The 57,671-nt window shown below is 60.2% G+C and carries 50 protein-coding genes and 1 pseudogene (2 of these 51 cut by a window edge); 22 read left to right on the forward strand and 29 right to left on the reverse strand.

What is annotated here, in order from left to right; translation table 11 throughout:
* The 9 genes from A6B35_RS30370 to A6B35_RS30405 form a co-directional block, all read right to left on the reverse strand.
* Positions 1–99: the start of a cation-translocating P-type ATPase gene (locus A6B35_RS30370; RefSeq protein WP_006204604.1), read on the reverse strand. 2,172 nt of this gene lie to the left of the window's left edge; only the first 99 of its 2,271 coding nucleotides appear in the window; it begins with the start codon at positions 97–99; its stop codon lies off the left edge, out of view.
* Positions 96–593, reverse strand: a complete 498-nt coding sequence (locus A6B35_RS30375; RefSeq protein WP_006204603.1) for a FixH family protein — start codon at positions 591–593, stop codon at positions 96–98. Before A6B35_RS30375 ends, A6B35_RS30370 begins: the two co-directional genes overlap by 4 nt.
* Positions 590–2,149, reverse strand: a complete 1,560-nt coding sequence (ccoG, locus tag A6B35_RS30380; RefSeq protein WP_006204600.1) for a cytochrome c oxidase accessory protein CcoG — start codon at positions 2,147–2,149, stop codon at positions 590–592. Before ccoG ends, A6B35_RS30375 begins: the two co-directional genes overlap by 4 nt.
* Before the next feature lie 204 nt (positions 2,150–2,353).
* Complete coding sequence (ccoP, locus tag A6B35_RS30385) at positions 2,354–3,220, reverse strand: cytochrome-c oxidase, cbb3-type subunit III (protein ID WP_006204599.1); 867 nt, start codon at positions 3,218–3,220, stop codon at positions 2,354–2,356.
* On the reverse strand, positions 3,217–3,372 hold the full coding sequence (locus A6B35_RS30390; RefSeq protein ID WP_006204598.1) for a CcoQ/FixQ family Cbb3-type cytochrome c oxidase assembly chaperone: 156 nt from the start codon (positions 3,370–3,372) through the stop codon (positions 3,217–3,219). The genes ccoP and A6B35_RS30390 overlap by 4 nt, the downstream gene beginning before the upstream one ends.
* 12 nt (positions 3,373–3,384) lie before the next feature.
* The gene (ccoO, locus tag A6B35_RS30395; RefSeq protein WP_006204597.1) at positions 3,385–4,116 is read right to left on the reverse strand and encodes a cytochrome-c oxidase, cbb3-type subunit II; all 732 of its coding nucleotides are present in this window, start codon (positions 4,114–4,116) and stop codon (positions 3,385–3,387) included.
* A complete protein-coding gene (ccoN, locus tag A6B35_RS30400) occupies positions 4,107–5,738 on the reverse strand; it encodes a cytochrome-c oxidase, cbb3-type subunit I (protein WP_006204595.1) in 1,632 nt (543 codons plus the stop codon). Before ccoN ends, ccoO begins: the two co-directional genes overlap by 10 nt.
* A gap of 85 nt (positions 5,739–5,823) precedes the next feature.
* Positions 5,824–6,132 (reverse strand): hypothetical protein, encoded by a 309-nt coding sequence (locus tag A6B35_RS35820; protein WP_156788634.1) that lies wholly within the window; start codon positions 6,130–6,132, stop codon positions 5,824–5,826.
* 166 nt (positions 6,133–6,298) lie between these two features.
* Positions 6,299–7,045 carry a Crp/Fnr family transcriptional regulator gene (locus A6B35_RS30405; RefSeq protein ID WP_040583499.1) on the reverse strand — a complete coding sequence of 249 codons (747 nt, stop codon included), beginning with the start codon at positions 7,043–7,045 and terminating at the stop codon, positions 6,299–6,301.
* Between the two features lie 158 nt (positions 7,046–7,203).
* On the opposite strand from A6B35_RS30405, the gene hemN reads away from it, so the two are divergent.
* The gene (gene hemN / locus A6B35_RS30410) at positions 7,204–8,553 is read left to right on the forward strand and encodes an oxygen-independent coproporphyrinogen III oxidase (protein ID WP_006204589.1); all 1,350 of its coding nucleotides are present in this window, start codon (positions 7,204–7,206) and stop codon (positions 8,551–8,553) included.
* Positions 8,554–9,065: 512 nt separating this feature from the next.
* Here the strand turns inward: hemN and A6B35_RS30415 are convergent.
* Positions 9,066–10,625: a dicarboxylate/amino acid:cation symporter gene (locus A6B35_RS30415; RefSeq protein WP_006204587.1), complete on the reverse strand. Its 1,560-nt coding sequence runs from the start codon at positions 10,623–10,625 to the stop codon at positions 9,066–9,068.
* Positions 10,626–10,943: 318 nt separating this feature from the next.
* On the opposite strand from A6B35_RS30415, the gene A6B35_RS30420 reads away from it, so the two are divergent.
* Entirely contained in the window at positions 10,944–11,327 is a 384-nt protein-coding gene (locus A6B35_RS30420) for a sunset domain-containing protein (RefSeq protein WP_006204586.1), read from the forward strand.
* A gap of 330 nt (positions 11,328–11,657) precedes the next feature.
* On the opposite strand, the gene A6B35_RS35825 is transcribed toward A6B35_RS30420, so the two are convergent.
* Positions 11,658–11,825, reverse strand: a complete 168-nt coding sequence (locus A6B35_RS35825; RefSeq protein WP_006204585.1) for a hypothetical protein — start codon at positions 11,823–11,825, stop codon at positions 11,658–11,660.
* A gap of 97 nt (positions 11,826–11,922) precedes the next feature.
* On the opposite strand from A6B35_RS35825, the gene A6B35_RS30425 reads away from it, so the two are divergent.
* Positions 11,923–12,246, forward strand: coding sequence for a hypothetical protein (locus tag A6B35_RS30425; protein WP_006204584.1), 324 nt, complete (start codon positions 11,923–11,925; stop codon positions 12,244–12,246).
* Positions 12,247–12,769: 523 nt separating this feature from the next.
* Here A6B35_RS30425 and A6B35_RS37420 read toward each other — a convergent pair.
* Positions 12,770–12,931 carry a 2Fe-2S iron-sulfur cluster-binding protein gene (locus tag A6B35_RS37420; RefSeq protein WP_157999224.1) on the reverse strand — a complete coding sequence of 54 codons (162 nt, stop codon included), beginning with the start codon at positions 12,929–12,931 and terminating at the stop codon, positions 12,770–12,772.
* Positions 12,928–16,227 (reverse strand): molybdopterin-dependent oxidoreductase, encoded by a 3,300-nt coding sequence (locus A6B35_RS30430; protein WP_342342498.1) that lies wholly within the window; start codon positions 16,225–16,227, stop codon positions 12,928–12,930. The genes A6B35_RS37420 and A6B35_RS30430 overlap by 4 nt, the downstream gene beginning before the upstream one ends.
* Positions 16,228–16,353: 126 nt before the next feature.
* Between A6B35_RS30430 and A6B35_RS36825 the strand changes: the two genes are divergently transcribed.
* Complete coding sequence (locus A6B35_RS36825) at positions 16,354–16,809, forward strand: hypothetical protein (protein WP_244426062.1); 456 nt, start codon at positions 16,354–16,356, stop codon at positions 16,807–16,809.
* A 364-nt stretch (positions 16,810–17,173) separates the two neighbouring features.
* Here A6B35_RS36825 and queE read toward each other — a convergent pair whose 3' ends face one another.
* Genes queE through queC form a run of 3 tightly spaced genes read right to left on the reverse strand, consistent with a single transcriptional unit; the run spans position 17,174 to position 18,959 of the window.
* Entirely contained in the window at positions 17,174–17,908 is a 735-nt protein-coding gene (gene queE / locus A6B35_RS30445; protein ID WP_040583817.1) for a 7-carboxy-7-deazaguanine synthase QueE, read from the reverse strand.
* Positions 17,905–18,261 carry a 6-carboxytetrahydropterin synthase QueD gene (queD, locus tag A6B35_RS30450; RefSeq protein WP_006205546.1) on the reverse strand — a complete coding sequence of 119 codons (357 nt, stop codon included), beginning with the start codon at positions 18,259–18,261 and terminating at the stop codon, positions 17,905–17,907. Before queD ends, queE begins: the two co-directional genes overlap by 4 nt.
* Complete coding sequence (gene queC / locus A6B35_RS30455; protein ID WP_006205545.1) at positions 18,261–18,959, reverse strand: 7-cyano-7-deazaguanine synthase QueC; 699 nt, start codon at positions 18,957–18,959, stop codon at positions 18,261–18,263. The genes queD and queC overlap by 1 nt, the downstream gene beginning before the upstream one ends.
* Positions 18,960–19,386: 427 nt before the next feature.
* On the opposite strand from queC, the gene A6B35_RS30460 reads away from it, so the two are divergent.
* A complete protein-coding gene (locus A6B35_RS30460) occupies positions 19,387–19,776 on the forward strand; it encodes a hypothetical protein (protein WP_006205544.1) in 390 nt (129 codons plus the stop codon).
* Positions 19,777–20,625: 849 nt separating this feature from the next.
* Here the strand turns inward: A6B35_RS30460 and A6B35_RS36830 are convergent.
* Positions 20,626–20,877 (reverse strand): DUF6074 family protein, encoded by a 252-nt coding sequence (locus tag A6B35_RS36830; RefSeq protein ID WP_081482266.1) that lies wholly within the window; start codon positions 20,875–20,877, stop codon positions 20,626–20,628.
* A gap of 425 nt (positions 20,878–21,302) precedes the next feature.
* Here A6B35_RS36830 and A6B35_RS30465 point away from each other — a divergent pair, with 425 nt between their 5' ends.
* Positions 21,303–21,554 (forward strand): helix-turn-helix domain-containing protein, encoded by a 252-nt coding sequence (locus A6B35_RS30465; protein ID WP_040583815.1) that lies wholly within the window; start codon positions 21,303–21,305, stop codon positions 21,552–21,554.
* 1,222 nt (positions 21,555–22,776) lie between these two features.
* Here the strand turns inward: A6B35_RS30465 and glmS are convergent.
* The 4 genes from glmS to panB all read right to left on the reverse strand — a co-directional run bounded on the left by glmS (position 22,777) and on the right by panB (position 28,282).
* Positions 22,777–24,600 carry a glutamine--fructose-6-phosphate transaminase (isomerizing) gene (gene glmS / locus A6B35_RS30470; protein WP_006205542.1) on the reverse strand — a complete coding sequence of 608 codons (1,824 nt, stop codon included), beginning with the start codon at positions 24,598–24,600 and terminating at the stop codon, positions 22,777–22,779.
* Positions 24,601–25,363: 763 nt separating this feature from the next.
* Positions 25,364–26,338: a hypothetical protein gene (locus tag A6B35_RS30475; protein WP_050900867.1), complete on the reverse strand. Its 975-nt coding sequence runs from the start codon at positions 26,336–26,338 to the stop codon at positions 25,364–25,366.
* 224 nt (positions 26,339–26,562) lie between these two features.
* On the reverse strand, positions 26,563–27,369 hold the full coding sequence (locus tag A6B35_RS30480) for a pantoate--beta-alanine ligase (RefSeq protein WP_425277678.1): 807 nt from the start codon (positions 27,367–27,369) through the stop codon (positions 26,563–26,565).
* Between the two features lie 76 nt (positions 27,370–27,445).
* On the reverse strand, positions 27,446–28,282 hold the full coding sequence (gene panB / locus A6B35_RS30485; RefSeq protein WP_006205540.1) for a 3-methyl-2-oxobutanoate hydroxymethyltransferase: 837 nt from the start codon (positions 28,280–28,282) through the stop codon (positions 27,446–27,448).
* A 184-nt stretch (positions 28,283–28,466) separates the two neighbouring features.
* On the opposite strand from panB, the gene A6B35_RS30490 reads away from it, so the two are divergent.
* The 11 genes from A6B35_RS30490 (at position 28,467) to A6B35_RS30545 (ending at position 41,185) form a co-directional block, all read left to right on the forward strand.
* Positions 28,467–29,432 (forward strand): NUDIX hydrolase, encoded by a 966-nt coding sequence (locus tag A6B35_RS30490; protein ID WP_006205539.1) that lies wholly within the window; start codon positions 28,467–28,469, stop codon positions 29,430–29,432.
* Positions 29,433–29,494: 62 nt separating this feature from the next.
* Positions 29,495–30,469 carry a quinolinate synthase NadA gene (nadA, locus tag A6B35_RS30495; RefSeq protein WP_006205538.1) on the forward strand — a complete coding sequence of 325 codons (975 nt, stop codon included), beginning with the start codon at positions 29,495–29,497 and terminating at the stop codon, positions 30,467–30,469.
* Positions 30,466–32,010 (forward strand): L-aspartate oxidase, encoded by a 1,545-nt coding sequence (locus A6B35_RS30500; protein ID WP_006205537.1) that lies wholly within the window; start codon positions 30,466–30,468, stop codon positions 32,008–32,010. The genes nadA and A6B35_RS30500 overlap by 4 nt, the downstream gene beginning before the upstream one ends.
* Positions 32,007–32,861: a carboxylating nicotinate-nucleotide diphosphorylase gene (nadC, locus tag A6B35_RS30505; protein ID WP_006205536.1), complete on the forward strand. Its 855-nt coding sequence runs from the start codon at positions 32,007–32,009 to the stop codon at positions 32,859–32,861. Before A6B35_RS30500 ends, nadC begins: the two co-directional genes overlap by 4 nt.
* 91 nt (positions 32,862–32,952) lie before the next feature.
* A complete protein-coding gene (gene bioB, locus A6B35_RS30510; protein ID WP_006205535.1) occupies positions 32,953–33,951 on the forward strand; it encodes a biotin synthase BioB in 999 nt (332 codons plus the stop codon).
* Positions 33,948–35,087: an 8-amino-7-oxononanoate synthase gene (locus tag A6B35_RS30515; protein WP_006205534.1), complete on the forward strand. Its 1,140-nt coding sequence runs from the start codon at positions 33,948–33,950 to the stop codon at positions 35,085–35,087. The genes bioB and A6B35_RS30515 overlap by 4 nt, the downstream gene beginning before the upstream one ends.
* The gene (gene bioD / locus A6B35_RS30520; RefSeq protein ID WP_006205533.1) at positions 35,084–35,719 is read left to right on the forward strand and encodes a dethiobiotin synthase; all 636 of its coding nucleotides are present in this window, start codon (positions 35,084–35,086) and stop codon (positions 35,717–35,719) included. The genes A6B35_RS30515 and bioD overlap by 4 nt, the downstream gene beginning before the upstream one ends.
* Entirely contained in the window at positions 35,719–36,984 is a 1,266-nt protein-coding gene (locus tag A6B35_RS30525) for an adenosylmethionine--8-amino-7-oxononanoate transaminase (RefSeq protein ID WP_006205532.1), read from the forward strand. The genes bioD and A6B35_RS30525 overlap by 1 nt, the downstream gene beginning before the upstream one ends.
* A complete protein-coding gene (locus A6B35_RS30530; protein ID WP_006205531.1) occupies positions 36,981–37,964 on the forward strand; it encodes a beta-ketoacyl-ACP synthase III in 984 nt (327 codons plus the stop codon). The genes A6B35_RS30525 and A6B35_RS30530 overlap by 4 nt, the downstream gene beginning before the upstream one ends.
* A 55-nt stretch (positions 37,965–38,019) precedes the next feature.
* Complete coding sequence (gene panD, locus A6B35_RS30535; protein WP_006205530.1) at positions 38,020–38,472, forward strand: aspartate 1-decarboxylase; 453 nt, start codon at positions 38,020–38,022, stop codon at positions 38,470–38,472.
* A 1,069-nt stretch (positions 38,473–39,541) separates the two neighbouring features.
* On the forward strand, positions 39,542–41,185 hold the full coding sequence (locus A6B35_RS30545; protein ID WP_040583800.1) for an MFS transporter: 1,644 nt from the start codon (positions 39,542–39,544) through the stop codon (positions 41,183–41,185).
* 185 nt (positions 41,186–41,370) lie between these two features.
* Here A6B35_RS30545 and A6B35_RS30550 read toward each other — a convergent pair whose 3' ends face one another.
* Both A6B35_RS30550 and A6B35_RS30555 read right to left on the reverse strand, forming a co-directional pair.
* The gene (locus tag A6B35_RS30550) at positions 41,371–42,288 is read right to left on the reverse strand and encodes an HNH endonuclease (RefSeq protein WP_006205527.1); all 918 of its coding nucleotides are present in this window, start codon (positions 42,286–42,288) and stop codon (positions 41,371–41,373) included.
* Between the two features lie 113 nt (positions 42,289–42,401).
* The gene (locus tag A6B35_RS30555) at positions 42,402–45,821 is read right to left on the reverse strand and encodes a type ISP restriction/modification enzyme (protein ID WP_063825596.1); all 3,420 of its coding nucleotides are present in this window, start codon (positions 45,819–45,821) and stop codon (positions 42,402–42,404) included.
* Between the two features lie 245 nt (positions 45,822–46,066).
* Here A6B35_RS30555 and A6B35_RS30560 point away from each other — a divergent pair, with 245 nt between their 5' ends.
* Together A6B35_RS30560 and A6B35_RS30565 are read left to right on the forward strand one after the other, a co-directional pair.
* Complete coding sequence (locus A6B35_RS30560) at positions 46,067–46,795, forward strand: DUF6088 family protein (RefSeq protein WP_006205525.1); 729 nt, start codon at positions 46,067–46,069, stop codon at positions 46,793–46,795.
* The gene (locus A6B35_RS30565; RefSeq protein WP_006205524.1) at positions 46,776–47,942 is read left to right on the forward strand and encodes a nucleotidyl transferase AbiEii/AbiGii toxin family protein; all 1,167 of its coding nucleotides are present in this window, start codon (positions 46,776–46,778) and stop codon (positions 47,940–47,942) included. Before A6B35_RS30560 ends, A6B35_RS30565 begins: the two co-directional genes overlap by 20 nt.
* 1,081 nt (positions 47,943–49,023) lie before the next feature.
* Here the strand turns inward: A6B35_RS30565 and A6B35_RS36330 are convergent.
* From A6B35_RS36330 to A6B35_RS30595, 6 genes and pseudogenes are all read right to left on the reverse strand, one after another.
* Positions 49,024–49,377 (reverse strand): annotated as a pseudogene (locus A6B35_RS36330) (transposase); the annotation flags it as partial.
* Positions 49,378–49,539: 162 nt separating this feature from the next.
* Positions 49,540–50,595 (reverse strand): quaternary amine ABC transporter ATP-binding protein, encoded by a 1,056-nt coding sequence (locus A6B35_RS30575; protein ID WP_006205521.1) that lies wholly within the window; start codon positions 50,593–50,595, stop codon positions 49,540–49,542.
* Positions 50,592–51,626 (reverse strand): ABC transporter permease, encoded by a 1,035-nt coding sequence (locus tag A6B35_RS30580; protein ID WP_006205520.1) that lies wholly within the window; start codon positions 51,624–51,626, stop codon positions 50,592–50,594. Before A6B35_RS30580 ends, A6B35_RS30575 begins: the two co-directional genes overlap by 4 nt.
* A 173-nt stretch (positions 51,627–51,799) precedes the next feature.
* Positions 51,800–52,771, reverse strand: coding sequence for an ABC transporter substrate-binding protein (locus A6B35_RS30585; protein ID WP_006205519.1), 972 nt, complete (start codon positions 52,769–52,771; stop codon positions 51,800–51,802).
* Between the two features lie 156 nt (positions 52,772–52,927).
* Positions 52,928–54,013, reverse strand: a complete 1,086-nt coding sequence (locus tag A6B35_RS30590; RefSeq protein ID WP_006205518.1) for a mandelate racemase/muconate lactonizing enzyme family protein — start codon at positions 54,011–54,013, stop codon at positions 52,928–52,930.
* Positions 54,014–54,038: 25 nt separating this feature from the next.
* The gene (locus A6B35_RS30595; RefSeq protein WP_006205517.1) at positions 54,039–54,884 is read right to left on the reverse strand and encodes a LysR family transcriptional regulator; all 846 of its coding nucleotides are present in this window, start codon (positions 54,882–54,884) and stop codon (positions 54,039–54,041) included.
* A gap of 183 nt (positions 54,885–55,067) precedes the next feature.
* Here A6B35_RS30595 and A6B35_RS30600 point away from each other — a divergent pair, with 183 nt between their 5' ends.
* The 3 genes from A6B35_RS30600 to A6B35_RS30610 all read left to right on the forward strand — a co-directional run.
* On the forward strand, positions 55,068–55,976 hold the full coding sequence (locus tag A6B35_RS30600) for an NAD(P)-dependent oxidoreductase (RefSeq protein WP_006205516.1): 909 nt from the start codon (positions 55,068–55,070) through the stop codon (positions 55,974–55,976).
* A 26-nt stretch (positions 55,977–56,002) separates the two neighbouring features.
* Complete coding sequence (locus tag A6B35_RS30605) at positions 56,003–56,776, forward strand: class II aldolase/adducin family protein (protein WP_006205515.1); 774 nt, start codon at positions 56,003–56,005, stop codon at positions 56,774–56,776.
* 138 nt (positions 56,777–56,914) lie between these two features.
* On the forward strand, positions 56,915–57,671 hold the 5' portion of the coding sequence (locus A6B35_RS30610) for a 2-hydroxyacid dehydrogenase (protein WP_006205514.1). The gene runs 170 nt beyond the window's last position; only the first 757 of its 927 coding nucleotides appear in the window; it begins with the start codon at positions 56,915–56,917; the stop codon falls past the right edge of the window.

Genomic DNA, 57,671 nt, shown 5'->3' on the forward strand with positions numbered 1-57,671 from the left:
GCCAAGCGATCGGCTCGCCAATCGGATTTCCTGGCTCGAGGGCAGGACGGATGTCTCAAGATCCAGCGCCATTTCCGCGCCCGGCGCACAACAGCTCATTGCAGCGCTCCATGGGAAACGATGACACGGCGGACTTCGCGATAGGACTTTGCGAGACCTGCGTCTGCGTCCACCTCAATGATCCAGACCCCATTCCGGAGCGTATGTCGGGCCGCGTATTCCTGGCCGGAGGCAAGGGCAAGAGTGATGGACTCGTCCCCTTTTTCGTAGGCGGGATGACGGAAGATCACCTTGACGCCGTGCAATGCGACAGGCTTGCCTGCCGCATCTGCGAGGCTGTAGCGAATCTCGCCACCGGCAATCGTCAACCGGCTCTTCCAGCCAAGTGACGCCTGAGCCCGGCCTTCCTCTGCTTTCTTGTTGAATTCCTGGCTCGCCACATAGCTATTTTCGACGACGAGCCCGGTCCAGCTTGTGTTGGCGAGCGTCGCCATGATCAGATTGACCGCGATGACCACCCCAAAAAAGGCAAGGATGGTGAATAGCATGTGCCGGCCGGTGAATTCGCGGGATTTCTGCGTATTCGCGCTCATCTGGCGGTCTCCGGTGCGTTGAAAGTGGCGGTGTATTCGTCCGACTCGAAACTCGCCTTGTCCTCGACCCGGAACGTGAAGATTTGCGCTGCGCCGTGGATCTGATCCGCCGGCTGGCGCACAAAGATTTTCAACATTTTCAGGCGGTCGGGCTCGACCGGAATGGCAAAGGAACGACCTGCCGCGATATCGTCGCCGACCACGCTCATGTCAGCCCCTTGCAACGCCTGCATCGTGACGACGATCGTCCTTGGCTCGGGGATCATGTTGAGCAGCTTAACGGTGTAGCCGTTGCGGATGGATCCATCGGACAGCGTCACGAATTGCGGGTTGCGGTCGTGAAGCACGTTCACTTCGAGCCGGTTGCGGGTCATCAGAGAATAGAGCAGTCCGATGCCGACCAGTGACCACAAGCCCGTGTAGACATAGATGCGCGGCCTAAAGATCTTGCGCAGCTGGAAATGCGCCAGATTATCGATGAAACGTCCGTCAGCGGTCCTTACAAGCGATGGATTGACCAGCGTGGCGCCCCCCGTCATAGCAAGAGCCATGTTCGCATTGTAATCGTCGAGCGTGGCGTAGGAGATCAGCCCTCGCTCCTTGCCGAGCTTATCCATGACGCCGTCGCAAGCGTCGATGCAAAGCGCACAGGTGATGCATTCGAGTTGCTGGCCGTCGCGGATATCGATGCCCATGGGGCAGACGGCGACGCAGGCGTTGCAATCGACGCAGTCACCGACCGACTGCCCCGCGGCTTGCACCTTCTTGGCGTGGCGCGAGCGCGGTTCGCCGCGCCAATCATTATAGGTAACGGTCAGCGAACTCTCGTCGAGCATGGCTGCCTGGATGCGCGGCCAGGGACACATGTAGGTGCAGATCTGCTCGCGCATCAGCCCGCCGAACGTGTAGGTGGTCGCTGTCAGCACCGCGACAGTGATGTAGGCTACCGGTGCGGCACTGCCAGTAAAGACGTCATGAAACAAGGTAGGCGCATCGGAGAAATAGAAGATCCAGGCGCCACCGGTCGCCACCGCGATCAGCAACCAGATGAAATGCTTGGCCGTGCGCAAGACCAGCTTGCGTGCGCTCCAGGGTCCGGCGTCGAGTTTCATGCGGGCATTGCGATCGCCTTCGATAGCTCGCTCGACGACCAGGAACAGATCAACCCAAACGGTTTGCGGACATGTATAGCCGCACCAGGCGCGGCCAACCGTGGATGTGATCAGGAAAAGGCCAAAGCCGGCCATGACGAGAAGGCCTGCTACGTAGTAGAATTCCTGCGGCCAAATCTCGATGAAGAAGACATAGAAGCGGCGGTTGGCGAGATCGATCAGCACAGCCTGATCGGGGGCAAATGGCCCGCGATCCCATCGCAGCCAAGGGGTCAGGTAATAGGTACCAAGCGTGATCGCCATCACCAGCCATTTGAACCGGCGAAAGCTGCCTGTGGCGCGTTTGGGGAAGATCTTCTTGCGCGCGGCATAGAGTGGTTGTCGTAGCTTGGCGGAGTTGGCCGCCTCGGCTTCCAGCCGTTCTGTCTGCCTATTATCAAGCACGAGAAGCTCCCGTCACCAGCGACGATTTCGCCGAAAGCCAGGCCCATCGGTTCTGGCTGATGCCCGCGTTGAGCAAGCTTGCCGTATGGCGGGCAGCGATGCGTTGATGCAGGTCAGTCGCCCGATGCCGCGATGCAGTCGAGGCCCGGCGCGCGCCGGGCCTCGTCGCTTGGCGGGAGGGGGGTCGAGAATAGGCTTGGGTTACTATTCTCCGCCGCCAAGCGAATGGACATAGACTGCAAGCTCCTTGACTTTGGTCTCGCCGAGCCGCCCGATCCAGGCCGGCATCACGCCCTGTTTCGGCGCGCGGACCTGGGCGGCGATGGCCGTCTCGCCCGGTCCATAAAGCCAGATCGCATCGGTCAGATCGGGAGCGCCGAGTTCCTTGTTGCCCTTTGCATTGTCGCCATGACAGGCGACGCAATTTTCGGCAAAGACCTTGGCGCCTGGCTCGATGAGGCTTGCGTCCTGGACCTTGCCGGAAAGGCTGGCCACGTATGCGCTCACCTGAGCAATCTGGTCAGGGGTGATGATGTCACCGAAGGCCGGCATTTCCGAGATCCGCGTGTCAGTATCGGACGCGAAGCGGATTCCGTGCGTGATCGTCTGCTGGATCTGCTCGGCCTTGCCGCCCCACAACCAGTCGTCGTCATTGAGATTGGGAAAGCCCTTGGAGCCCTGGGCACCGGAGCCATGACATTGGACGCAATTGACCTTGAAGGCGGCGCCACCGGCGGCGACCGCGAATTCGCGCAAGCCATCGTCCGCGGCAATCTCCGAGACGCTCTTGGACCCTACCGCCTCGACATATTTGCCCTTGGCGGCTTCGGCCACCGCCAGATCGTTCTTGACCTGGTTGCGGCTGGAATAGCCGAGCACACCTTTCGTCGCCGAGTTCAGCAGCGGCCATGCCGGATAGGCGATGGTGTAGCCGATCGCCCAGACAATCGTGACGTAGAAGGTTACGACCCACCAGCGCGGAAGCGGGGTGTTCAGCTCCCTGATACCGTCCCAATCATGACCAGTCGTGGAGACTCCCGACACTTCGTCGATGTGCTCGTTGTTGCTCATGATCTGCCGTCCTCAAGGGGAATCTGGGCAGCTTCGTCGGCCATCTTGCGGCTGCCGGGGCGGAGCGCGAAGGCAATTGCACCGACAAAGAAAAGCGCCATGGCGACCAGACCCCAGCTGTCGGCAAACTCTCGCATCAAATTGTAATCCATGGATAAAGCTCCTCAGCGGTAGCCGGTGGCTTCGTCGTAGTTCTTGAAATCGACCAGCGTGCCGAGCATCTGCAGATAGGCGACGAGGGCATCCATTTCGGTGACTTGTTGCGGGTTGCCGTCAAAGTCGCCGATCTTGGCTTTGGGATAGCGGGCCTCAAGGCCGGATGTGTCGGCGCTGGGATCGGCCTGCGCCATCAGGTCGACATTGGCGTGCGCGATCATGTCATCGTTGTAAGGGACACCGACACGCCTGTTGGCGACCAGATGCGTCGAGAAGTCCTTCACGTCGATCGATGCGTCTTTGAGGAACGCGTAGCTCGGCATGATCGATTCCGGCACCACCGAACGCGGATCCGTAAGGTGCTCGACGTGCCATACATTCGAGTAGCGGTCACCGACCCGTGCGAGATCCGGCCCCGTGCGCTTCGATCCCCATTGGAACGGGTGATCGTACATCGACTCGGCGGCGAGACTATAGTGACCGTAGCGCTCGACTTCGTCGCGGAACGGCCTGATCATCTGGCTGTGGCAGAGATAACAGCCCTCGCGCACATAGATGTTGCGCCCGACAAGTTCGAGCGGCGAATAGGGACGCATGCCCTCCACCTTCTCGATCGTGTTGTCGAGATAGAAGAGCGGTGCGATCTCAACGATGCCGCCGACGGTCACTACAAGAAGGGAACCAACGAGAAGAAGCGAGGCGTTCTTCTCGATGATTGCGTGTTTGTCCATCAAGCCCAATTTCTCGCTCCTGATCGCTTAGGCTGGAAGGCTGGAACAGAGCCCGGCATCGGATCTTCCTCACGTTGGTAGCCAAGGATCGTCATGGTGATGTTCCAGGCCATGATGAGGGCACCGGAGAGGTACATGGCTCCGCCGATGGCGCGCATGACATAGTAGGGGTGCATGGCGGCCACGGTTTCGGCGAAGGAGTAGACCAGGAAACCCTGCTCGTCGTATTCGCGCCACATCAGGCCCTGCATGATGCCGGAGACCCACATGACAGCGGCGTAGACGACTATCCCGAGCGTCGCCAGCCAGAAGTGCCAGGTGACGAGCCTCAGCGAGTAGAGCCGTTCACGGTTCCAGAGCTTCGGCACCATGTAGTAGATCGCGCCGAACGAGATCATGCCGACCCAGCCGAGCGCACCGGAATGGACGTGCCCGATGGTCCAGTCGGTGTAGTGCGACAGCGAGTTGACCGTCTTGATCGACATCATCGGACCTTCGAATGTCGACATGCCGTAGAAGGCGATGGCCATCACCATCATGCGGATGATCGGATCGGTGCGGAGCTTGTCCCATGCGCCGGAGAGCGTCATCAGACCGTTGATCATGCCGCCCCAGGAAGGCATCCACAGCATGATCGAGAATGCCATACCGAGCGTCTGCGCCCAGTCAGGCAGGGCAGTGTAGTGCAGGTGATGTGGACCGGCCCAGATATAGAGGAAGATTAGCGCCCAGAAGTGGATGATCGAAAGGCGGTAGGAATAGACCGGTCGGTTCGCCTGCTTTGGCACGAAATAATACATCATGCCGAGGAAGCCGGCGGTCAGGAAGAAGCCGACGGCATTGTGGCCATACCACCACTGCGTCAAGGCGTCCTGAACGCCGGAAAAGGCGGAGTAGCTCTTGGAACCGAGGAAGGACGCCGGCATCGAGAGGTTGTTGATCACATGCAGCATCGCGATGGTCACGATGAAGGAGAGGTAGAACCAGTTGGCGACGTAGATGTGCGGTTCCTTGCGCTTCAGGATCGTGCCGAGGAACAGGATGAGATAGGCGACCCAAACGATGGTCAGCCAGATGTCCACATACCATTCGGGTTCGGCGTATTCACGGCTCTCGGTGATGCCGAGCAGATAGCCAGTCGCGGCCATGACGATGAAGAGCTGGTAGCCCCAGAACACGAACCAGCCGAGATTGCCGCCGAATAGCCTCGCGCGGCAGGTTCGTTGCACGACATACATTGACGTGCACAGAAGGGCATTGCCGCCGAAAGCAAAAATGACACCCGACGTATGCAGCGGCCGCAAACGGCCGAAATTGAACCAGGGCTGGATGTTGAGATCGGGGTAGGCAAGCTGCAGCGCGATGACCACACCGACAGTCATGCCGACGATACCCCAGAACATGGTCGCGATGGCGCCGTATCGGATTGGACCATCCATATAGGCTGACGGATCGACCGCGGCTGCCGGCGCGAAACTCGTGTTGCGTAGAAGAACAGCGGCGAAACCCAGCAGCGCGATGAGCAGCACCAACATATGCTGTCGGAATGGCTCGTCCACGCCGAAGCCGGCAGCCACAAAAGCCGCAAACGCGAACAGGCTTAGAAGGACGATCTCTGTGCCGAATTTCATCGCAAGTTCCGATCTCCAATTCCGACGGACGCCAAATCCGCAGTCCACTAATTGCGCAGCCGCCGCCTGCTTGCCCTGATCCATGTCAGAGCCGCACGATTTTTGCTTCGGGGCAGCATTGAGTTCGGTGCGATTGGAAGATGGCGATTGAACGAGAAAATGCCGAACGGGCCGCCCCGTTTATGGACAAGTCCGGTTCCCCGGGCCGGGCCGGTGTGGAGGCGATTCCGGACGATGTGGTGAAGCGCGCGTCTGCGACGCGCTGGAAAATATAGCCGGTGCCTTGCCGTACGTCGATCGCCTTCAAATGCCTTGGGACAGCCAGCGCGAACGCTTCGAGGAGACGGTCATTTTTCCTGCGCGTATAAGGCGTGCTGACCTTGGCCGAGCCCAATCTTGCGTCCACCAGCCGGTTGCGCGTCGAGCACCTCGAGGATCAATGCTTCGCCGACGAGGTGGCCAAAACGCTCCTGGCGATCGGAGATCGTCATCCGATAGCGAGTGTGGAAGCAGTCGGGTTCATGCTACGCGGCTTCTTCGAAGCGCGATACATCGCTCATTCAAGGGGCGGTTGCGCCTCGGCCGCCGCAGCGCTGTTCCAGCCGGCTCATGCTGTCCACTGTGACATGGCGGTTGTTCTCGATCCGGATCACACCGTCCATTCTCAGTCTGGTCAGCTGACGGCTCACCGTCTCGTTTGTGGTTCCAAGGAAATCAGAAATGTCGGCACGCGTCAGCGGCAGCTCGAAGCACGCCGACCTGGCCCCAGGCTCAAGACTGGAATCGATATTCCGGGCGATCATGAGGAGAAAGCTCGCCACCTTCTCCGGTGCGGTCTTGCGCCCCAGAGTCACCATCCATTCACGTGCCTCGTCGAGTTCGTAGAGCGTCTGCTTGAGCAGGCGGTGCTCAAATTCTGGTGATTCCTTCATCGTCCGTTCGATGGCCGCTCTGGGAAACGAGCACAGCGAGACAGCTGTTGCGGCTTCCGCATTGATCGTGCTTTTGACTCTGAAGGGCCGTCCCAGAAAATCCGGCGCGAACTGGAGGCCGACAATCTGCTGGCGGCCGTCCGAAAGGCTCTTCGTCAGCTTCACCACGCCTGAAAGCAGGTTTGAATAGCTGTCGACAGTCTCAGCGTCGCCGATCAGTTCGACCCCCGGATCGATCTTGTGCCGCGACGACGTCTTGGCGAGCCGAGCCAAATGGTCTGGATCGAGCGCACCACAGACGCCGTGGTGCCGTGCCTCGCAAGACAGGCAAAGAGCGGGAATGCCGGAACTGCGAATGTCCTGCCGTACTGTCATTTGATCGCTCTACCGGTCCCAATTTGTCGGCAGGATAGCAATCGACGGTAGAAAAATCCTTGCGGCAGTTTGTCCGTGCCGGAGGTTGACCCAAATCAGGGCTTGGCTCGTCAATGCCTCCAGAGTTCCAGCGAAAAGCAAACACCGTGGGTCACGACATGCTACCGGAACTAGCTGCCAGACTTGGCGAGAACGTCCCGCGCTATACCAGTTATCCGACCACGCCGCATTTCCATCCGGGCATCGATGCTGTCGTTTACCGCGGCTGGTTGGAGGCGCTCGAAAGCGGTGGCGAGATATCGCTTTACCTGCATGTTCCCTATTGCGACAGGCTGTGCTGGTTCTGCGCGTGCCATACCAAGCAGACCCGCCACTATGAGCCAGTGGCCGCATATCTGCGCTCGCTGTATGCGGAGATTGCGACTGTTGGCGGCCTTGTCAGCGGCAAGGGCCGAGTTCGCGCAGTTCATTTCGGGGGCGGTTCGCCGACGATGCTGAAGCCCGAGGACATGATGACACTGGGCACGGTCCTGCGGGACAGCTTCGATTTTCTCGGCGATGCGACGATCAGCGTCGAGATCGATCCGAACAATACGGACGAAGCCCGCCTTGATGCACTTGCTGAAATCGGGATGACGCGGGCGAGCCTCGGCGTGCAGGATTTCGATCCGAACGTGCAAAAGGCAATCAATCGCAAGCAAAGCTTTTTGCAGACCAAGGCAGTCGTCGACGGAGTTCGCTCACGCGGTGTCGAGTCCGTGAACCTCGATCTGCTTTACGGCTTGCCGCATCAGACAAGGGAGAGCGTCTCCTCCACCGTCGCGCGGGCGCTGACCCTGGAGCCAGACCGGATAGCGCTTTTTGGCTACGCCCATGTACCGTGGTTCAAGAAACACCAGACGATGATCGACGAGGCATGGCTTCCCGACACCACCGAGCGGTTCGCTCAATCGCGACTTGCCGCGCGAGCGATTGTGGACGAGGGGTACGAATCAATCGGGCTCGACCATTTCGCAAAGCCGGGCGATGCGTTGGCTATAGCGGCCCGCGCGGGGACTTTGCATCGCAATTTTCAGGGTTACACCGAGGATCGCTGCGAGACGTTGATCGGACTTGGCCCTTCGTCCATCGGCCGTTTTCGCCAGGGCTACGTGCAGAACATGCCTTCGACCGGCGAGTACGGCCGCATGGTTGCAGACGGCAGGTTGGCTGCTGTGCGCGGGATCGTGCTGTCCGACGACGATCGCGGCCGGGGCTGGATCATCGAGCGGCTGATGTGCGATTTCGCCTTCTCGGCGATCGACCTGGTGGAGAGCTTCGGGGAAGCCGGCCAAAAGCTGCTTCTTCAGGCAAGCTCCATCGCCCTTCAGGATCCCGCTCGACTGCTTGAACTCCAAGGCGACAGTTTCGTCGTGCCGGCGGAAAATCGTCCGTTCGTGAGGAGCATTGCGGTGAAGTTCGACAAATATTTCGAAAGTGGAACGGCCAGGCATTCGGCGGCAATCTGAGCACCGCAGAGGAAAGGTCACGGTTTTCAGTCGATCGTGAACCGATTGCGCTACGTTTTTGACTCTTCATCGACCACTTTCGCGTCAAGATAGGATTTCACAAAGGACCAGATGCGATGGCATTAGCGACGATATCGTCCGGTCGTGCCTTCCGGCACCCTATTTCATTTCGAAGTCCCGCAAGCGCCACGTTGAGTCCGGCCGCCTTTTTGTATCGGAAGCAGACAACAATCGTCTTCGCCGGATCCAGGATCGGGGTCTCGACCTTGTCGATAACATGCCGCTCGAAGCCCACCGACCTGGCGTTGTGCGAATGATTCGAACTGGCGCATAGGACATGCATCGCATCGCGCTATCGCAACCAAGATGTGACAGGGCTCCTGGCGCGCGAGCTCGTGGTCCTGGAGTGAGGAGACCCAGTCAAAATTCTCCGATGACCGCTTTCCGCTAGATTATGCGCCAGATTGATGTCCTCATCGGTGCGATCGTGGCAACAGAGCCGGCAGTTTGGCTTAGACATGGGGCGGGCTCCAATGAGCGGCGGACGGCAGGCCAGCATTGGTGCCTTTGGCGTAAAGGTGGGTCATTACTTTTGATCGCTTGCCCCGCAGTTCCCGGAGTACGATAAGTTGCGGGGCTCTATTGGTGGCGTTACCAGCGAACGGCTCCTCTACGACGGCTTCGCGCCCTGCCCTCAATACCTGATAGGCGTTCGCGCGAGCCGGCCAACCGTGGCCGCCCTTCGCCATGCCGGGTGACCTGACCTTCCACCGCCAAAGCGCCGAAGGTCTGCTCGCGAGGGCGCCTGCCAAACGAATTTCATCCGGCTCGGCCTCCCGGCAGGCGACGGCGAGCGTTCCCACAGCGTTGCTGAGCAGATTCCTCAGCACGCGACATTCGAACATGAATTGCTCGACAGCACGGATCAGCTCCACGCCGGCGAACGGAGCGGTCGGGACGACAAGGAGCGTCGCGGCCAACGTGACGAAGCCGGTATTGGTAATGCGAGTTGCTCCCTTCGAGAGTATGGTGACAAGAAGCAGCAGGATCCGATCGCCGATCGACAGATCCGTATTCGTCGCCTGCGCGATGAAGAGGGCCGCCAGCGTCAGGTTGATGTTGGTGCCATCCCGATTGAAGGAATATCCGGCCGGGACGACGAGGCCCACGACCGAACGCGCGGCGCAGGCCTTCTCCATCTTCTCCATGAGTGAGGGTAGCGCGGCCTCTGAAGAGGACGTTGCGAGGACAAGCAGCAGCTCTTCCTTGATGTAGCCGATGAGAGCAACGATCGAGAAGCCGTTGTAACGGCAGACCGCGCCGAGGATGACGAACACGAAGAGGAAGGCGGTGAAATAGAACGTCCCGACCAGCATCGCCAGGTTCACAACCGAGCCGATGCCATATTTGCCGATGGTGAAGGCCATCGCGCCGAAAGCGCCGATCGGGGCAGCCTTCATCAGAATGCCGACGAGCTTGAAGACGGGCGCGATGAGCGCCTGAAGGAAGGAAACGACAGGCTTGCCCGCCTCACCGGCCATCGCCAGCGCGATGCCGAAGAGAACCGAGAAGAACAGCACCTGCAGGATGTCGCCTTGCGCAAACGCGCCGACGATCGTCGACGGAATGATGTTCATCAGGAAGTCCGTCACGGACTGCTCGTGGGCCTTTGCGGCGTAACTGTTCACGGACTGCAGGTCGAGCGAGGCGGGATCGATATTGAGGCCGGCGCCGGGCTGAACGACATTGGCCACGATGAGGCCGACGATCAGTGCGAGCGTCGAGAAACTCAGGAAGTAGACCATGGTCTTGCCGGCGACACGGCCGACCTTGTGAAGATCGTTCATACCGGCAATGCCGGTTGCAATTGTCAGGAAGATGACAGGCGCGATGATCATCTTGACGAGCTTGATGAAGGCATCGCCCAGCGGCTTCAGGCTCTCGCCGATCCCCGGACAGAAATAGCCAGTTGCGACGCCGAGGGCGATGGCGACAAGCACCTGCACGTAAAGCTGGGCGTAGAGAGGCTTGCGAGGCGCGGGATTCGCGCTGCGGACTGGTGGAGCTAGCATTTTTCTCTCCCTGACCGGATTGGGGCGAGTTTCGACCGTCCCGGGCTTCTTCCACCGCGGCGCTCCGGTCGAACGCTGTACCAATGCCGCCGCAAGCTCCGTGCCAAACCGCAGTGGCGCGAGAAACGCGCGGGATCTCTCACGCCGTGCATGTGCGGATTTCTGCACTCGCCGCAGGCGCGTGCCTTCATCGAAAGAAGGGCCGCCTGTCCTCATATGCTTGGAACGCGCTGGCGGACCCCGTAATCAGCCTTGGCATCACGTGCGCATGGACTCTCGTTCGCAAAGGACGCATCCTCCAGTCTGGGAGAGAGGGGCATGGGCAAAGTCAATCGCGAGCAGGGTGCCAATCAGGCTGACCGGTGGCGAAAGCGCGCCAGGAAGCGGCGTCGCCGCTGGCAACCGCAATTTCTCATTGCGATGGTGATAGTTCCCTTAGCCGCCTTTCTCACGGTGAGCCCAAGCAGCCTCGAAACTGTCGCAGATCTCGTTGTGCCAGGCGTCGCGACAGGCGGCGCCATGACCGGCTCGGGCAGTTGCGATATCAAGGGGAATATTTCCGTCAACACCGGGGAACGAATCTACCACATCCCTGGTCAAGAACATTATTGGGAAACCAAGATTAGCCCTCGATATGGCGAGCGCTGGTTCTGTTCCGAGGCGGAGGCAGTCGCGGCAGGCTGGCGCAAGGCAAGACGGTAAAAGCGGCCTGCCGCCTTTTCAAGGTGCGGCGGCTGCGGTGGCATGACGATCCGCGAATTGAACCCGGCTGGGATAGCAACCCTGGTTTCCGCTCGATGGGATCGTCGACCAAATGTCAGCCGCAACACCTTGCAGTCCGACATGAGGGTGGAAAACTCCCACGTTGGTGCCACGCCTGCAAGGAAATCGTTCGGCCCGGCATTGTCGGCGAACTCTGGCCAACAGCGAGCAGTCATTCCGGCGCGGTCTGCAGGCCGCCAGCGCACAACCTTGCTTGCCACAGGCGGTCCACCGTCGCGTTTGTGCTGACTTCGACGGGTCATTTGGGTCTCAGAATTGTTTCGCTTGCAATACTGCAAGCGAACCGGACCGGCTGGTCTGCAACATCATCCGCTCCAGCGTTGCGGTCTGCTTGACCGCTATCTGGTTTAGCGAATGCGTCGCCTTGTGTTTCGCACGGCTGTGCCGTCGCGCGGCGGCGCGTTGGTTCTTGGTCATGGGGTTCCCAGGCGCCGTCTCGATTGGCGGCTGTTTTGTGTGGATAAGCCGTCCACGGCCTATTGGTCCTGCGCGGCATGCCGCGCACTCTCGCGGGATGATGGCGGAGTATGTTGAACTGGCGCTGTTGGAGCAGTCCCTCGCCAATACAGGCGGCATACAGCGTCCGTTTTCCGATCGGGTGGACGACGTCGCGGAGAAAACTGGCGGCTCGGTTTTGTTCGACATTCGCGTGGACGGCGACACCCGCATTCGCAGAATGGCGGCGATTGGATATGGCGCAACCGGCACCGTGGCAATCATGATGGACAAAGAGGGTCAACTTAGCTCCGCACCAATAAACCCAGACAACGATTTTCTAGTGGCCAAACTAACCGCGTGGAATTCACTGCCCATGGCCGAGCAGGTCAGTGCTAGCTAGCTACCGAGGCACGGCATCAATCTTGCTGGCGAAGCTTCGAAAATCGGGCCGCGTCGATCGTTCAACTTGACCTTCTCAAGCACGGCGGTGAGGTAACGGTGTAGCAGCTCATTATAACAGCCACTTGGCCTCGTCGGCTCGCGCCTTGGCCGTCCTACGTCTTACCGGCAGCGGGCACGCCTCCGGACGGGCCTTTTTGTTTCGAAGCGAGCGGTTGAGCCGTCATCCTTAAGCTTCTTGCGGCCAGTATCCGCGCCGCGGCAGCACGCTCAAAATCTAATATGTTCGGATTCCATGATTCATCCTCGCCATTGACGCTGCGCATGTTCTTTTGCGTGATGTTTTCCCGTAGCTATCACCGGCAGCCGTGTTGCTCTAGAGAAACAAGACCCGTCGCAGACGATCAGCGTGAGGAAAAACTCTGCGTCTTCGTTCACCGAATTAGCAGACGCTTGGCTGCCTTGCTCCTCCGGTGCGGCTGGACAATTTTGTCGAGAAGACAGCCGTACTGGGATCCGCTAAGTCAGGCATCAAGGACAATGTCGGTTATCGGCACTGCCTGACAAGTCAGGCAGACGGTGTGATCATCCGGCTCGCTTCCATGCAAATGACGGACATTGCCCGACAGAATGCGGACTTCGCAGCTTTCGCATTGCCCGACCCGGCACCCGCTCGGCAGATTCACGCCCAGTGCTTCACCAAAACTGAGCAGCGGGCCGCTTGCAGGAGACCATGTATCCGTTGCTTGCGCGAGAGACTGAAGGACACCCGAAACGTCTTGCCGTCATCGACCATCGCAGTTGCAGGAGAAGTGAAGGCCTCGCTGAAAATATCGAAGGCCGGCAGCCCGCGCGCGACCAAACCTGTTCTTACGTCCTCCATCATCGGCGCCGACCCGCACATATAGACTCGGGCGCGGCGCGCAATGAGGTCGTCTGCAACCACGGTTGCGCTGATCCGGCCTGTCGCCTGGTGGTTTACGCCGCGCCGGTCCGTGGCAAGCGGCTTGCTGTAGTAATTGACGACCGTCAGTCCCGGTAGCCGCTGTTCGTGGAAGGCAATGCGCTCGCTGAAGGCATGTGTACGGCTGTTAGTGTTTCCATAATGGAGCCAGATTTCCGCTGGATCACCGTCCGGCAGAGACTCCAGCAGACTCATGAATGGCGTGATGCCAATGCCGCTGGCCATCAATATCATCGGCTGCGGAGATTGGCGCGGCAGGACGAAACTGCCTGACGGTGACTTCAATTCGACGATTTCGCCGACAGCCAGTTCGGTATGGATATGGTTCGACATAACGCCGAACACCGCCGTGCTGTCCTCAAGAACGACGTTCCGAAGCCGGACGGTGATGTTATAGGTCTGGCGCTGGTCGACGCGCGCGGCATCGATGAGCGAATAGGCTCGACTGACCACCGCCGATCCGATCCGGGCTCTGATCTCTACATGCTGCCCGGGGTGGAAATCCGGTAGTGCCTCGCCGTTCACTGCTGTGAGACAAACGCGCATGACACCTTCGGCGTCGGCTTGGAGCGCGGAGACGCGAAATGGCAGGTAGCCCTGCCACCGCCGCTGGCCCTTCTGCGACAACGGATCGGGCTCGATATCGCAGAGAAAGGATCGGAGCGGCGTCGATCCGCTAACGGGATCACTGGCATCTCCAGAGATCAGGCTGTTGAAATTGCTGCCTTCGCCACCTTCGATGGCGAGAGCGGGGCGGTCGAGCTCCGGGCAGGCCTGCCACCAGCCGAATTCGGCAACGACGATGTCATCGGCAAGGCCCGGCGTGACCCGGGTTATGAAGCGCGCCTGGCCTTCTCGGGTGGATATCCTGATCCCGTCGCCTTCAGCGATGCCCCGCGCGGCTGAGAGCGCTGGGCTGATTTCGGCAATCGGCTCGGGCGCGCGCTTTCGCAGCGAAGCCAGGCTGCGGTGCTGACTGTGGCAGTAGAGGCCGTTTTTCGCCGAACTAAGGATTAACGGATACTTCCGGCCTCGGCGGATGTTGTCCGGTCCGGTACGTTCCGCCGGCGGAACATAGCTGGCGATAGCCGGCTGGCCGCATCGATGCAGACGTTCGGAATAGAGTTCGACGCGACGCGTCTCCGTGTCGAAGCCGCGTATCTTTTCGGGGTCGTCGGCAAGTGTCAGCGCAAATTTCCGCTCAGGCGCGTCAACCGGCCATCGTAGGCCCCGGGGCGCCGCGCGCAGCTCATCCACGGTCAGGCCGAGCGGAGCCAGCATGTGGTTCCAGCCCGCCTCGAGACTTCCGCCGAAGAATGCGTCTCCCATGCCGAGTCGGCTGGCAAGATCGAAGACGATATCGTTGTCGGAGCGGGACTGGCCACGCGGAGCGACCATCCGCGGGCGAAGCTGGATAAGGGAGGCGGCGGCGGCGCTGATCTCGAAGCCGATGCGGAGGCCCTCATGCTCCCAGGGAGAATTCACCGGCAGAAAAATATCGGCGTTACGCGCGGCCGGTGTCTCGAAGAGATCGCAATGGACATGGAATTCGAGTGCCTTGAGCGCCGCTTCGGCCGTCCTGCTATCCGCCTGCGAAAGCGACAGGTTCGTGCCGAACGCCATCATCCCGCGCACCTTGTAAGGCACGCCTTCCGACACAGCCCGGTAAAGGTCGCGGGCGGTGACCCAGCCCATTGCGGGCGGGCCGATCGGCCGTTCGGAGATGCCGAGGGCCTTCGCCATTTGCTCCTTCGGGATGTAGCCGAAAGCGTTGACGGGATTGTAGGGTGGACTGCGCCTGATACGGTTGCCGCCGATGCGATCGAAACTGCCGCTGAGCGCGTAGAGTGTAGCAACTGCGCGATCGGCCTGTGTCGCGTTGGTGTGCTGTGCCAGTCCGCTCCAGGCGTGGTAGGCGATACGCCGTCCCCCGCAGAGGAGGTCGGCCGCCGCCCTCAGCGCCTCCGGGGGTACGTTGGTGACGGCTTGCACATGCAGCGCGTCGTAGGGTTCAGCCTCGCGTGTCAGATGCTCGAAGGCTGGCATGCAGCCGATATCGACGCGTTGTCCGTCTGCTTCAAGAGTGACGGTGAAGGTGCCGCGCAGTGCCAAGCGCTGCGGATCGATGGATGATCGCACTGCACCCGGATCGATCGCGATAGGACATCCGGCCTGCTCGTCCCAGACGATGTAGCGCTCAGTCTCGTCGCCCGGTAAAAGATCGCGCGCTCGAAGCAGGGTGCCGTTATCGGTGCGCACCAGAAATGGCCCATTCGTCCAGCGTCGAACGAAGTCTTCATCGTAGCGGCGTGTTTCGATGAGCATGCGGATCAGGCCGAGCGCGAGCGCGGCGTCGGTTCCCGGCCGGACAGGCAGCCAGACGTCGGCTTGGTGCGCCAGTGCTATGGGACGCGGATCGACCACCACCATGGCGGCGCCCTTCTTGCGGCCGCGTCCGATGGCATGGGCCTGCGCCAGCCATGTATTGGCCGGATTGTGGCCCCAGAGCAGGATCGTGTCGGCATTCTCATAATCCGCGGTCGGCATAGCGCAACCGAAGGTGAAGGCGTGGGCGAAGTCCTTATGCCAGTTGCAAATCTCGGTGGCGAAGCAGATGTTTGGACTACCGAAATGACGTATGAAACGCTCGATCCAGTCGATACTGTCAGACAGCGGCGTGCCGCTCGGCGATGTGATGGCGAAGGCCACTGCTTCAGCGCCGCTTTCGGCCTTGATTTCGCCAAGACGCCGAGCTGTCTCGGAGAGTGCTTCTTCCCAGGTGATGCGCTGCCAGCCTGGACCGGCTGAGCCCTTGGGCGTGGTGCGCCTGAGCGGATAAAGCTGGCGATGCGGGCTGTGAACGATCTCCGGCGCGGCATGACCCTTCATGCACATGGCCTGGCCAGTGGGGTGAGACGGATCGGGGCGTACCGCAATCAACATCTCGCGGTCTACCTCATTCAACGTGCCGCAACGCGACCGGCAAAGCGTGCAATAGCCCGGGATGGTAGTGGTCAAATGGGCCTCCCATGGGAACAGACCAAATCCGCCTAGCCGGGCCGCTCAGTAGTTCGTGCAGGCAGCCAGCAGCCCGAATGGCGGAAGGGACTAATCGAAGACTGGCGGCCTGCGATATTTGGTCGTTTGCTCGAAACCGTATCCGAGGCGGAACAGATTGGCCTCCCGGTAGGGCTGGACGAGCAGTTCGAGGCCAACCGGAATGCCCTGACAGAAGCCTGCGGGCAGGCAGATCGAGGGCAACCAGGTCTGCGACCCAATCAGCGTGTTGGTCGGGAAGGTCAGACACGGATGGTTGCCGGCGCGAATCTCGTCCTGAAGCGGCGGAAGCACCTGCACCGAGGGGAAGACGATGGCGTCGAGCGCATGTTTGCTAACGCGCTGGAAGCGGTCACGTGCGGCGAGCTTGAAATAGTAGTCCGGATCGTCCTCCGGCTTGTTTGGCCCGTCGAAAATGCCAACCAGCAGGTCGACCGCAGGATCGTAGGTACCATTGCCTTGATTTCCTCGAGCGAGCCGGTCGGCATATTGGGCCGCGAGGCCAAAAAGACATTGATGTCGTGCCTGGAATGGCAGCCATAGAGCGAGGTCTTGGCGATGTGATCAATCAGATCGGGAATCTCAATATCGACCAGAACTGCGCCCGCGGCCTCGACAGTTGCCAGCACAGCCCGGATGGCTCCAATTTAGTGGGTGAGAAACGACCTCGAAGGTAGAACTGCTCCTGATCGCAAGCGCCAACCGTATTCGCTATCTGCGCCAACAAGGCCGACACTCGTCGACGCCTTGGCAACAGTCCGAATCGGGAGGGAACTATCGAAGCAGCTGGCCACGCTCTTGGTGCCGGCGACAGCAGTCCCCAGGTCTTCCGATTGCGCCGTCGAACATAGCCAACCGTCCAACCGAATATCCGCAGGCGCAGTTTGCGTGAAAAAGCCGGGGCAGGCTAGACGCCTCTCTTGTTACCCCAGAGCATAACATGCAGCTGCGGCAGCACGCGGGCTTCGAACCACCTGTCGCGGGTCACGTTATCAACCAGCCACTCCATGCGTTTCACTATTCCTTCAAGGTCGACAGGCGCCTGTTCATTTCCCGGACGTGGCGGCGTGTGATTGCCAGGTTGCAGATAGATCGGAAGTCGAGGAAATCTGGCGGCGGTGTCTTTCGCGAAGGCGTAGTCACTCTCATCGAAAACAACGAGCTTGAGCACGATTTGCGGCTTCCCCTGTGCCGCCTGGAGGCACGCCTCGAGCGCGGCCCAATCGGTCGTCATTTCGCTTGAGGGCGGCTTTGGGCTGAGGACCAGCACGTCAAGGTCGGCAAACCAGTCCCTGACCACCGACCCTTGGGTTTCCAGCGCAAAACGGTAACCGTCACCATGGCCGCGCTCGATCAGCGCGCCGAGCGGCTGGATGGCCGGATTGCCGCCTGACAGCGAAACCATCATCGGGCGGCCACCGGAAAGCGCAAGCACGTTTTGCCATACCGCGCCGATGGACATCGTCTCCCATTCATGGCGGAATTGATTGTCCACTGCATGCAGGCTGTCGCACCAGGAACAGCGATAGTCACACCCGCCGGTTCTGACGAAGACGGTCGGCAAACCGATAAGTACTCCCTCGCCCTGGATCGTCGGCCCGAAAATCTCACTCACGCGGATTGCGGGATGCGTATCGGTCATGGCCGGCATTCCGCCCATGTTTTCGGCGTTTCACTCACCCGCACGGCCGAAGTTTCGGGCAGGCGTGCCTTGCACCATTCATAAAAATGTCTGGCCAGATATTCCGCCGTGACTTGCCCATGTCCCAGCACGTCGTTGAGATGTCGGTGGTCGAAGCTCTCGTCGATATAGCGTTTGAGCGGTGCCAAGTCATGATAGTCGCGCACGAAGCCGTGCTCGTTCAGTTCCTTCGCCGAAAGCTCCACTTCGACGATATAGTTATGCCCGTGCAGGCGCGCGCACTGGTGGTCTGGCGGCAAAGACATGAGCTGATGCGAGGCCGAGAAGTGAAATTCCTTGGTGATTCGGAACATTACACGCTCCTCCTCCGCAGCGCCTCGAGCCAGAAGTCGGTGTCCTCGTAGTCGGTGGGGTCCGGGCACCCGGAGAGATGAAACGCCTCGCGCCGCTCGACGCAGGTCCCGCACCGTCCACAGTGACGCTCGGCGCCCTTGTAGCAGGACCAAGTCTCGACAAATGGCGTGCCGTATGTTGCTCCATCACCAACGATGTCCGCCTTCGTGAGGTTCACATAAGGCGCATAGAGGCGGATGTTCGCGTAGCCGTCGAGCGCACGGTCTTGCATCACCTGGAAAGCGTCGATGAAGGCTGGCCGGCAGTCCGGATAGATGAAATGATCCCCACCATGCACGGCCGTCGCCACCGCGTCAGCGCGGCGAGCGGCCGCGAGACCGAAGGCGATGGCCAACATGATGGCGTTCCGGTTCGGCACGACCGTGGTCTTCATCGTGTCTTCAGCGTAGTGGCCGTCGGGCACAGCCACATTATCCGTCAGCGCGGACCCGGACAGGCCGCGGCCGATTTCACGAATGTCGATGATGCGGTGCGGGACGCTCAGTCGCTCCGCGCAAAGAGCGGCAAAGCGCAACTCCTTCCTGTGTCGTTGGCCGTAATCGAAAGATAGGAGGCCGGCGAGTTCGTGCTCCGCCGCCACCTTGTGAGCAAGGGAAACAGAGTCCAGTCCGCCGGAGCAGATGACGAGAGTCTTCATCGTGGGGTCCCTGTTTTGACCGGGTAGGCTGCGACCGGAGATTTCTCTGCGCTCGCAGTACCTCAGGGAGTCTCGTTTGTGAACGGGGGGACGAGTTTGATGCGCTGACGTGCCGCGGTGCGCGGGGCTCACAGGTGACGCTGAGCCTGGAAAAGTCGGACACACGAAACGGCAAGGTTCTCGACGTTCAATCACGCGCCAACGGATCCCGAACTTCCAGTGACGGAAGTCATTAACGGTCGTCGAGCAGAAGCCCAACTTCACGAACTGCCCGCGCCTTCCGCTACAGGAGCGGTTCGAACCGCAGCACGTCGTCGGTCAGGGGCCGATGGCAAATCCAAACTAAATGATCGGCGGTGGACCTACATCTGTGAACAAGCCGTGGGCGTCGATTGCAATCACCCCTGTGTTGCGCGCAATTACCCTTATGGCCGTAAATGAACTGGACTTGATGATTTTCCAGATGGCGGTCGAAAGCGTCCGCTCACTCCCCTTAAGCTTCACTGAAAAAGCCGCGGCGATAGCCGCCAGGAGCCGTGGTATCCTGCTTTTCGACGTGCGAGTCGACGGCGACGCTGAGGTCCAGCGGGTCGCAGCCATCCGATATCCGGGCGACCAGGCCGGCGTGCTGGCTTTGGACAGACAAGGCCATGTTACCCGCCATTGCATCGTCAACGGCGCTTTCTCACGTTTCATTGCGCCATTGGAGAACTGGACCAGCATGCCCCTGCCGATGCAGGCCAAGATCGATGTCGACGACCATGCCAGTCTCTTTCTGGGCGCCTTGCGAAAGGCCGGGCATATGCTTGGCAGCTAACATTTGGCCGCAGTGAATCTGTGGATTTTTGCATGCGACATCGGCGCCGTCATCGCCGGGATGACAGTCGTGCTCGACAACGGCTCCGGCGACCGCGGCAGTGACCGTGACCATGGCGACCAATCTACGTTGCATCGATGCGATCGTTTAGAGCGAGGTCTCTGCCTGGCATCAAGCAACATTCACCGAGGTTTTCGCAACGCGCAAATGGGGCCTGGCCCTGCCGCCCCCGGTGCCGCCGAATTCGGAGGCGGGAGAATGGACCACCATCGCCTCCTTCTGACGGAAGTCGAAGGGCTCTGATCCTATGCCAAGGGAAACTCCGACATGGCAACAGCGGCGCCGTGGCGCCGCCCTGCCTTTTTTCAAGCAGGCAGGAGCTTCCGGTGCTCTTGCTCGGTCACGTCGACACATGATCGCAAGTGGCAGGTGGGTGAACACCAAACTGGCGCACCCCATGGCGGTGGGCTTGACGCGCCAGAGGAAGCGCAAGAGTTTACGCGCATGCGACGGTCACACTGGCTGCCTGCTGGGGGATCGGCAAGGAGGCGTCGGTGCGCCCTACCTCGGCATTCCTAGAAGCGCGCCGGCAGCCTGGGCGGGGGGCTTGGGGTTAGACTGCCGGCGCACGCCACTCACGAAGAGCGGCCCCTTTTCGCGATTTAGATGCCTATAGTCAACCCAGTAACGTCTGGGTGCGCTATGCGCTCGTACGAGCGGCGCGGGATGTCGGCAGATCGTTGCTAACGTGATCGGCCGCTCTCGCCGGCTACCTTGATGTTCCAGTCAGTATCGCCCTGCCGACCAGCACAAGCACGCCGTCAGCAATCCCTTCGTCGCGAGCCGATGCTATCGCGCACGTGTCGCAGCACTGCGGGTGGCTATATCGCCTAAGACAGCATGAAGAAGCATTCTAACTTCCTGTTCGGCGAGCCCCGGTGCAATTCCCGATTCGGACAGTTGAACGAGAATTTTCTTGGCGGTGCTGCGCCAGAACTCGTGTGCGTCCTTTCTGTTCCTGGATTGCAGGACCCGGGCAATACCTTCGACCAATTTCCGCCGTCGATGCAGCGGAAACGCGCTTATGTTTGAATCACACATCGGTCACCTCACCCTTTCAGTCTGCGAATAAGGATTGGCGGATTAAAAATCTGGTTAACAGGGCTTTTTTGACGGTGGTCAGCAATGGAGTAAGCGTCCGCCAGGCTCGGTGCACAGGCAACTGGACGTGGCGGCAGGCGCGAGTTCGAGTTCCTGTTCAGCAAAAGCCATCGGCGATGACAAGCCGCGGAATCGCAGGGAGTGATGCTTCAGCCGATCAGGCCCCTCTTAGGGCAGGTTCTTGGACTTGATCAGAACCAGCTGAACCGCCATATCCCGATTTGGCCGCCAATTTCAGGTGGCCCATTCCATGGATGGGGCCTATCGGCCGAATCGACGTCCATTTATTTGAATTGCCGGGAGCGCCAGATCGGGGGAAGAAGTCTCCCGATTTGTCAGGTGCCCTGGTCTTCTTGGAGGTGTTTATGAAGGCTTCGCGCATTCCCGAGCCGGTTTTGAAGGCTATATCGGAGGGAACCCACGTCATTCGCGCTTATCGTGAGCACCTCGGATATACGATCGAGGACCTGGCGGTGGCATGCGGGCTAGCCGCTGAGGAAATCCAAAACATCGAGTCGGGTCTGAGGTACAACAAGGGCTATCGGCATCGCATCGCCAGATCGCTGTCCCTGCCTGTGGGAATTCTTGAAGAGTCGGACATATTGGACGCTGCGTGATCAGTGGGTATGTGAGTTGGACACCGCGACCTGTGCTATGTGGTTTGCGACGGATAGTCGAAACATTGGCGTTGCGCTTCTGGCCAGGCGTATGGAATGCTGGATGGTGAAGCCGACATCTTGGTTCCTTTCCCTGAGATGGCCGGCCGAGGATAGCCGAAAGTGCCGCGGGTTCTGACAACCTCCTTGGTCACCTTTGCCTATCTGCGTCCGCTGCCGTCGTCTTTGAAAGTCAATGCCAGCGAAAGACAATGCCAGCGTTTCGTGCAACTTGCCGAGCATACCCGTGCTGGGGAAAATGAACGCGGCATGCTTGGTCGCTGTCCGGCAAGCTGCTCCACGGCTACTGGCGCTTCAAAGACATCCCTTATGCACGCGACGGTGGCGAGCCATCGAAGCCAGTCCCGGGTACTCAACGGCCTATGGCGTCATCCTTGATACCTTTGACGAGAGTGGCAAAAGCGATGGCCCCAATAGGGCTGCGTCTTTTCAATCCAGGCGGCCCGTTTCACGTCGAAAGCAATCCGCTGCGCGAGATGGAGATCAAAGGCACCATAGGGTGCAGATCATCGGCTTCAGCCATCGATAGTCGTCGGCCGCCTGGTTGCCCAGCAGCTTCAGCGTCGAGCCGCCAACTGCCGCCTTAGGCCAACGGTGCGGTTGCCGCGTTCTCGTTCCGGCTATTGCTCGTCGGCACAGCCGCCATAGTCATCATGGGTGTCTCGACCAATATGCTGGAGCGCGGATTGATGCCTCGTTCGTGCTCGCCTCATAGGCCAGTTGTCACTGGGCTGCCGCGCGAAGCGGCTCAACCCGGTTGCAACTTGGTGCGAGCAGGCCGGCGCATCGCAGAACAGGGTTTCCTGCGATTTGCCGAGTTCGAACTCTGGAACCCATCGGCCACATGCATCCGAAAGAGGAAGCGGCGGCGACGGTCTGACACGAGCCAACCCAACTCTGAACGACCGCATTCTTGCAATCAACGGCCAGGGGACATGTATTGCCGGACGGCCGTACTGACGCCAGCTTCAGCAAGCTCTATCCGGTTGCCCTGCGCAATCATGCGACCTGCCGAAAAAGGAAGGCGATTTTCATGACTGCAGCGACTGCGAGTTTCCCGAAATTGCGGCGAGCAATAATGGTCATCTGGGCTTCGGGTCTAAAGACAAAGATGTTGGCAGTTTCGGATGGGCGAAACGTTGCGACCTGTAAAGCGCCACAATCATTCGACGGTGACCGATTTTGCGAGATTGCGTGGCTGGTCGACATCTGTGCCCATGAAGAGCGCCGTGTGATAGGCAAGAAGCTGTATCGGCAGCGAAAAGATCATCGGCGCGATAATCTCGTCGACGGCCGGCAGTACGATCGTGTGCATCGTGTCGAGTTTCGATGCGGCCGCCCCTGTTTCATCGGTGATGAGGATAATCCGACCTCCACGGGCAGCCACCTCCTGCATGTTGGAGACGGTCTTGTCGAAAAAGCGATCATGTGGCGCGATGACGATCACTGGCATGTTCTCGTCTACCAATGCGATCGGGCCGTGCTTCAATTCACCCGCTGCATAGCCCTCGGCATGGATGTAGGAAATCTCCTTGAGCTTCAGCGCACCTTCCATCGCCAGTGGGACACTGGTGCCACGGCCGAGGTACAGGACGTTATGAAATTTTGACAGTTCGCGCGACAGGAGTTCGATCTCCGGCTGGATGCTGTTTAGTACCTGGCCCATGATGCGCGGCATTTCGGCGAGGCTCCTGACGAGAGCCTGCACCTCGTCTTCGGTTACGGTTCCGCGGGCCCTGGCGGCGCCGATGGCGAGTGCGGCAAGAACGGCAAGCTGGCAGGTGAAAGCCTTGGTGGAGGCCACGCCGATCTCCGGGCCGGCAAGGATCGGGAAGACCGCATCGGCCTCCCGAGCGATGGTCGATTCGCCAGCATTGACGACGGCGCCAATTTTCAACCCAAGCTCCTTGCAGTACCTCAGCGACGCTAGCGTATCGGCGGTTTCGCCAGACTGCGAAATGAAAAGAGCCGCCGACTGCGGCGACAACGGGATCTCGCGGTAACGGAATTCGGACGCAACGTCGATTTCGACCGGTAGGCGCGCGTAGCGCTCGAACCAGTGTTTTCCGATCGATCCGGCGAGATACGCGGTTCCGCAGGCAGAGATCGCCAAGCTCGGTATCCTGGCGAAATCGATGCTAGAAACCGTATCAGCGTGATTGTCTATGATGTTGATATAATGACCGAGCGCTTGGGCGATGACGTCGGGCTGCTCGTAAATTTCCTTCTCCATGAAGTGGCGATGGTTGCCCTTGTTGACCAGATAGGCCGCGGCGATGGAGGTCTGGCGCGCACGCTCGACAGGATCGCCATCGAAATCGAAGATATGCGCGCCCGTGTTGCTGATAACGGCCCAGTCGCCGTCGATAAGATAAGTGATTTCATTCGTGAAGGGAGCAAGTGCGATCGCGTCGGAGCCCAGGAACATCTCACTGTCGCCGTGACCGATCGCCAGCGGTGGTCCGTTGCGCGCCGCCATGATGGTTGACGGATCATCCTCGAAGAGGATGGCAAGCGCGTACGCGCCTTTGACGCGTTTCAGCATGGCACGCATCGCCTCTTGCCTCGTCATGCCCTCGCGGCGGTGTCTTGCCAAGAGATGCGAGACAACCTCGGTGTCGGTGTCGGTCTGGAACTTGGCTCCCGCCGCCGTCAATTCGTCCTTCAGCTCGGCGAAATTCTCGATGATGCCGTTATGAACGACGGCCACACCGTCGGTAAAGTGTGGGTGCGCATTGCGTTCCGTCGATGCGCCATGGGTTGCCCAACGCGTGTGGCCGATGCCGATGGTGCCGCTCAGCGGCTCGTCCTTCAGCCTCTTTTCGAGATTGACAAGCTTTCCCTCTGCGCGCCGGCGGTGCAAGGCACCCTCGGTGATCGTCGCAACGCCGGCTGAATCATAGCCGCGATATTCCAGGCGCTTCAACGCGTCGACCAACCGCTCCGACACTGGCTGTAGCCCAACGATGCCAACAATCCCGCACATGTTCGTCCCCGAATTCTTCCCGTCAGCGTCAGCCCCACAGCAATCACGGAGACGTTTACCTGCTCGCTTTGATCATGGATGTTATAGTAGCATCCAGTTATATTGGTAAAATTGATAGTTATAATGGCTGCCATCCATACTGTGGATAGATGAAGATTCGTTTGAGGGCCCTGATTTAAATCGCCTCGTTGCGCTTGACGCTCTCATGAGGTGAACGCAGGCGCACGCCTGCGGCCCGAAGCAGCTCAGCGGGCATCAGCGCGGCCTTCGGCCAGGGAATTCCCAACGCAACCGCCGTTGCAGTCCCCGATGTTCTCAACCCACTCGCGTCGGCAGATCCTTGATGATTATCCGAGCCTCGATCAGCAGACATTGTCACGGGATCCATGCGCAGCGCGATTGTCGGTCCGCCCTCATGTCAACGGATGGCTGCCGCGGCATCCACGGCGGAAGGGATGTTCGCTGGTTCTGCCGCCCGTGGACATGGGAGCAGGAGAAGGGTTACTTCCCGCCGACTGGTAGGCTCGTGTGGCCTCTGAGCAATACAATATCGAGCAGATGGAATGGAGCGATGGCTCCCTGCACTTGAGTAGCAGAAGCCCCGAGGAATCCATGTCGCTTTGGCGATCATCCCCAATGAATGGGCACATGTGGCGGAAAACGCCAACCGTGGATGCCGATCACTCAGGATGACGCTGTGGCTTTATTGTCTTGCGAGGCATCGGCCTTCACTCAGGAAGGCTGTCTAGGGACTTCTTTTAGATCAGCGGACAACCGGCTCGCCATGGAATCGTCGGCGCGAGGGTGGCGAAACACCGAAGCCAACTTCCATCATCAGCCGCGGCGTGCGTAAAGGCACGGTGCCCATATGGAAGCCGAACGGATCCTCAACAAAGCCGAGGCCGGCCTCGCCGGTCAGCGTGACCGGGCTGTCGCCGCCGTAGAACTTGAGGACTTCCTCGGCCGAATGGCCGACAAGCAAGGTCAACTGATGCTTGAGGCTGCGGCGCTTGTGGCTGCCGCGCACATAGACATGCGGGCCAGTGCCTTCGTCGACCGGCATCAGGTAAAAGAAGAACTTGAGCATCCGCCAATCGTCGAGGTCGAAGTGGTATTTGTCGAGGGAGGCAAGGTTCTTCTCCGCGTCGGAGGCTTGGCCGGTCGGAAAGCTCCACCAGACACGGGTGGTGATCAGTTTCGCCTGAGCGCCGAGATAGTGGGCTGCAATGTCGAGTAGCAGCGGGTCGTTCTGGATGGCGACCGCTGCCGTGCAGCCGAGGATGCGTTCGAAATAGTGCCCGCTGAGTAACGGACGGCTGAACTGGGCCTCAGCCTTCGCATGTTCCGTCGGCATGAATTCTAGACGACGATCGAAGTTGCCGAAGCAAGGTGTGCACCGCGCGAAGGCTGCGATCTCCTCATGGACAAATGTCGGCAAAACGAGTCCGGAAAAAAGCCCATCCGACCGCAGCGCGTCAACGACGTCCCGGCGATTGACGCCGACAAACATTGTGTCCTGGGCTTTCTGCGACGCTCGAACAGGCTTTGCACCACGCCAGTGCATTTTCCTTGCCGGCATCGTGCGGGCGAGCATGAACATCGGCAGCCACGCTGGGTTTTCACGAAGATCCGACAGATAGGTCGGAATGCGTATGGCGATGCGACGCAGCATGCTGCCGTTCCGCGCGATCGCCTCCAGACTTGTGGCGCCGGCTTTGTCGGGGTTCTTCACGGTGATCAGGATCCTTAGGTATGAATGCACTATCAACGAAGCACCGGTTCTCAGTGCTTCGTCCCGTATTACCCAAACCCGATTCCCGCTATGGAAGAAGGCTAACCGCGCATCAGGTTTTGTGCAATGCACAATAACCTCGCTGGCAATTGCATTGTCGACCAGTCAGTTACGAAGCTGTGACCAATTACGCCAGGAACTGTCTATAGCCGCCGCCCCTCAGGTGGCAGCTACGTTGGATCGCGCACGCACCTGATCGCGAACGGGTGAGCCCGATCTTCTTCAACAGGCCGCGCCCGAACAGGGAACTGGCGATCCCAGGTCGCGACCACCAAGCGTGCCGGTCGGTCAAGAATTGTCGTCGGTCGCAAATCTGCCTCGTCGCGAAGTTCGAGGTATTCGTCCTCGCGATAGCCTGCAGCCAGAATTGCTTCGCGCGCTTCGGCAAGCGTTGGCAGGACAGGCGAGCCGCGCGCAAGCCCCTCAGCCGTCTCGAGCAAGACCGTTGGTAATTTGGGCACAACAGCACGCTCCACTGGCGACAGCCGGACATAGTGCGATGATAGTGCAAGACCGTCGGCTTCGCGGACTGTCGGACAGGGAACAATCGTGATAGGAATTCCCAGGTCACGGACCATGCGCCTGACCAGGCTGAAGCTGTTGAAAGTCCTTCTCGCCAAAGAAGCCGAAGTCAGCGCCGGTCTGCAGGCAGAGCTTGGCGACGACGGTCGCCACGCCATCGAAATGGCCCCGCCGGAAGGTGCCGCACAGGCCGTCGCCGACACCGGACACCGAAACGTGGCGAAGGCTTCCGGGTACATCGCCCCAGCATCCGGCACATAGAGTAAATGCGCACTCTGCGGCACGAGCTTTGCGGCATCTTCGTCTTCTGTCCGGGGATAGGTCGCAATGTCGGCGGCATTGTTGAACTGTTTCGGGTTGACGAACAGCGTCACGATTACCCGATCGGCCTTCTCAAGCGCTGCACGCACGAGGCTCAGATGTCCTTCATGCAATGCCCCCATGGTCGGCACCATCGCGACACTTGCGCCCGGGCGGCCCCATCCCGCCACATAGCGTGAAGCTCGGTAACAGTTCGAGCGATTGCCACGCTCACGCGACCTCTCCAGCCTTCGAGGCGGTGGCGTAAACATGTTCGGCGGAAGGAAAGCGCCGTTCCCTCACGTCGGCGGCGTAGGCGGCAATCGCCGCCTCGGCCCCAGCGCCTAGTTCGGCATAGCGCTTGACGAATTTCGGTCGAAAGTCGGTGAACATGCCCAGAAGGTCGTCGACCACCAGAATCTGGCCATCACACGCTGGCGAGGCGCCGATGCCGATTGTGGGGATGGCGATCTCTGCGGTGATCCGCCGTGCAAGCGGCTCGGGCACTTTCTCCAGGACCACCGAAAAAGCGCCGGCATCCGTGACCGAAGCGGCGTCACGCCTGATCCGGTCCGCATCGTCTCCCCGTCCCTGCAAGCGATAGCCGCCCAATGTGTTCACCGCCTGCGGAGTCAGCCCGATATGGGCCATCACCGGGACGCCGCGAGCCGTCAGGAAGCGGATGGTTGCTGCCATGTTCTCGCCGCCCTCGATCTTGACTGCCGCACAACCGGCCTCTCCCATCAGGCGGGCAGCGTTACGGAACGCCTGCTCCGGCCCCTCTTCGTAGGAGCCGAACGGCAGGTCGACGACCAAGAGCGCGCGCTTGAGCCCGCGCCGCACGGCCTGGCCGTGCATGATCATCATGTCGAGGGTGACGCCCAGGGTCGACGACAGGCCGTGCAGCACCATGCCTACGCTGTCGCCGACGAGAACGATGTCGCAGTGTCGATCAACCAGCTTCGCGATCGGCGCGGTATATGCCGTCAGGCAGACGAGCGGCGCCTGGCCTTTCCGGAAGCGAATATCTGGCGGTGTAATCGCCTTTGTATCACCAACTGCGCTCAACCCGCGCCTCCTTCCCTAACGTTACCAACCGTGGGTGTCGCGTTTGGCACATTTGTGTGCAGGTGCGAAGAGCTAAAATCACGCACGGGCACGATGTTGACGCGCCGACATTATCGTGGAAAACCAATCTAAATCGGTTCAGCTGCTTCCGTAAGCGTAACTCAGCCCAGCCGGATCAGGGATCATGGACCATCAGGGAAAGCCGACCAGGCAACTCAAATCTGGAGGGAAGAGGGGCAACAACGTCAATGCGGACCTGATCGCCGTCGTCGTCGCCATGAACAACAGTGTTCCCTGCGTTCTCACCATCCCGCAGGCAAACGCCCTGCCATCAGGTCCGTTCGAACTTGCTCACCGCTCACTGCAGTCCGGCCTCAGGGGATGGGTCGAACAACAGACCGGCCACCCGCTCGGCTATATCGAACAACTCTACACTTTCGCCGATCGCGACAGGATCGGCGCTGAGGAGCGCGTCATCTCGATCAGCTATCTCGCGCTCACACAGGCCGAAGACCTGGGCGCCGCAGCCAAGCGCTGCTGGGCAAGCTGGTACGACTATTTTCCATGGGAGGATCATCGCTCCGGCGCGCCGACGGCGGTGTTGGAAGATCTGCGGCCACGTCTGAGGGAGTGGGCGGGCAGCGCTGACGACACAGCCGTACGGCTTGACCGCCAGCGGCGCGCGGCTGTCGCCTTCGGCTTCGACGACCGGTCATGGAACGAAGAGTTCGCGCTGCAGCGTTATGAGCTTCTCTATGAGGCAGCGCTTGTGGAGGAAGCGGTGCGTGTCGGACCTTCAGCCGCGCCCACCGCGGTTCCAAGTAAATCCATGATCGCCGATCATCGCCGTATCCTAGCAACGGCTATTGCGCGGCTGCGCTCCAAAATCAAATACCGACCCGTCGTGTTCGAACTGATGCCGCCGCTTTTTACGCTCTTGCAGTTGCAGCAAACCGTTGAAGCGCTCTCGGGCAGACTCATCAACAAACCAAATTTTCGCCGGCTCATCGAACAGCAGGAGCTGGTCGAAAAGACCGGGGAGACGACCACCGAAACCGGAGGCCGGCCGGCGCAGCTCTACCGCTTCCGCCACGACATTCTCGACGAGAGGCCGGTGGCCGGGACAAAATTGCCGCTTATGCGGGCTTGACATCCCTTATAGTCATAAAGGATATATACCTTATATTCTTGTAGACTATAATCGGAGGCTCGATGAGCGCCATCCTGCCTTCGAGCGCGGCTTTGTATGACCGCGTTCGGCGCGTTATCCCCCCGATTGAATGGCCGGGATTTGCCGGCGATATTGATGCCATTCTTGATCTGAAGCGGCAGCGAAACGCCGTCATCCTGGCGCACAACTATCAAACACCGGAAATCTTCCATTGCGTAGCCGACATCGTCGGCGACAGCCTGGCGCTTGCGCGCAAGGCGATGACTGCCGAAGCCGATGTAATCGTGCTCGCCGGCGTTCATTTCATGGCCGAGACGGCAAAGCTGCTCAATCCGCAAAAGACAGTACTCATTCCTGACCTGCGCGCAGGCTGTTCGCTGGCCGACTCGATTACCGCCGAAGACATCCGCCTGCTTCGGCAGCGCTATCCCGGCGTGCCTGTTGTCACCTACGTCAACACATCGGCCGAAGTGAAATCCGAGTCCGATATCTGCTGCACCTCCGGCAATGCGAAGGCCGTGGTGGAGTCCCTTGGCGTTCCGCGTGTCATCATGCTGCCGGACGAATATCTGGCCCAGAACATCGCCGCCCAGACCGAGGTCGAGATCATCGCCTGGAAAGGCCACTGCGAGGTGCATGAGCGCTTCACACCGGCCGACATCCGAGAGTTGCGCGAAAGCCATCCCGGTGTGATCGTGCTCGCGCATCCCGAATGCCCGCCCGACGTGGTCGCAGAGGCCGATTTTTCCGGTTCAACTGCTGCCATGTCCGACTATGTCGAAAGGCAAAAGCCGCCACGCGTCGTGCTGATGACGGAATGTTCGATGAGCGACAATGTCGCGCTCCAGCATCCCGAGATCGAATTCATCCGCCCCTGCAATTTGTGTCCACACATGAAGCGGATCACGCTCACCAACATTCGCGTGGCTCTCGAGCAAAATCGGCATGTTGTGAGCATCGATCCTGAGATCGCCAGCCGGGCGCGGCTGGCTGTCGAGCGGATGCTGGCCGTATGAACGCGGACGTCCGTAGCTTTTTTGGCAGACCCATCATCATCGGCGGCGGCATCGCCGGGCTGATGACTGCGCTTTATATGGCGCCTGAGCCGGTGCTTCTTCTGTCGAGGACGCCACTCGGAACGGACACGTCCAGCATGCGGGCACAGGGCGGCCTGGCTGCCAGCCTCGCCGATGACGACAATCCGGCACTGCACCTGGCCGATACACTCGCCGCTGGCGATGGGCTGTGCGACGCGGAAATGGCAAGCCGAATCCTGCACGCGGCGCCCAGCGCGATCGCAACGCTGGAGGGTTTTGGGGTCCGTTTCGACTACACGCCGGAAAGGTCTTTGCGCCTTGGACTGGAGGCTGCGCACTGCCGACGGCGCATCGTTCATGCCGGTGGCGACGGCACCGGACGCGAAGTCATGCGTGCCTTGGTCGCGGCTGTGCGTTCCGCCCCGTCGATCGTGGTCGTCGAAGGTGTGGAAGCGCGTCGGCTGGCGGTCAAGCAGAATGCGGTCCGGGGTGTCTGGGCAAGCTGTTCGATGGGTTCGGTATTCTTCGGCTCGCGACGGGTGGTCCTCGCAACAGGCGGGATTGGCGGCCTGTTTATCGACACCACCAATCCCTTGGGCAGTTGCGGACAGGGCCTGGCACTTGCAGCGCGCGCAGGTGCTGTCCTTGCTGATCTGGAATTCATCCAGTTCCACCCGACCGCGCTTGATGGATCGAACCGCCCCATGACGCTCATCAGCGAGGCGGTTCGCGGCGAAGGCGCAACCATCGTCGACGAGACAGGGCGGCGTTTCGTCGACGGTTTGCGAGGTGCGGAACTCGCGCCACGCGACATCGTGGCGCGCGCTGTCTGGAAGCATCTTGCCGATGGCCATCGGGTCTTTCTCGATGTGCGGGAAAAGCCCGGCCCGGCATTCGGGCGGCAGTTTCCAACGATCGCAGCAGCCTGCCGCGTAGTCGGCATCGACCCGGCACATGACCTCATTCCTATCCGCCCCGCACAGCACTACCACATGGGTGGCGTCGCCGTGGATGGCGCCGGTCGCACCTCTGTTTCAGGACTTTGGGCCTGCGGCGAGGTAGCCTCCACCGGATTGCATGGCGCGAACAGGCTCGCTAGCAACTCCCTGACCGAGGCCATCGTGTGCGCGCGCTGGGTCGCGGAAAGCGTCGCCGGTACGCCTGCGCGCCGGACAAAGCCTGTCTTTGCACGCGATTACCCATCGCCCGATCCCATACCCGTGCGCCCTCTCCTCTCGAGCGCACTCGGCATCGTCCGGAATGGTGAATGTTTGAAAGCAACAGCGCGTGCTTTGTTGCCGCTCGCCGAGGCCAACGACGCGGCATCGGATTCCGCGTCTGTCGGGCTGATGATGACGATCGCCGCCTTGTCGCGCGAGGAAAGCCGTGGCGCCCACTACCGCGCCGACTTTCCGCATCGTGAAGCCGTTGCCAGACGTTTCGAACTTACTCTCGCCGATGCCCTGGCGGCAGCGCGGGAACTCGCACACGTCCCGAGCCTCGAGGGGGCCAGGTTATGAAGCTCGCACCACTTCCCACGGTCATGTTGGAGCCGCTTGTCCGGGCGGCTCTTCTCGAAGACCTTGGCAGAGCCGGTGACGTGACCACGGACGCCGTCGTCCCGAAAGAACACCAGGCGAGGACCGTGCTGGCGGCGCGCCAGTCGGGCGTTGTGGCCGGTCTCGATCTGGCGATGCTTGCTTTCCGGCTGATCGATCCTGACGTCGAAATCTCCGTGGAGCGGGCGGACGGCAGCGACGTGGCGAAAGGAGAGGTCATTGCCTCCGTGGTTGGGCCGGCCCGGGCCATTCTCACGGCCGAACGCACGGCACTCAATTTTCTGTGCCATCTGAGCGGCATCGCCACGGCAACGGCATCGATCGTGGCCGCGGTTCGCGGACATGGTGCGAAGATCGTCTGCACCCGCAAGACGACGCCCGGTTTGCGGGCAGTCGAAAAGTACGCCGTGCGCGCAGGAGGTGGCGCCAATCACCGCTTTGGCCTCGACGACGCCATCCTGATCAAGGACAACCACATTGCCATCGCCGGCGGAATTCGCACCGCGCTCGAGCGGGCACGAAACAGCGCCGGCCATCTCGTCAAGATCGAAGTCGAGGTCGATACCCTGGCCCAGTTGGAGGAGGTCCTTGGTTTCGCTCCCGATGCAGTCCTTCTCGATAACATGTCCCTCGACGATCTGCGTCGCGCCGTCGCAATCGTCGGCGGTCGGGCGATCACGGAGGCTTCAGGCACGATCACGTCCGATACGGCGCCAGCGATTGCCGCGACCGGCGTCGATCTGATTTCCATCGGTCGACTGACCCACAGCGCGCCGATCCTGGATATCGGCCTCGACTATCGGAGCTCATGATCGCGCGGCGAACGGACGGGAGCGGTCGATGACCTCCCTCTTCGTCAATCAGAAAGTGAAGACCCCGAAAAGCCAGAACCGGAGAAACCGCATGGACCTGCACGCAACGAGTCCGACGACGACGATACAGCAAGCCGATGACGATGGGACGTGGACGTCGGAGAAAGCTCGGGCACTTCACGATGCGCCTTTCAACAATCTCCTCTTCCTGGCGCAAACGATTCACCGCCAGAATTTCGATCCCAACAAGGTCCAGCTCAGCCGGCTTCTCAGCATCAAGACCGGCGGATGCCCGGAGGATTGCGGCTATTGCAGCCAGTCGGCGCATCACGAAAGCGGGTTGAAGGCGTCGAAGCTGATGGAGGTCCGGCGCGTCATCGCCGAGGCAACCAAGGCGCGTGACGCCGGCGCCACCCGCTACTGCATGGGCGCCGCCTGGCGCAATCCCAAGGCGCGCGATATGGATGCGGTCGTGGCGATGGTCGAAGGCGTCAAGGCGCTCGGCATGGAGACGTGCATGACGCTCGGCATGCTCGATCCTGAGCAGGCCGCTCGTCTGAAACAGGCTGGTCTCGACTACTACAACCACAACATCGATACGTCAGAACGCTATTATAGCGAGGTCATCAGCACGCGCAGCTTTGCCGATCGGCTCGATACGCTCGATCATGTCCGTCAATCCGGCATCAAGGTCTGCTGCGGCGGCATTGTCGGCATGGGCGAAGAGCCGGTGGACCGGATCGATATGCTGGTGACGCTGGCCAATCTGCCGGAGCATCCGCAAAGCGTTCCGATCAACATGCTTATCCCGATCGCCGGAACGCCGCTGGCTGAAGCCAAGCCCATCGAGCCGATCGAATTCGTGCGCGTGATCGCACTGGCGCGCATCATGATGCCGAAATCGCATGTGCGCCTTTCCGCCGGCCGCACCGCGATGACCGACGAAATGCAGGCGCTGTGCTTCTTTGCCGGCGCCAACTCGATCTTCGTCGGCGACACGCTGCTGACGGCGGACAATCCGGGCGAAGACAAGGATACTCTGCTGTTCCGCCGTCTCGGCATAGAGCCGATGGAACTCGAGGCGCAATGAACGGGGCACCGCTGGGCCGGCACGAGGCGACCTTGCAGGGGCTGGAGCGTAGGGACCGGCTGCGGACGCTTTCGCCGCGCGCCGGGCTTGACTTCTCGTCGAACGATTATCTCGGACTTGCCGCCTCCAGGAGACTTGGCGAGGCGGTTGCGGCGGCGATTGCGCGGGGCACGCCGGTTGGTGCCACCGGGTCGCGGCTGTTACGCGGCAACGCACCGGAGCATGAGGAACTGGAGGCGGACGCGGCGGCATTCTTCGGCGCCGAACGCGCGCTGTTCTTCGGCAGCGGCTACATAGCCAACTTCGCACTGCTGACCGCGCTGCCGCAAAAGGGCGACCTTTTGGTCCTCGACGAGCTTGCTCACGCCAGCATGCATGAGGGAGCGCAGGCCGGGCGCGCCCAGTTCGTGCTGGCCACGCACAACGACGTCAACGCTGTCGAGGATGCGATCACGCACTGGCGCGCCGGCGGAGCCCTGGGCCGTGTCTGGATCGCAGTCGAAAGCCTCTACAGCATGGATGGCGACCGCGCGCCTCTTGCGAGCCTCGTCGCGCTTGCCGATCGGCACGAGGCATTCATCGTCGTCGACGAAGCACACGCCACCGGCGTCTGGGGACCGGACGGTCGCGGGCTGGCCGCCGCATTCGAGGGCCGCGACAACATCGTCGCGCTTCACACATGCGGCAAGGCGATCGGCGCGTCGGGCGCGCTTGTCACCGCTCCACGAACGTTGTGCGACTACCTCGTCAACCGGTGCCGGCCATTCATCTACGCCACAGCGCCATCGCCGCTGATGGCAGTGGCAGTGCGCGAAGCACTCGCAATGCTCGTCGATGAGCCTTTGCGCCGTCTCCAGTTGCAGGAGCGCGTTGCCTTCGCCGGTCGCAAATTGGCGGAGCGCTGTGGCGTGAAGCCCAGCGGCTCCCAGATCCAGCCGGTTGTCATTGGCGACGTCAGGCGCACCATGGCGGTGGCGGCGGCACTACAGGCGCGCGGCTTCGACATACGCGGCATCCGCCCGCCGACGGTGCCGGAGGGCACGTCGCGTCTGCGCATTTCACTGACGCTCAACGTCGACGAATCCGATACCTCGGCCATGGTCGAAGTGCTCGCCGAGGGGTTGGGCTCGGCATGACCCTGCGCCTCGTCATCACCGGAACAGATACCGGAATTGGCAAGACGGTCTTCTCGGCTGGACTCGCCGGCCTGCTTGACGGCTTCTACTGGAAGCCGGTGCAATCGGGCCTTGACGGCGAAACCGACAGCGAGATTGTCGGGCGGCTTGCCGGCCTGCCCATGGGACGCGTGCTGCCGGAGGTCTACCGTTTGAGGAAGCCGCTCTCGCCGCATCGCTCGGCCGAGATCGACGGCGTCTCGATCGAGGCGGCGGACCTCTCGGTTCCCTGCGTGCCGGCGCCGCTCATCATCGAGGGTGCGGGCGGGCTGATGGTGCCGCTCAACCGCCGCACAAGCTTCATCGACATATTCGCACAATGGCGACTGCCGGTCATTCTGTGCGCCCGCACCGCGCTCGGCACAATCAACCACACCCTGCTGTCGATCGAGGCCCTGCGGGCGCGCTCCATCCCGCTGGCCGGTATCGCCTTCATCGGTGATGAGATGGCCGACACGCAACAGACAATCGTGGAGTTCGGCGGCGTGCCGCAGCTCGGCAGGCTGCCGCACCTCGATCCGCTAACGGACAAGACGCTGAGAGACGCAATGATTGCGGGCTTCGGCTTCGCCTCGATTGCCGGAGGCGAATGATGTCGCAGTCTCGAGTCTGGCATCCGTTCACCCAGCACGCGCTAGAGCCGACGATCCCCGAAATCGTCATGACCGAAGGCGCCTATCTCCATAAGGCCGACGGCACGCGCATCCTGGACGCCATCTCCTCCTGGTGGGTCGTCACGCACGGCCACCGCCATCCGCGCATCATGAAGGCTATCGAGACAACCGCGTCGAGCCTCGACCAGATCATCTTTGCGGGCTTCACGCACGAGCCGGCCGAACGCCTGGCCAGGGCGCTTGTCGGCCTCGCTCCCGCCGGACTCGAATGGGTGTTCTATTCCGACAGCGGCTCGACCTCAGTCGAAGTCGCGCTGAAGATGGCGCTCGGTTATTTCCGCAACATCGGCGCACCGCGCTCGCGCATCGTCGTCATGGAGCACAGCTATCATGGCGACACCATCGGCACGATGAGCGTCGGCGCCCGCGGTGTGTTCAACGCTGCCTACGAGCCGTTGCTGTTCGAGGTCGATACCATCCCCTTCCCGGCCGCCGGGCGAGAGCAAGAGACGCTGGATCGGTTCGAGGCCGTCAGCCGCGACCGGCACGCCGCCGCGCTGATTGTCGAACCGCTCGTGCTTGGCGCCGGCGGCATGCTGATGTACCCGGCTTCGGTTCTGGCCGAATTGAAGAAGATTGCCGAAGCCTCCGGCACGCTGCTGATCGCCGACGAGGTGATGACCGGTTGGGGACGAACCGGAACCATGTTCGCCTGCGAGCAGGCGGCCATCTCTCCCGACATCCTGTGCACCTCGAAGGGCCTGACCGGTGGCGCCATCCCGCTGGCGGCCACGCTCGCCACCGATGCCATCTTCCAGGCTCATTATTCCGCGGACCGGAAGAAGACCTTCTTTCATTCGAGCTCATACACCGCCAATCCGATTGCCTGCGCGGCAGCGCTCGCCAATGTCGAGATCTGGCGCGACGAACCAGTGGCCGAGCGGATCGCGGCCTTGAGCGGGATGCAGGCCGCCGGGCTTCAGCGCTTTCGCGACAATGCCAACTTCACCGACAGTCGGGTGACCGGCACGATCGCGGCCCTTGATCTGCACGCCGGCTCAGCCGGCTATCTGGCCGAGATCGGGCCAAAACTGCGCGCTTTTTTCCTCGAGCGCGGACTGCTGGTGCGTCCGCTCGGCAATGTGCTCTATCTTCTGCCGCCCTATTGCATCACCGGCGACGAGCTCGACGGGCTCTACGACGCCATCGCGGAGGCCGGCGAACGCTTCGGCTCAAAACCATGAGCCGATCGTCGCGCATTCTCGGGTTTGGTCATCATGCGCCTGGGCGCAAAGTGGCGAATGCCGAGATCGAGAGCAATCTTGGCCTCGAGCCTGGCTGGATCGAAAAGCGCACGGGAATCCGTTCGCGCTTCTGGGCAACGGACGAAGACACGCTGTCTGGCCTTGCCGCGCAGGCCGGCGATATGGCGCTGGCGAACGCCGGTATCGACCGTAGCGACATTGGTCTGCTGTTGCTCGCCACTTCGACGCCCGACCATCTCCTGCCGCCAAGCGCGCCCCTGGTCGCGCACAAGCTCGGCCTTGGCCGCGCAGGCGCGGTCGATCTGACCGGCGCCTGTGCCGGTTTCATCTATGCGCTGATGTTTGCTGATGGATTCACCCGCCTGCACGGCAAACCAGCGCTGATCATCGCCGCCAACATCCTCAGCCGCCGCATCAACCCGGCCGAGCGCGCCAGTTCGGTCCTTTTCGCCGATGCCGCCGGCGCCCTGGTGATTGGTCCGTGCGAGGACCCTGATCGGGGCGTTCTCGGTGCCTCGGTGGATTCCGACGGCTCGCGCTACGGGCTGATCCAGATCCCGGCGGGCGGAAGCAACGTCCCGTTCCAAAGTGGCCTGGATCTCGGGCAAACCCGAATGACGATGACCGACGGCCGCGAAGTGTTCGCAAGGGCCGTGGACATGATGACTGCATGTTCAAAGGACGCGCTCGCCGCAGCCCGAACGCAGCCGCAGGACATCGATCGGTTCGTGCCGCACCAGGCCAATGCCCGCATTTTCGATGCGGTCGGGAGGAGCCTCGGCATTGCAGATCACGCAATCGTCAAGACAATCGCCGACTACGGCAACTCTTCCGCCGCGACGATCCCGCTATCGCTTTCGCTAGCCCATCAGATGGAACCGTTTCGGCCGGGGGAGAAAATCCTTCTCGCTGCAGCGGGTGCGGGTCTCAGCGGCGGCGCCCTCGTCGTCGGAACTTAGCCGAGCAACCGGCCGCCCAACGGACTGGTCATTCATGATGGATAGGAAACAGACTATGCGAAAACTAGTCGCCGGCAAGCTGCACGGCATCCACGTCACCGAAGCAAACCTCAACTACCACGGTTCGATAACGCTCGACCCTGACCACTGCGAAGAAGCCGGGATCCTGCCGATGGAGTTTGTCGAGATATGGAACAAGAACTCCGGCGCGCGGATTTCGACCTACGTCATTCTCGGCGAACGCGGGTCACGCTGCTGTATCCTCAACGGAGCGGCCGCCCGCACCTGCCAGCCAGACGACCAGATCATTGTCTGCAGCTCCATCTACCTGGATGAAGCGCATATCACCTCGCTGAAGCCGCGGGTCGTCACGTTCGACCAGGACAACCACATACTCGACCGCCTGAGCTACTCCGTCGATCTCGACGCCCATGGCCGTTACTGTTTCTCCATCCTTGACGAGGCGGGGGAGGCTTTGGCCACCCCTGCCCTGCTCTCCGGCGCGTGACTTGTATCCGACACGTGTGCGAGCTTTTGCACCGCAATAATCGAGCGCCTGTCGTCGCCGCGGGCCGAATACGCTTGACGCAGAGATCCGTTGAACCTGATCCAGCTCATACTGGCGCTGGGACGGTGAGGATGGCGTGCCAACGACCGCTTGCGGCGACTGGATCCGCGCCTAGAGGAAGCAAGCCAGGACTTAGGCGCTGGAACCAGCGAGACCTTTTTCGCGTCGTGCTAACGAACCTGACGACTGCCATCGTTGGCAGTGCGCTCGACCAGATTGCCATCACCTTCATGCTCACAGGCACCAAGAATACCTTGCCGATGGCACATGGGACCAGCTTACGGGGCGGGATCTGGTCTGCCCTGAGCTCCGGGCGATCGCTGCACTGATGGCTGCGGCGTCAATCTGCTGCATATTCGCGGGGCTGCGGTTTTCCAAGCCAGAGGCAAAATACCGGTTTCTCAGTCTGGGACAAAAGATTGAGATGGTTGCGATTACCGACCTATCGACTATTGGGCGGATCTCGTCGCCAAGAATCGCGATCGCGGTATCGCCCAAGCGTTGGTATTCGGCGAACTTGCCTGCGACGAACAAGAGCTCGGAAGGTTCGCGGGTCTCGCGGCCGGGCACGCGAGTCGTTGCCGCATTGCCGAAATGGTATTGTTTCCACGTTATCAAGAATAACATCTACTCTATCGTTACCTTCGATCGTGTCATCCCACGCTGGCTGCATTCGAGCGAGCTCTGACCATGGAACGCACAATCGCCGGACACGCCGCAGCCGAGGCGTGCGGCAATGGGCAGGAAATTCGCGCTCACCAAAACGGATACTTGCCCCGCGCATTCCGCTATGTGGCTCAATGCTACACTTCCGACTCTCTGCTAAGACCTCCGGATTGAGCGGGGGATCCCAAACCGGTATGCCGGTTCCTAGGATGAACGCAAAAGCATGCGGAAGCAGGTGCTTGGTTACGCCTTGGAAGCACTGACCCATTGCTCAACATCATAGAGGCAAAAAGGAAGTGGCAGCCGTGAATTAAACAATCGGCTCGTCGAAGGTAAGAAACGCATGCCGCACGAAAATCCTCATCCGTCCGTTCCAACGACGCTTGCCCCGCTTCGGAACCAGGTTTTTCGTTCGATCTGGGTATCTACACAGATATCCAGCCTGGGATGGCTCGTGCAAACAGTAGCCATCAGTTGGCTCATGGTCACTATTTCTGCCTCAGACCTGATGGTTGCACTCGTGCAGGCCGCATCCACATTGCCGGTGTTCTTCCTCTCAGTTCTCGCCGGAGCCATCGCCGACAACTTCAGTCGCCGATGGGTCATGTTTGCGGGGCACTGCCTGATAGCATCGGCATCAACAACGCTGATGATTTCTGTCGGCCTTGGATTTGTTAGTCCCTGGCTCATACTCGGATTGGGTTTCCTGGCTGGCTGCGGCTTCGCGCTAACCGATCCGGCCTGGCATGCGTCCGTGGGCGATATTCTTCACAAGCGCGAAATTCCGGCTGCGGTGACGCTTATGTCTGTCGGATACAACATTGTGCGCAGCGTTGGTCCGGCTTTGGGAGGCGTCATTCTGGCGTTCTTTGGGCCGCTTGCCGCTTTCGCCTTGGCCGCGCTGAGTGATCTGGCGCCGCTGGGCGCAATATGGCGCACCAAATGGCAAGTCCGCTCTTCGCCTCTCCCTCGTGAGAGAATGACGATGGCGATTCATGATGGAGTGCGCTTTACGGCGTTATCGTCGGAGATCAGAGTTGCAATCGCCCGTGCAACCCTTTTCGGCTTGGCAAGCATCTCCATCCTCGCGCTTCTGCCTCTTGTCGTGCGGGATCAATTGAGGAGCGGGCCAATCGTGTACGGCATCTTGTTGGCCGGATTCGGAATGGGGGCGTTCATTGCGGGCATGAGCAACGGCTTCTTGAGGCGGATCACGTCTCAAAACAGACTGGTGGCGTGCGCCTCTGTCGCTTGTGCAGCATGTTGCCTCTCCCTTGCGCTTACATCGTCGGTCGCTGTGGCCGCCATTTCGCTGGCATTCGGTGGCGCCGGTTGGCTTGTCACCTGGACGGGCATTGACGTGTCGGTGCAGCTGGCAAGCCCAAGGTGGGTAGTCGGCCGGACGCTCTCGATCTACTACGCCCTGAGCGCCGGGGGCATGGCAGCAGGCAGCTGGATTTGGGGTTCTGTCGCGCAGAACTACTCCTTGCCCTGGGCTTTGGAAGGCGCTGCGGGGGCTCTGTTGCTGGTTGCAGCAGCGGGAATAGTGCTGCCGGTCCGTCCATGGGAAGAAACGGATCAAGAAAGTTCGGATTTTCGCGCACCGGAGCTGGCACTCGATCTGAAGCCCAGGAGCGGCCCGATCGTTGCCAAGGTCGACTATTCCATATCAGAGAAGAATATCGACGCCTTTCTCGGCTGCATGCGGACAAAGCGGCACGCTCTTAGCCGTGCCGGTGCACGAAACTGGACGCTCCAGCGAAATCTTCAAACGCCTTCACTTTGGACAGAGACATTCCGCACGCCCACCTGGATGGACTTTCTTCGTCTGAATCATCGGCTTACGGCCGCGGATAAGGAAGCAGACGAACATCTTCTCGCGCTGCATGATGGCGAACTTCCTCCACGCACGGTGCTTTCGATCGAGCGAACGACGGAGGCAGCTCGTACCCGTGCCTTAACAGTCTTTTCTCGTCCTCCGAGGTGACGTCATGATGAGCTGTTGGTCGATGGAAAGCCGCGATCGCCCCTGGGCCTTCAAGAGCACAGGGTTCGCACGGTGCCATCTCTGCCGGAACCGATCTGTAGATGCTCCACACTACCTTTTATGCGACTTTTGAAGCACAATGGCGAACATGACAAGGCCGGCGTTGGCATCGAGGGGATGGCATGTCATCCCAGAAACCTGTTTTCACGGTGCCACTGTAGGGCTGCCGGCGATGGGAGCGCTGTCGGCCCTCTGGGATCCCGAAGGGCATCGCCGTGCAGATCGTAGTAGTGCTTGCCGTTGTCGAAATCCGCCTTCAACCTGCCGCTAACGACAAAACGGCGCTTCTCGTCGATCGTCACGTAACCGAGATCAAACAGTTTGTGGATGTCGGTGCGCAGTAGCACACCATTAGAAGCCTCATGTATTCCTCCGTCCGCATAGGAGCGGATGTGCGCCGCGTCGAGAATTGGAAGTGTCCTTTCTCCGCTGACAGCGCAGCGCCGCTCATAGGCATCAGTCACGACCACTCGAAAGGCACCCTGCCCCAGCCGCGGCTTCACGAGCGTAGGTGCGCCGTATTTCGTTAGCTGTTCCGGGTCGGCGGGAAATATTACACTCGCGGTACGCGATAATACCGCGTCCCAAAGGGCTCGACCATCGCCCTCGTAGGCATCGAAGCCACGACCCACCACGATGTTGGATTTCCAACTGGCCGGAACGGGAAGCCAGAGATTACGCGGCCAAAAGAAGGGCGACGTCAGAATACGACATCCGATTACAGGATCGATACGAGAATTGGGGGGATCCGAACGGTATCGACGAATGCGCTCGCGCATTTCGGGAAGGCTGCGGACGCCGTTCTTCAAGCCGAACGCCTCCCAAGCGAGCGACAGCGGGAGACTCGAAGAGGCCGAGTAGATGCCTCCGCCGACGATGAAATTGAGTGGTGCGTGGAGTTTGAAGAGGAAAAGCTCCCCTGGACTTAGTGCACGGAAATTCGTCCGTCCGCTTGGCGCCCAAAAGTTCACCTCATCCAGCTCACTGCCAGACAGGAAATCGAACCAGTCCTTGTCGGTAACGGCGACGAAGATCTTGACCATGCAACATCATGTTATGAGGGTGAGACCGATGCAATATCAGGCAGCTGTCGGACCGGTGATTGCGGCCGCGCATGGGGAAGCTATCTACGGGCGCCTGTCCAAACTTTCACATTCTACTCGGCAGCCTGAATAGAGGGCATCTCATTGCCGAAGATCAACGCGTCTTCGGAAGCCGCTGAATATAGCTCGTCCATCTGCGCTTCTAACGCCGAAAGCGCGGTGAGTCGGAGAATCATGTTCCGAAGCCAGCGCTGCTCCTCCAGCGTCATCGGCCTCCCCTCCAGGCGACTGACATGACGATAGCCAAGCCATTTCCGGATGGTTTGATAACCCCCGAGTTCGCATCGCCATGCAGCCGTAGGAACGTTGGCAAGATACACATCATTGTTGATCCAAAGCTCTCCGCTCACCTCGTCACTTGGTACGAAACGTCCCGGCGCTGCCCCGAAGTAGGAAATTGTGACGCGAAGGTCGTCGGCGCTTATAGAATGACCGTCTGATCGCCGGATTGCCGCAGTGCTGGCCACCTTATCACGGCCGAGTATTTCACGAAGCACGGACGATGCGTCAGTCGAACAGTCCATAAGGGCCGCGACAAGACGACCCAACTCACCGACCTGTCGAGCTAGTGCCGGATTTCGTGGTATCGGCACCCGAGCCCAGTCGGCCCCCAACGCGCTCGCATGCTCCATGCGGTAAGCGGGCGAGTTCATGATCGCCAAACAAATGTGGATCAACTCGTTCGCACAGAGATGGGCATCGGCGGCTTCGAGTCCTCCAGCCTTATCCCAAGCTTCGCGAAGCGCAGCCCAAATTTCCGGCGATATATTGGCCAAACGGCCTCCAGTCAGGGCGTCTATCCTAACAACAGCAGGAATGGCGACCGATCCGCGGTCATGAACATGCAGATCTAAGAGTGTCCGGGAAAAGAGCGGTCTCGCTTCCGAGACCTTACGCGGCTCGGGCACCGCTATCAGGAAACATTCGCAGTCGACATTAGCCCCGAGCGTCTCTCGCGGCTCGTTTAATAGTTTGAGTCTATCCTCATAATAAATCCACCGCTGGTCGAACGGAAACAGAAGATAAGGGCTAACGCGACTCTCGTCGAAGCCCAGCTTCCGGAGGCTCTGCCAGACCTTCTCGGGGGCGTAACGGGCACGCGGAATCGCTAGCCCAGGGCACGCGCTCGACGCGTTCACGAAACTTTCAGCTTTCATATATGCGGCGATGCGATCCGTTAGGTCCTTCTTATTGACGTCAATGAGACTGCCAGTAATGCCCCTATTGGGGTTTATCCCCTGCATGCGAATTGGGAAAAGCTCTTCTAGACTTGGCCAAGCCTCGTAGCCGGCGGCTTGTGCGTGCGGCGCTAACCGCCAACGGTTCTGCCTCGTGGGCGTTAGCCGACGATATGGCGCTGCGCTTTCCGCCGAGAGCAATTGCCGGCGTTTCAAGGCCGCCTTGCCCCAGAAATCTCGATATTGAACCACAGTCTCTTCCGGTTTGGTACGTTCTGCTCCTCTCTTGAGGAACGTTGCGATGGCAACGCCCGTCTGGATACCTCTTGGGTCACTCTCAGTGGTGAAAACACTTTGATCGGCAGTGCCTGCACCAGCGATTCCCGCGGGAATGACTTTGCCGGTCCGGTATTTGTCACCGTTCAAATTGTCGATCCAGATTTCGTGAAAGTTACGAAGTAGGGACTCCCGCATGATTGGGTGGGAACGCCCGGTTAGCCAAGACGAATTTGTGATCAGGGATACCAGCCCGAAGTCGCGCTCCTCTGCAATCTCCCGTTCTGCCAGCCTGTAAAACCTGATGTAGAGGTCATTGAGCAGTTGTTTGCGCACGCCCCAATGGCGAAACAACAAGGACGTCCGTTCCGGCACAAGTTCGGTAGTGCCGTCGCGTCGCCTTCTCTCAACATAGGTGACCCCTTTGTAGTGATCGATCAGCCCGGCCTCCTCCTCCATCCTGACTGCGGCCTGACGGTCGTATGGCGGGTTGCCAAGTATGACGACGATATCAGCGTCCTGCTTAATCGATTGCGCAGCTTCGAATTCTTGCTGGAGTTCCGGGAAGTTGAGCTGAAGCTGCCGCCGGTCATTCCATCCGGTGAGAGCGTTGGTCAGAAAGATGCCAAGCCGCTGATCGTTTGGCGGCGGCGCTCTTAGATCGCTAAGCATGACATAGAGCTGAAGTTGTGCGATCGCGAACGGCGCTGTGAGAACCTCAAAACCAAAAATCCGGCTCGTTAGTGCTTTGAGCAGCGAAAGACCGACGAGTCCCTCTTCGCCTGTCGCTCGCAGTTCCTCGGCAATGCAACGTGCGGCTTCGAGGATGTAGGCACCAGTCCCACAACACGGATCGAGGAGAACCACATTTTCATCTGCCAACCCGAGCGGACGGCCAAGTTCTTGCTTGAGGAGCTCGTGAGCTCGCCGCACTTGATACCGAACTATCTCGGGAGGCGTGTACCACACTCCCATGGTCTTCTTGAGCGCCGGATCGAAGGCCTCCAGGAAAGGTTCATAGAAGTATGTCATCGCCGCGCTGGCGACATCTCCATCTGACAAAGATGGAAAGGTCATCTGCTGACGAAAAACTTCAAGATCCACTCGATTCAACGTGTCTGTTGCGCGGTCAAGATGGCGTTCCAAATCGAGATGCCTTAGTCGGCTCGGATTCCGGAATTCATGAAACAGACCTGCTAGGAAGGGAATGCGGAGATATCGGTTTATCCGGTCCCAGCCAAAACTGGTGCCGTCCTGCTCGCGCTGCCACAGCGCCCATGCCGCGAACAGACCGTAGAAGGCCGTCTGAATTAGCGTCGACCTGAAAAACTCACGACCTTCGTCGTCATCCAAGTCGAAGCTGAGACCCAAAGCATCTTTGTAGTCTTCAAGGAGGGACTCAAGACCGCGGAGATCCCTCGGAAGAGCCGCCTTCGCTGCTTTGGCCTGCAGCGCAAGTACACGGGCGAGTGTGGCTGGCTCTCCAATTGGCACGGAATCCAGCAGAGTAGTTTGAAGCAGCTCCACCAGATCGCTTGCGTCGCGGAAACCAGCTCGTCCGGTCGACCACAAAGAAGCCGTTCGGACCAGTTCTCGGTCGGCTGGCATCACACGATCCAACCCGGCACGATTGTGGCCAGCGCGACATAACACCAAGCCGATTTCGCCAACGTTGCAGACAAGAACTACGCCTGTACGGGCAAGATATCGGCCAATCTGATCGTCCCTGTCTGTCGACATAGCGAGTTGTTGAATGCTGATGCTTGGAGTTTTTGCTTCGCCGTATGCGGCGATCAATGCTCCGTCAGCAAGGACGAAGTCCGGCCGATCTCGTCCCTTGTCCGGACGGAGCTCGCTGGTGCCCGTGCGAACTTCGAATGGAAGTTTCACATGTGATAGCACAGCGGAAAGAAGTTGCCGGATCCAAGGATAATAGCTTTCCTCTGTAGCGCCGGGTTGTGCAGAAAGTGCACGCGTTTGACGCTCGTAGTCTTCAAGCGTGGCTCGAAGTTCCTGCACTCTCCATCTCCCCCCGGTCTCGAGGCGGAGATTTTATAACAATCTTAGTAAACGAAGACTTGAGTTTATTTTTCAGCGCCTTGCGCGGAACGGCCCGTGAGCTTCAGCCAGGCGGGCACACGGCCTCGGTCCATTCTTTGCACGGATCACTGACCAATGTTTAGATATAATTTTTGGTCAGCAGTGAGCTTCCGATTGCTACTGACCAATTTTTATATATAATCTTCGGACAGAACGGTGGCTCGATGCCAGATCCTACTTCCGACACCCTTGACCGCATCCACGACCGAATTGCCAAGGCCGCGCCCGCGGGCGTGTGGTCGCGCGCCGACTTTCTCGACATCGGAACGCCATACGCAGTCGAGAAAGCGCTGCAGAGACTGACCCGCCGGGAGGACATTCGCCGACCTTGTCGCGGACTCTACGACAAGCCGGGCATCAGCAAGCTGACCGGCAAGATGGTGTTCCCCCCGCGCGCCTCTTTCATCGACGCGATTGCGCGGCGCGACAAGCTGCGGGTTCTGGTCGACGGCATGACGGCGGCAAATGACCTCGGCTTGACCACGGCCGTCCCGGCCCGTTCGACGATCTACGCCGACACCTATCCGCGGACGATTGAGATCGAGGCGAACACCGGCGATCCGAACGCTACGCAGCCGGTCATCTACAAGCTCGACTTCAAGCGCATATCAGCCAAGACGGCGTTCTGGGCAGGGCGTCCGGCCATGCGCGTGATCCAGGCGCTGACGTGGTTTCGTGACGAGCGATCGAGTCTTGACGCGGCCGTGAACGGCATCGTCCGGCATATCTCGCGCGATCCGAGCCGGCAGAAGGTCGTGCAGGACCTGCGCGACAACATTCATGCCGTCCCCGCATGGATGTATCCGCTGGTCGAGACGATCGCCGGCAAGCTCGGGGAAAACGAGCAGGCCTCCAACCGCGGGAAGGAGGAGCATGCAACAGACGTTCATTGAAATCCTTCGCTCGAGCGTGGACGACCGCCGGGCGCTCTTTTCGACGGTGGCCGCCCATCTGGAGACACGTGCGGAAAACATCGAGAAGGACCTCTATGTCTGCTGGGTGCTCGACTTCCTGTTCAACCGCCGCCCGAACGATCCGGTTGGTCTCTATTTCAAGGGCGGCACCAGTCTCAGCAAGGCATATGGGCTCATTCGTCGGTTCTCCGAGGACATCGACATCGGAATCTACAAGGCCGATCTGCACGTCCCCCTGGAGGCCGACATCGCCGCCCTCTCCTCGGTGAACCAGCAGCAGCGTGCGTTGGCGGAGAAGGTCGACGAGGCCGCACGGCAATACATCTCCGGTCCGCTCAGGGACCTGCTGGCGAAGGAGATCGCAGCCGTCGAAGAAGCGGCCGGGCAAACGGGACATTTCTCGCTCGCATTCGGCTTCGATGTTTATCGAAACAGGGATGCGCTCGATATTCTCGTAGTCGGCTACAAGAGCGTGTTCGATTCCGGTGACGGATATGTCCAGGCGGTCGTCCGCATCGAAGGCGGTGCTCGTCCCGATCCCGAGCCGGCCGAACCTCGCGAGATCGTGCCCTACATCGCTTCGGAAATGCCGGTGAGCTTAGACCTTACGGTCCGCGGCATAATGACGGTGAAGCCGGAACGGACCTTCTGGGAGAAGGTGCTGATCCTGCACGCAATGACCGAAATGACCGAGAAGCGAAGCACGGAAGCGAAGCCCGAACGCCCGGTGCCGGATCTCAATCGGTATTCGCGCCACTACTACGACGTCCATCAGATCTGGACGCACCCTGACTATGGAGCGGCCACGGCGTCAATGCTCGATCTCGCCGAAGCCTGCCGGCAGCACAAGCAGCTGATGTTTCGCGCGCCGGATCACCGATACGATCGTGCAGTCCCAGGCAGCTATCGCCTTGTCCCGACTGCCGACATGCGCGCCAAGCTCGCCGCAGACTACCAACGCATGTCGGCGATGATCTTCGGCACGCTGCCAGCCTTCGCCAATGTCATGGCGAGCATCGAAGCGCTCGCGCACCATCTCAATGCGGCCCCGGCCACCGCGCCAGGGGCGGCGGCGCCGCAGAGATGGGAAAAGACCAAAAGGGTACGAACTGATAGGATCGTCTGATGGCGGAGGTTTCAAAGAATGCTCCCGCCGGGCTGCCAACCGCAGGTCAGTCGAAACTGTCTTGGCCGCTCTTCCGGCTGGTTCTGACGAGGCAGCACTAGGGGCGGCGTTGACGAAGACTTCCGGGCTTCGCTGCGTCGATTGCGAGAGCACATTCACCGCATGAATGAGAGGATCGGAGATACTCGGGGACATTGCTCTACTGCGTCATCAGATTGTTGCATCCGCTGAGGAGGCCCGCAGGTCAGACAGGCGTGCCGCTGACGAAAGGCCAGCCTTTTCAAATCAATTGCCGAGCCAGGACTAGGCCCATGAGCGAGTGCGCCGACCACAAGATCCAGATGATGACTATCGACGGGCTGCATTTGCCCAAGGACCGGAAGCTACGCCCGCGCCGCGCTATCCCCGGGCTTGATGATGCATACGCCGTGACCCAGGACGGCCGCGTGTATTCGGTGAGCACGACCAGCTCTGGGACGCCGATCAGTGGCCGCGCATCTGGCTTCCGTACGGCGACCGCCTCGCCATTGTGGACGTGGTGGCCTCCGTTGCCATAGCATGGCTCGACGAGGAGCAGCGCGCCATGGTTCGTGATCGCCTCACCTCAGGTACCCTGCACGGCGATCCGGCCGTCCGCGCACTGGTGGAGGAGCTTGCGGTCTCCAAACACGCCGTCGCACTTGTAGCGAACAAACCGGACTCGAAAATCGTCCCAAGTGCGCTTCGAGATCGATGAGGCCGGAGGCGACATACAGCGTGTAGAGAGGGCTCAGCCGGCGGAATACCTCACTTTCCTGCAGGAGTATTCCCGGCCGCCATCACAAGGCGGGAACACCTCGGCGCTGCACGTCCACACCATGATCATAGACGGCCAAAAGTACTCCTTCTTTGCGCGGCGCGCGCCAGTGGGTCTACAAGGGCGACAGCGTGTCCTTCAGTTTCCGGATTACGGAGAAGGGTCACCGCAACGTCTTGCGCGGATCGATCGTGACTCAGGACAAGGCAGGCCGCCCAGTCATCCGGGGTGGGAGGCAATCAGGCCGGCGCCTCGCAGATGGCCGATCAGTCGGCGAAATTTCCTTTCGTCTCGGGATTGTCGATGCGCCAAGTGCGCATGACGTCGATGCGCTGCGGCAAGGAGGTTTTCTTTTTCGGACAGAATGGACCTGCCGTTTTGCGTCCCGACGGGTTAATCTGCTCTTCGGTCGCCAGCCGCAGAGTCTGTACGAGATGGAACCGGTCGGCGCGACCTGGATCGCGTGTGGAGCAACCTCTCGGGCCGCCTGCGCGTCGAGGCCACAACGGTCACGGCTTACGATTTCGATTGAAGGGTACTTTCGCAACCAGCTCGCCGCGTGTTGACACTCCGGTCTTCCAGAATATCGACGACAGATCGACGCTCGAGATTCACAACTATAGAGCCGTAGGCCAAGGCCCCGTAAGCTGTCATTTCAGAGGACTCATGGGTTCACTTTCTGGGACGCCTGAAAACCCTTTGCAAAAATCCTCGCAGCCATGGCCTACGGCAGTTGTTCGGCAACAGCGAGGTCCATTCAGTTGAAGAGCGCCAAGGGAAACCCATCGTCGTGGTCCTGACCTAAACGTTGGTGTGGTTCCGTCCTGTCGCCGCCGTGGGTACGAGCGCCTTCAAAACGTCAGTCATCTTGAGAGTGCCCACCCGAGTCCCGTCCGAGTGCACCGCAAATGACTTGTCGGCGGCACCGTGGGATCGCAGGATCGCCCGCTCCAGGGTTTCGTCCCCGTCGAGAACTTCGTAGCCATCATCCTCGGCGATAGTCTTTTCCATTACTGATCGGACGCGAAGCACCCGGGCGCGGTTGATATCGCTGACGAAGTCTTCGATGTAAGGGTCGGCCGGGTTGAGGAGGATGTATTGTGGTTCCCCTTGCTGCACGATTTCGCCGTCCTTCAGGATCACCAGATGGTCGGCGAGCTTGAGGGCCTCATCTAGGTCATGGGTGATGAAGACGACGGTCTTCTGGAGATCCTTCTGTAATTCCAGGAGGAGCTCCTGCATGCTTGAGCGGATAAGCGGGTCAAGCGCCGAATAGGCTTCATCCATGAGCATGAGCTCGGAGTTCGAAGTTAGCGCCCGCGCAAGGCCGACGCGCTGCTGCATACCTCCCGACAGTTGGTGAGGATACAGCGCCTCCGAGCCCGCGAGGCCGACTCTGCTGAGCCATTTGCGGGCCGTCTGATCGGTTTTGGCCCGCCCGTCCCCGCGCACAGAGCATGGCATGCCGGCGTTTCGGAGGACCGTTTCATGCGGCAGCAGCGCAAACTTTTGAAAAACCATGGACATCTGGGTCCGGCGTAGCTGCTGGAGCCTCGCCCGATCGAGTTTCATGATGTCCGTCCCGTTGACTATGATCTCCCCCGCCGTGGGGTCGACGAGGCGGTTGAGGTGTCGAATAAGGGTCGATTTTCCGGAGCCCGAAAGGCCCATGATCACCGTGATCTCGCCTTTCTTGATCTCCACATTGATGTCGCGCAGCCCAAGCACATGGCCATAGGCCTGCAGCATGTCCTTCTTGTGCATCCCCGCCTTCGCGTAAGACACCATGGCCGGCGCGTTATTGCCAAAGATCTTGTACAGGTTGCGGATGGATACGAAGCTCTCGGTCATGCTCATGTCCGCGACTGATGCATCTTGTTGACGCGCTGGAGGGCTGCCCGGCTGACTCGGTCGAGAACAATGGCCAGGAGCACGATGCCGAGGCCCGCGACTAAGCCGACGCCGAGTTCGAGTTTGTTAATGCCGCGAAGGACAAGGGTTCCAAGGCCGGGTGCGGAGACCAGCGAAGCGATCACGACCATAGATAGCGACAACATGATTGTCTGGTTGATGCCGGCCATGATGTTTGGCAGCGCGAGGGGCAGCTGGACGCGATAGAGCTTTTGCCAAGATGTCATGCCAAACGCCTCCCCCGCCTCGAGAACGTCCTTGTCGACCAGCCGTATGCCGAGGTTCGTTAGCCTGATCGACGGCACGATCGCATAGAGAATGATCGCGATGCCGTAGAGTTTGGGCTCCGTGACGCTGAACAGGAAGATCAGCGGAATAAGGTAGACGAAGGTCGGCAGCGTCTGCAGCAGGTCGAGAAAAGGAGTCAGCCAGCGCTCCAACCGGTTGCTGCGTGACATCGCGATGCCGATCGGCACCCCGAACAAGACACAGATAAATGTGCAGACCATGATGATCGCGAGGGTCTGCATGGCGTAACCAAAATGGTCGATGAACGCCAAGCCCAGGAACGCCACCAGTACAAAGATCGTCACCCCAATGCGACGTCCGGCGCAATGAGCGATGGCGACCAGGATCAGGATCGCGGCCCACCACGGAAGTGACTGCATCAGGTCGATGGCGTTGCGCAACGCCCAACTCAATGGCTGCGTAACCGGGTCCAGAACGACTTTGGCGGGGTCTTTCACGTCCAGGAACAGACGTTCCAACCCGGCCGTCATGTCGCGGGTGCGTGGGATGGCGCCGCAGGCCTTATGAAGGACGTCCAGGGATGGAAACGGGAAAGATTCGGTTTGGTCGGTCCCCGCTGCGCCGGCCTTTGCAAGTAGATCGTCCATCGACATCGGACCGCTGATGGCGCCGGCGTCGCACCAGGACCGCAGTCCCAGCGTGTCAAAAGCTCTTTCGTAAGCTGCCATGTCTAGCCTTAAATCGCCGCAATCCGGCAGCCACGCCCTTCAGGGCGCGGCCGCCGGAATTGACCGGGAGGGGCTTGTCGACGTGCTTGAGGTGCCGCCAAGCATTTTGCCAAGTCAACCACCAGGCCGATACATCCCTTGGGTGGTGGGCCCGGTGACCGAGATGGCGGATCTCACTTCAAGACTGCCGCGAGCTTTTCCTTGGCCTCGGGGCTGAGCCAGTCCGCCCACACCGTCTTGTAGGTGGTCAGGAAGTGGACCGCCGATTCGTCGGCCGAAGCCTTCTTGCTATCCTGCCAGGCCAGTGTCTCGCTCATCTGTTCATTTGTGAAGGTCACCTTGGACATAAGCGCTGCAATATCGGGCTCGCGCTTCTCGAAATCCGTTGTCGCTGCCGTCACCACCTCTGCCGGCGGATAAGCCGACTTACCGGGTGTCTTGCACGTTTCCACCGCGTTGCAGGCGTGGATCTCGGGGACATACGGGCCAATGTCGACCTTGACCATCTTGTACTTGCCGAGAACGGATGTTGGACCCCAGTAGTAACCGAACCAAGGCTGCTTGTTCTCGTTGGCAGCGGCGATCGCCGCTGCCAGGGTCTCTCCGGAGCCGTGATTAAAAACTTCAATGCCGTGGCCTTTCAGATCGAAAGCCTCAGCCAAATGGTCGTTCGTGATCTTGCAACCCCAGCCTTCTGGGCAATTATGAAATTTGCCGCCGACCCAGTCGGGATGGGCCAGAATGCCGTCGATCTTCGCAAGTTCCGGATGTTCGTCAACGAGGTATTGTGGGACCCACCATGCATCAATGCCGCCGGGGGTCAGGACATGGCCCAACGTCTTAACTTTGCCGGCGGCCACCAGTGCTGGATAAGCTGGCGCGCCGTTAAGCCAGAGTTCGGTGACGATGTCGGGACGGCCGGTCTCTGCAACCGATGTCACCGCAGTAGCAGTAGCCGAAGGAACAACCGTGACCTTGCAGCCGTAGCCCTGTTCCATCAGGAACTTGGAGACGGCGGTCACGATCGAGCCCGAGGCCCAGTTCATCTCAGTGATGGTGACGTCACCGCATTTGGCTTCGGCCGCGGTCGCGGCGATGGTAGCGATAAAGGCTGCGGCGGTGAGTTTAAGGGTGTGTGAGAGCATTATTTTCTCCTGTTGGTATTCCATTCCAGGCGATGTCCCCGGCAGTCGGATCTGCCGGGACGGTTCCCCACGTTAGGAATTATAGGAATACCAAACATTTAACTAACGAATATAATTCGACCCTGACATCGACGTTTTCGATGTTCGGGCGGTTCGTTAGTCGATGGCCAGGCGCGTCACAGCAGCCTCATCAAAGGTAAAACCAGTGCCCGGACGGGTGGGTATGAGGATGTCGCCATCCACGATCTCCATCTCTTCACGGAAAAGCGGGGCATACCACGGCATGTGTTCCACGGAGATGCAATTGGGGGCAGATCCGGCGATGCACAGGCTGTGTTCGGTGAAAATATGGGTGGAAATGGGCAGGCAGTACGCTTCCGCCAAAGCCGCCACCCGACGCATTTCGGTAAGCCCACCAATCCTCTGGAGGTCCGGCATCAGCACATCGGCGGCGCGGGCCTCGATCGTGTTGCGGATGCCGAAACGTGTCCACTCCGTCTCACCCGAAGCAATCGCCATGTCGAGCGCATTACGAACTTCGGCCTGGCCCACGAGGTCATGGACAGATACCGGCTCCTCGAGCCAGCCGATGTCGAGCTCCTCAAGCATCCTGCCAAGACGGATCGCCTGCTTTGGGGTGAGCGCCTGGTTGGCGTCCGTCAGGATTTCGATGGAGGGTCCGACTGTCTCTCGGACTGCCTTGACGCGCTCGAGATCCTTTCGCGGGTCTTTATTACCGACGCGCACCTTCATCGCCCGGAACCCCTGGTTAAGAAAGGTCGCCGCCTCATCAACCAGTTCGTCGATGCTCTGGGAAAGCCAGAGGCCGCCGCTGGCGTATGTGCGGATCCGATCTCGGCAAGCCCCGAAAAGGTGATGCAGTGGCCGGTCCGCGCTTTTGCCGACCAGATCCCAACAGGCCGTGTCGAGCGCGGAAAGCGCCGAGATCGTGACGCCGGCATAGCCAGTTGGATTGATTTCAGACCAGATGGCTGAATTGATCGCCGTCACATAGTGGGGGTCCTGGCCCACAATGCGATGCGAAAAGCCGCGGACCATCTCGTCGAAGGCTTTGAGCCGGACGGCATTCAACGTGAAGATATAACTCTGGCCCATGAGCCCGACATCGGTTTCCAGATAGACAAGCAGGCAGCCGACCGAACGCATGTTGTGAATGGCTGTGGTAATCGGCTTGGCAAAAGGCACGTCCGTCAGCCGGGTCTTTAATGCGGTGATTTTCATGGGATTTCTTTGTGCAGGTTGAGGTTCAGGCGATCGCCTCGCGCAATGCCTTCACAGCGGTTTCCATATATTCCGGCGCAATGACGTCAATACGAACGGCTACGAAAACTGTTCGTTGAAAGCGCGGCGCCCCCTCGACCACATGCAGGCGGCCGGACTTGACGTGCGGTGCCACGGACCCGGCCAGGAAATAGCCCGAACCACCGCTGGCCAGAATGTGATCCATGGCCACCGCGGCGCTGCGGATCGTGAGTTTGTGGCTGAAGACGCCGGGAAAATGCATGCTGTGCTGTGCCCGGAACGTTTCCCCCCAATCCACGAAGACGTAGCCAGGAACAACCCCGCTCTCCACCGCGCGCGGTATTGTCGAAACCATCATGAGTTCTTCGCTGATGAGCGGTTCGATGCGTGCCTCCGCGCAATGGCGCGGATCATAAAGCACGGCAATGTCGAGCAGTCCGGCTCGGAGTTTCTCCATAAGCGTATCCGAGCGCTCGGCGATGGCGCTCGCGACTCCATCCGGCAGGGCCTTGGCCATACGTTCCAGCCAGCCGGGCACCACGCGGGGCCAATGATTGTCCTCGACTCCCAGCGTGACGAAGGCATTCAGGCCCTCCGGCAGGGTTGCGACTTGCTGGCCGCGCTCCCAGGCCCGGACGATGTTGATGGCGCTGGAGTGGAACTGATGCCCGCCCGTCGTCAGAGCCACTCCATTGCGCTTGCGGTGAAACAGCTGGCGGTTCAGCCGGCGTTCAAGCGCCTTGATCCGTGCGCTGATGGTCGACTGCGTGACGTTCAACTGGTCGGCGGCGTGTTGGAAGCTGCCCGTGCTACCAACCTCCAAGAATGCCCGAATGTGCTCAATGTTCAACGCAAAGTCGTCCTTAAATCGAAGTCTTCGATATGACTCGATAATTATATTCGTTTGCCACGTCAATGCGGGTGAGAAAGAGTGGAATGCGGGATCCAGTGATGACAGTGCGAGCTGGAGACATGCCAATTGAGCGGGCTCTTCGGATGTCGAAGCGCCGGCTGCCCCTGAACGGAGACATTTATGCGGATTGCATTTATCGGATTGGGCAATATGGGCGGGCCTATGGCAGGCAACCTGGCGCGTGCCGGTTACGAGCTCGCGCTTTTCGACCTCGATTCCAACAAGGTCGATGCCGTCCGATCGACAGGAGTCACAGCCGGCAACCAGGCGATGACCACGGCCACGACAGCGGCGGACGCCGCCTCCGGTGCCGATATCGTGTTCACCTCCCTGCCGAACCCCAAGATCATCGAGGCTGTGGCGCTCGGCGAGAAAGGCATTGTTGCGGCATTGCCAAAAGGTGCGTTGTGGATCGACCTCTCAACGAACAACCTTGAATGCGAGCGCCGCATCCGCGCGGCCGCCGAGGTTCGCGGGATCGATTTCCTTGATGCTCCGGTCTCCGGCGGGATTGAAGGCGCCGGCGCCGGGACGCTGATGATCATGGTCGGTGGCGACGCCCAAGTCTTTGGCCGCTGCAAGCCGGTCCTGGACAAGATCGGCAACCGGGTCATGCACCTCGGACCTCATGGGGCCGGGTACGTCGCCAAGATTGCGCAGGTTGTGCTTTGCTACCTCAACTCCGTGGCCCTCAGCGAAGCGCTCATGCTCGGGGTAAAGGGTGGCGTTCCCGCCGATACCATGTTGGGGATCATCCAGGGCAGCACCGGGGCGAGCTACGTCGCTAATCGATACGGCCCCGCCATCCTGGACGGCAGCTATGACCCGGGCTTCGCGCTCGGGCTTGCACACAAAGACATGGCCCTGACCCTGGAGCTCGCGGGATCTGTCGGCGCTACGCTGCCGATGTGCGAGCAGGTCGAGGCCGTCTACAAAAAAGCTGTCGACAAATACGGTTTCGATCAAAACCACCTGATGGCCGTAAAGCTCCTCGAAGAGCAAAACGGCACATTTCTCCGTTCCGCCTGACAACGTGATTAGCGAAAGGAATACCAATGGCATACGAGTTGAAAGCAGAGGACTTCAGCGTCCAGGGTGGCCATGCCAACATTTCCAAGGAAGAATGGGAAGCGCGCGTCGACCTTGCGGCCCTCTATCGCCTCGCCAACATATACGGCTACGACGATCTGATCTGGAACCACATCACGATGCGGGTTCCGGGTACCGATCACCAGTTCCTCCTAAACCGCTTCGGCCTACTTTATAACGAGGTCACGGCGTCGAACCTGATCAAGGTCGACGAACAGGGCAAGGTTCTGTACGGCCCGCCGGACGTCAATACTGCGGGTTTCGTCATCCATTCAGCGATCCACAACACCCATCACGACATGAAAGTGGTCTTCCACAGCCACGCGCCCGCAGGCTTGGCCATCACAGCACTACAGGATGGCCTGGAATTCCTGACACAGGACGGCTCGATGCTGTGGGGCGACATCGGTTACCACGATTGGGAAGGCCTGTCGCTAACCCTTGAGGAGCGGGACCGTCTCGCCAAAAACATTGAAGGCAAGAAATGCCTGATCATGAAGAACCACGGGTTTCTCGCGGTAGGCGCCAACGCGGGCGAAGCTTTCATGAACCTGTATTACACAGTCCGCGCGTGCCGGGTATTGATCGATGCCTATTCCACCGGCCTTAAGCTCGATAAGAGCCGCGAAGACATCTGGCGGCTGGCGCATCGTCAGTACGACGATTTCCCGCTCGGCAAATATGAATGGCCAGCGCTGTTGCGCCAGTGCGATCGCGTCGATTCTTCGTATCGATACTAACCTGACAGCTGGAAGCCTCGGCCGACGGTAGCCGGGATTTCCAGCGTCCATTCGTCTGCAGAAGTTTGCACGGAGGTCCAACGGCCAGCCGTCCTTTCCGTGCGACCCGATTCTCCTCCAACTGTGGCAGCCGAACCCATGACTATCTTGTTGAACAACCATGGTTACGACAATGAAAGCTGGCGAAGAGAAATCAGCCGCCAGCTTCCTGAATTGCCTGTCAAAGTGTTCGGTGAACCGATTGATCCCAATGAGGTCGTCTATGCGATGGTTTGGAACCACCCCGCGGGTGACCTTAACCGCTATCCGAATCTCAAGGCAATCTTCTCGCTCGGGGCCGGTGCCGAGCATTTCGTGGCAGATACAAGCTTGCCCGATGTTCCCGTGATCCTGCTGGCCGACCCAGCCGTCGCGCGCGACATGGCCGCCCATGCCCTCTACTGGGTGCTCACCTTCCACCGGCGCTACGCGGACTACCGTTCCCAGCAGAAGGACCGGATCTGGCACCGCAAACAGATCGTTCCTACGAGTGAGTTTCGCGTTGGGATATTCGGTCTGGGCCGCATCGGCACGGAGGTCGCCAGCCGCATCCGCGATTTCGGCTACGCGGTGAGCGGTTGGGACCGCACCATGCGACACATCGAAGGAATCGCGTGCTATTCTGGAGCAGGTTCCCTTCCCGAGTTCTTGAGCCGCAACGACGTCATTATCAATGCCCTCCCCCTTTCCCCCAAGACGCGGCACTTCCTGGACGGCAAAATCTTCTCCGCAATGCCCCCGGGCGCGTTCTTGATTAACATCAGCCGCGGCGCGGTCGTACATGACGAGTCCCTGTTGAATGTTCTCGACAGCGGTCATCTCGCCGGTGCTGCTTTGGACGCATTCGCCCAAGAAC

The sequence above is a fragment of the Mesorhizobium amorphae CCNWGS0123 genome, from assembly GCF_001686985.1.
GTDB lineage: Bacteria > Pseudomonadota > Alphaproteobacteria > Rhizobiales > Rhizobiaceae > Mesorhizobium > Mesorhizobium amorphae.

Excerpts from the sequence above, each read along its gene's own strand:
- A6B35_RS30375 (WP_006204603.1), bottom strand. The coding sequence starts at position 593 with ATGAGCGCGAATACGCAGAAATCCCGCGAATTCACCGGCCGGCACATG.
- ccoP (WP_006204599.1), bottom strand. The coding sequence starts at position 3,220 with ATGAGCAACAACGAGCACATCGACGAAGTGTCGGGAGTCTCCACGACT.
- A6B35_RS30390 (WP_006204598.1), bottom strand. The coding sequence starts at position 3,372 with ATGGATTACAATTTGATGCGAGAGTTTGCCGACAGCTGGGGTCTGGTC.
- ccoN (WP_006204595.1), bottom strand. The coding sequence starts at position 5,738 with ATGAAATTCGGCACAGAGATCGTCCTTCTAAGCCTGTTCGCGTTTGCG.
- A6B35_RS30405 (WP_040583499.1), bottom strand. The coding sequence starts at position 7,045 with ATGACAGTACGGCAGGACATTCGCAGTTCCGGCATTCCCGCTCTTTGC.
- hemN (WP_006204589.1), top strand. The coding sequence starts at position 7,204 with ATGCTACCGGAACTAGCTGCCAGACTTGGCGAGAACGTCCCGCGCTAT.
- A6B35_RS30415 (WP_006204587.1), bottom strand. The coding sequence starts at position 10,625 with ATGCTAGCTCCACCAGTCCGCAGCGCGAATCCCGCGCCTCGCAAGCCT.
- A6B35_RS30420 (WP_006204586.1), top strand. The coding sequence starts at position 10,944 with ATGGGCAAAGTCAATCGCGAGCAGGGTGCCAATCAGGCTGACCGGTGG.
- A6B35_RS35825 (WP_006204585.1), bottom strand. The coding sequence starts at position 11,825 with ATGACCAAGAACCAACGCGCCGCCGCGCGACGGCACAGCCGTGCGAAA.
- A6B35_RS30425 (WP_006204584.1), top strand. The coding sequence starts at position 11,923 with ATGATGGCGGAGTATGTTGAACTGGCGCTGTTGGAGCAGTCCCTCGCC.
- queE (WP_040583817.1), bottom strand. The coding sequence starts at position 17,908 with ATGACCGATACGCATCCCGCAATCCGCGTGAGTGAGATTTTCGGGCCG.
- queD (WP_006205546.1), bottom strand. The coding sequence starts at position 18,261 with ATGTTCCGAATCACCAAGGAATTTCACTTCTCGGCCTCGCATCAGCTC.
- queC (WP_006205545.1), bottom strand. The coding sequence starts at position 18,959 with ATGAAGACTCTCGTCATCTGCTCCGGCGGACTGGACTCTGTTTCCCTT.
- A6B35_RS30460 (WP_006205544.1), top strand. The coding sequence starts at position 19,387 with ATGGCCGTAAATGAACTGGACTTGATGATTTTCCAGATGGCGGTCGAA.
- A6B35_RS36830 (WP_081482266.1), bottom strand. The coding sequence starts at position 20,877 with ATGTGTGATTCAAACATAAGCGCGTTTCCGCTGCATCGACGGCGGAAA.
- A6B35_RS30465 (WP_040583815.1), top strand. The coding sequence starts at position 21,303 with ATGAAGGCTTCGCGCATTCCCGAGCCGGTTTTGAAGGCTATATCGGAG.
- glmS (WP_006205542.1), bottom strand. The coding sequence starts at position 24,600 with ATGTGCGGGATTGTTGGCATCGTTGGGCTACAGCCAGTGTCGGAGCGG.
- A6B35_RS30480 (WP_425277678.1), bottom strand. The coding sequence starts at position 27,369 with ATGGTGCCGACCATGGGGGCATTGCATGAAGGACATCTGAGCCTCGTG.
- A6B35_RS30490 (WP_006205539.1), top strand. The coding sequence starts at position 28,467 with ATGGACCATCAGGGAAAGCCGACCAGGCAACTCAAATCTGGAGGGAAG.
- nadA (WP_006205538.1), top strand. The coding sequence starts at position 29,495 with ATGAGCGCCATCCTGCCTTCGAGCGCGGCTTTGTATGACCGCGTTCGG.
- A6B35_RS30500 (WP_006205537.1), top strand. The coding sequence starts at position 30,466 with ATGAACGCGGACGTCCGTAGCTTTTTTGGCAGACCCATCATCATCGGC.
- nadC (WP_006205536.1), top strand. The coding sequence starts at position 32,007 with ATGAAGCTCGCACCACTTCCCACGGTCATGTTGGAGCCGCTTGTCCGG.
- bioB (WP_006205535.1), top strand. The coding sequence starts at position 32,953 with ATGGACCTGCACGCAACGAGTCCGACGACGACGATACAGCAAGCCGAT.
- A6B35_RS30515 (WP_006205534.1), top strand. The coding sequence starts at position 33,948 with ATGAACGGGGCACCGCTGGGCCGGCACGAGGCGACCTTGCAGGGGCTG.
- bioD (WP_006205533.1), top strand. The coding sequence starts at position 35,084 with ATGACCCTGCGCCTCGTCATCACCGGAACAGATACCGGAATTGGCAAG.
- A6B35_RS30525 (WP_006205532.1), top strand. The coding sequence starts at position 35,719 with ATGTCGCAGTCTCGAGTCTGGCATCCGTTCACCCAGCACGCGCTAGAG.
- A6B35_RS30530 (WP_006205531.1), top strand. The coding sequence starts at position 36,981 with ATGAGCCGATCGTCGCGCATTCTCGGGTTTGGTCATCATGCGCCTGGG.
- panD (WP_006205530.1), top strand. The coding sequence starts at position 38,020 with ATGCGAAAACTAGTCGCCGGCAAGCTGCACGGCATCCACGTCACCGAA.
- A6B35_RS30545 (WP_040583800.1), top strand. The coding sequence starts at position 39,542 with ATGCCGCACGAAAATCCTCATCCGTCCGTTCCAACGACGCTTGCCCCG.
- A6B35_RS30550 (WP_006205527.1), bottom strand. The coding sequence starts at position 42,288 with ATGGTCAAGATCTTCGTCGCCGTTACCGACAAGGACTGGTTCGATTTC.
- A6B35_RS30560 (WP_006205525.1), top strand. The coding sequence starts at position 46,067 with ATGCCAGATCCTACTTCCGACACCCTTGACCGCATCCACGACCGAATT.
- A6B35_RS30565 (WP_006205524.1), top strand. The coding sequence starts at position 46,776 with ATGCAACAGACGTTCATTGAAATCCTTCGCTCGAGCGTGGACGACCGC.
- A6B35_RS30575 (WP_006205521.1), bottom strand. The coding sequence starts at position 50,595 with ATGAGCATGACCGAGAGCTTCGTATCCATCCGCAACCTGTACAAGATC.
- A6B35_RS30580 (WP_006205520.1), bottom strand. The coding sequence starts at position 51,626 with ATGGCAGCTTACGAAAGAGCTTTTGACACGCTGGGACTGCGGTCCTGG.
- A6B35_RS30585 (WP_006205519.1), bottom strand. The coding sequence starts at position 52,771 with ATGCTCTCACACACCCTTAAACTCACCGCCGCAGCCTTTATCGCTACC.
- A6B35_RS30590 (WP_006205518.1), bottom strand. The coding sequence starts at position 54,013 with ATGAAAATCACCGCATTAAAGACCCGGCTGACGGACGTGCCTTTTGCC.
- A6B35_RS30600 (WP_006205516.1), top strand. The coding sequence starts at position 55,068 with ATGCGGATTGCATTTATCGGATTGGGCAATATGGGCGGGCCTATGGCA.
- A6B35_RS30605 (WP_006205515.1), top strand. The coding sequence starts at position 56,003 with ATGGCATACGAGTTGAAAGCAGAGGACTTCAGCGTCCAGGGTGGCCAT.